Below are 49,554 nucleotides of genomic sequence, written 5' to 3' on the forward strand. Positions count from 1 at the left end.
GGGCCCGCGGCCGCCCCTTACCGCCCCTGGGGCCGCCCCGCTCCCACAGGCCGCCTGACGGGCATCTGCGCCGCTCAGCGGGGGTGCGGGGGTCGGCAGGGAGGCCGGGCAGCGCGGAGGGCCGCCCCGCGCGGTCGGCGCGGGACGGCCCTCGGTGAACGGGTGCGGCTCCGGACGTGCTGCCGATGCCGCGCGACGGCGACGCGGACTTACCGGACGGGCGCCCCCAGGCCCTGGCCCGGCAGGGTGATCCCCATCTTCGCCGCGTAGTTCGACACCACCAGCCGGCCCACCGCGCCGTACGCGCCCAGCGCCTCGGCCGACGCGCAGCCCGCCTCGGCCGCGGCCGCCCCCAGAAGGCCGTCGGCGAGCTCGGGGCCGATCAGGTACGGGGCCAGCGCCAGCTGCTGCGAACCGGACGTGCGCAGCTGCTCGGCGGTGCGGGCGATGGCGCCCTCCTCGTCCAGGCCGGCGGCCAGGACCGGCACGGCCAGCCGGGCGGAGAGCAGCATGCCGGTGATCCCGGCGGCCTGCACGGCCTCCTCGCCGCCGACGGTGGCGAGGATGATGCCGTCCGCGGCGGTCGCGACGGTGAACAGCCGGGCCCGGTCGGCGCGGGCCAGACCGGCTTCGGACAGCCGGACGTGCAGTGCCTCGGCGAGCAGCGGGTGCGGGCCCAGGACGTCGGTCAGCTCGGCGCCGGAGGCGCTGTTCATGATGGCCTGGCGTATCCGGCGCAGCAGGGCGCTGTCCGGGCCGGCCAGCAGCGGGACGACGACCGCGCCGGGGCCGGGGTCGGGCTGGCCGGCCGCGGTCGCCCGGGCCTTCTGCTCGGCGGCGGCGTGCGCCAGCACCGCCTCCAGGGACGGGAACTCGCTGTCACCGCCGTCGACGTAGCCGATCCGGGCGTCCAGGCCGGGCAGTTCGGACCGGGCGATGCTGGAGACCTCCTCCGCCAGGCTGCGCGAGGCGGAGGTGGGGGTGCCGGGCACGGCCAGCACCAGGGCGGGTGCGCCCTCGGGAGCGGCGAGCGGTTCCGGCTTGCGGTGGCGGCCGGACTGCCGGGCGCGCGGCATGCGGACGGGCAGGCCGGGGGCGTCGGCGTCGATACGGGGCGAGCCAGGTGCGGGCCCAGTGGGGGAACTCATGGCGCCGCATGCTAACGCCTCGCCGCGCCCGGCTGCCGAGGGAGGGTTCCGCCACGAGGTATCCGTCCCGTTTTATCCCGCGCGTCGGGGTGGCGGGTCCGTCACATGCCCTGTGATCTGCAACAACTTCCCGTCGACGGGGAGTGCCAGGCGGTCCGCGGCGAGCGCCGCGGCGATCGCCAGCGCCCCGTCGAGCGGGCTCCCGGCGGCCTCGGTGGGGCGGGCGCCGGGCAGCCGCTCGGCGAGCGCCGTCCGGAGCGGGGACAGCAGCGGGTCGCCCAGGCCCAGCAGACCGCCGGTGAGCGCGACCGCGGTGCCGGGGCCCGGTGGGCAGACTGCGGCCGCGGAGTCGGCGATATGGCGCGCGGCGTCGGCCAGGATCCCGGCGGCGAGCGCGTCGTCGGCGGCGCAGTGCGCGACCTCGGGGGCGAACGCGGCCAGCACGGCGGGCCGGTCGGGCCGCGGATAGAGCGCGGCGGGCAGCCCGGCGGCCGGCCCGAACACCGCCTCCGCCCGGGCCAGCAGCGCCCGCGAACCGCCGGGGCGGCCGTCATGCGCGCGTAGCGCCGCCGCCAGCCCGGCCTGCCCGATCCACGCACCGCTGCCGCAGTCGCCCAGCAGATGCCCCCAGCCGTCGGCCCGGCGCCAACCGCCCGACGGGGTCAGGTCGGTGCCCAGGGCGACCAGGCCGGTGCCGGCGGCGACCACGGCACCGGGCCGCTGGCCGAGCGTTCCGGCGTAGGCGGTCACCGCGTCCGCGGCGAGTGCGAGGTGGCGGACTCCGAAGGCGGCGGCCAGCGCCGCGGGCAGCCGAGCGCGCAGGGCGTCGCCGAGGGTGCCCATGCCCGCCGCGCCGACGCACCCCGCGACGAACCGGTCCGCGCCCACCCGTTGCGCCAACTCCCGGGCGGCCGGCAGGAGTTGGTCGAGCAGGTGGTCCGCGTCGATGCCGTCCGGGCCGGTGCGGACCGGCTCGCGCGAGGTGAACGTGGCCGCCGGTCGGGGCGGTCCGCCGTCGGCGCCGACCCGGGCCACCGCGATCCGCAGGCCGGACCCGCCCGAGTCCACGCCCAGGACGTGGTCACCGGCCCCGGTGCCCGCGGGCTCAGCCAAGGCCGCGAGCGTCCTGTTTGAGGGCGGTGTCGACGGTCAGCGCGGTGGCCACCACCAGGCTCAGCAGCGGGTCGGGCAGCTGCCGGTGAATCTGGAGCACGTAGTTGTCCGCGGTGGTGAACATCGTCTTGGCCAGGCCCTCCCAGGTCTTGGTGATCCGGGCGATCTCGACGTCGGTGTGGTCGACGATGGCGAAGTTCCAGGCGCGCCAGTTCTCCGCCTTGATGGCACCGACCTGCCGGCCGTCGGCCAGCATCGAGAAGTTGATCTTCCCGATGGCGTTCTGCTGGACGATCTCGCCGACCGGCCGGCCGTCCGGACGCGCCACCAGCACCTTGGACTTGATGAGCTTCGCGGGCCGGGTCAGCACCAGCTGCGGCTGGCCGTAGGCGTCCCGGATCTCCAGTTTGTGGGTCATGTACTGGTCCAGGCTGGAGACCACCCGGAGCACCTTCTTCGCGGTGCTCTGGCCGACCTCGACGACCGAGCCGAGGGCGGTGCCGTTCTGGTCGTAGACCGCGTACTCGTTGCTCACCTCGATGAGCTTGGCCTTCTGGTTGACCACCAGCACGGGCTCGGTGAACAGCGTGCCGCCACCCGGCCCGGTCGGGGCCACACCGGCCTGCTGCTGCACCTGACGCTGGATGCCGCCCTGCTGCTGCGCCTGGTGGTGCGCGTCGGTGGAGTAGGGGCCCGATTGTCCGGTCTGTCCCGGCATCTGCGGCGGGTATCCGCCCTGCTGGCCGTACGGGGCCTGGGCCGGCTGCTGCTGCGGCGCGTACTGCTGGGGCATCTGCGCCTGAGGGGCCTGCTGGGGCGCATGCTGCGGTGCGGGCTGCGGTTGGCCCGGCTGTCCGGCCTGCGCCGGGGGCTGTGCCTGCTGACCGGGGTGGGTGTGCCCGGTCCACTGGGAGCCGTCCCACCAACGGAGCTGCTGGGGGGTGCCCTGCGGGTCGGTGTACCAACCCGCAGGGATGTTCGTCTGCGTCATGCCGGGAACACTATCCTCCGGCCCGGGGCGCGGCCCGGCTCAGGGCAGGCGCCAGTCCACCGGCTGGGCGCCCTGTCCGACGAGGAGCTCGTTGACCCGGCTGAACGGCCGTGAGCCGAAGAACCCGCGGTCGGCGGACATCGGAGAGGGATGGGCGGACTCCACGGCCGGCAGGTTGCCCAGCAGCGGTCGAAGGTTGCGTGCGTCGCGCCCCCACAGCACCGCCACCAGCGGGCCGTCGCGCGCCACCAGGGCCCGGATGGCCTGCTCGGTGACCTGCTCCCAGCCCTTGCCGCGGTGCGCGGCGGGCTTGCGCGGCGCCGTGGTCAGCGCTCTGTTCAGCAGCAGCACGCCCTGCCGGGTCCAGGGGGTGAGGTCGCCGTTGGACGGTCGGGGGAGCCCGAGGTCGGAGTGCATCTCGCGGAAGATGTTCTCCAGGCTCCCGGGCAGCGGACGGACGTCCGGTGCCACGGAGAAACTCAGCCCGACCGCGTGTCCGGGGGTGGGGTAGGGATCCTGTCCGACGATGAGTACCCGCACCTCATCGAAGGGTTGCTGGAAGGCGCGCAGCACATTGCTGCCGGCCGGGAGGTAGGTCCGGCCCGCGGCGATCTCCGCCCGCAGGAAGTCGCCCATCGCGGCGATCTGCCCGGCGACCGGCTCAAGTGCCTTGGCCCAGCCTGGTTCGACGATGTCTTGGAGAGGTCGTGCAGCCACGGCATCACCCTACTGGCCGATGCCCGCCCTCCTTCAACTCCCGGCCGTCCGCCGCTCAGGCCACCGCCGCCGCCCGCACGCACAGCACGTCCGGCAGGTGGGCGGCGAGCTGCCGCCAGCTGTCGCCCGCGTCGGGGCTGGCGTAGAGCTCGCCGTTGCGGTTGCCGAAATACACTCCTGCGGGGTCGGCGTCGTCGACCGAGAGGGCGTCCCGCAGCACCGTGCCGTAGTGCTCCTCCTCGGGCAGCCCGGCGCTCAGCGGTTCCCAGCTCGCGCCGGCGTCGGAGGTGCGGAAGACCCGGCAGCGGTGCCCGGCCGGCACCCGGTCGATGTCGGCGGTGATCGGGAAGAGATAGGCGACGCCGCCGCTGTGGGGGTGCGCGGCGACCGCGAAGCCGAAGTCCGAGGGCAGGCCGGCGCCGATGTCCGTCCAGGTCGCTCCGGCGTCGTCGCTGCGGTAGACGCCCCAGTGGTTCTGGAGGTAGAGCCGGTCGTGGTCGACCGGGTCCGGCGCGATCTTGTGGACGCACTGGCCGAACTCGGGGTGCTGGTCGGGCAGGAAGACCGCCTTGACGCCCTTGTTGGACGGCTCCCAGCTGGCGCCGCCGTCGTGGGTGCGGAACACCCCGGCCGCGGAGACCGCGACGGTCACCGCGGCGGCGTCCCGGGGGTCGGTGACCACGGTGTGCACGGCCAGTCCGCCGCCGCCCGGCATCCACCTCTCCCGGCTGGGGTGCTCCCACAGGGCCCGGACCAGCTCGAACGTCTCACCGCGGTCCGTGGACCGGAAGAGGCCGCCGGGCTCGGTGCCGGCGTAGACCACGTCGGGCGCGGCCGGGCCCGCCGGATGCAGCTGCCACACCCGCTCCAGCGAAGTCCCGGTGTGCTTCGGGTACTTGACGGCCGGGCGGGACGGTTCGTGCCAGCTCTCGCCCAGGTCGTCGGAGTGGAAGACCGACGGGCCCCAGTGCGCGCTGTCGGCTCCGGCCAGCAGCCGGGGCCGCGGGCCGCGGGTGTCGATCGCGAGGGAGTACACCGCCTGTGCGGGGAAGTGCGGGCCGCTCAGCTGCCAGCTTCCGCGCCGTCGGCGGCCGATGAACAACCCTTTGCGGGTGCCCACCGCGAGGAGTACGTCTGTCATGCCGGAACACCTCCGGGACGCCGTTGTCTCAGATAGTCGCCAGTGTGCACCCGGCCACTGACAACGGCGTGCCGCATCGACGTCCGTGCAGGTCAGACGGCCCGGTGGCACTGCTGCGGGAGATGCGCGGCGGCGCCTAGTCCGCGGGCGGAGCGCTGTCCGAGGCGCGGCGGGCGCAGCGGCTCGCGGCCGGGCGCCGCCGAACCCTTCTGGCGCACCGTCACTTCACGCTGGCCCCAGTGGGGCGTCGGGCGTCGACGAGTGCCGGACCGGCGGGTAGTACGAAGGGTGTCGTAATTCGATGAGCTTCGTAGTACGGTTACTGTCGTATAAGGCGCGGCCGAGACGGCTGCCGGCGTGAACGGAGTCCTTTGTGAGTGCTCTCTACGAGCCTTTTCAGCTTCGGTCGTTGACCATCCCCAACCGGGTTTGGATGTCACCGATGTGCCAGTACAGCGCTGAGGCGTCCGGTCCGGATGCCGGTGCACCGGGAGATTGGCACTTCGCGCACTACGGCGCGCGAGCCGCCGGCGGCACCGGACTGATCCTGGTCGAGGCCACGGCCGTCTCCCCGGAAGGGCGGATCAGCCCCGGGGACCTGGGCCTCTGGAACGACCGGCAGGCGGCGGCGTTCCGGCGGATCACCTCCTTCCTCAAGGGGCAGGGCACGGTTCCCGGTGTGCAGATCGCCCACGCCGGCCGTAAGGCATCGACGGACGCGCCGTGGCGCGGCGGTGCTCCCGTCGGCTCCGAAGCGGATGGCTGGCAGCCGGTCGCGCCGAGCCCGCTGCCTTTCGACGACGGGCACCCCGTCCCGGACGAGCTGACGGTCGAGGAAATCCAGCGAGTGGTTGCGGACTTCGCCGCCGCCGCTCGCCGGGCCCGGGACGCCGGATTCGAGGTGGTGGAGGTCCACGGGGCCCATGGCTACCTGATCGACCAGTTCCTTTCTCCGCACACGAACCACCGCACCGATGCGTACGGCGGGTCCTTTGAGAACCGGACGCGTTTCGCGCTGGAGGTCGTGGACGCGGTGCGTGCCGTCTGGCCCGAGGAACTGCCCGTCCTCTTCCGTATTTCCGCGACCGACTGGTTGACGGAAAACCCGAATGACGAGCGCGAGGGGTGGACCGTCGACGATACTGTGCGGTTCGCCGCCGTCTTGAAGGCGCATGGGGTCGACCTGCTGGATGTGTCCACCGGCGGTAACGCACCCAAGGCCCGGATTCCCACCGGACCTGGTTACCAGGTGCCGTTCGCGGAGCGGGTCAGGTCCGAGGTGGGGCTTCCCGTGGGTGCCGTCGGGCAGATAACCGAGGCGGGGCAGGCTGCGAAAATCATCGAGAACGGGCAGGCGGACGCGGTGCTGATCGGCCGCGAGCTGCTTCGCAATCCCTACTTCGCGCGACATGCCGCGCGAGAACTCGGTGGCGAAGTGTCCGCGCCGGTCCAGTACCACAGGGCCGTCTGACCCCGGACGGCTCCGCGTGTGCTCGGGGAATCCCGCAGCACATCCACTGCCGGAGGCGAGCGGACCGCCGCTTTGGGGAGGCGGCGGTTCTCGTCCAGGTCGGCCTGATGCCTTCGGGCGGCTTCCCGGCGCAAGGCCACTCGCCGAGCCGGGCTTTACTTGATCCACATAACGCGCATTACGTACCTCTGGTCACGCATGCGGATATCGACCCAGTAAACCGCCGAAGGCCGAATTACGCTTTCCCTTTATGCTATTCCGTCCTCAAGGTCGATATGCAACTTTGCGGCCATCGAGAGAGTAATGCGTCCGGACCGCACAAAGAAAGGTGTCGGTCAACTGATTTTTTTCTCCCGGCCGGCGCCGCGAGTTGTGCGGATACCTGGCGGTGCGTGGCCTCTCCGGTCGCGCGCCGAGCGGGAATGCGGACCGTGCCGAACGCGGCGAGGGCGCGCCCCGGCGATGACACTGTTGTGCTCGGCGATGAGCCGCATGCGGTCCCATCGGCCCGAGAATTCGAGGGCGTTCCTGGGTAGTCGGCGGCATGACGGAATGGCGCCGTCCTCTTAATCGATTCCAGATATGTATGGCATCGCCGCGCGCATTCTCTATACACTCATGCACGTCGTACGGCGCTTTCCCGGCACCCCGGGAAAGCGCCGTATTCGACGTAGCTGGTGGAGTTCTGCTTGCACACCGACGGATACCAACCGTGGTCAAGGAGGAGTCATGGCCGAGTCCACAGGGCTCACGGAGAACGCGGTCGTACCGTTTCCCCTCGCGAGCCCGTGGCCCTTTGCGCCGCCGGGCGAGTACTTACGATTACAGGACACCGCTCCGGTGTGCCCGGTCAAGACATACGAAGGCCAACCGTGGCTGGTGACCAGGTACGCGGACGTCCGCGCCGCACTCGCCGACCACAGGTTCAGTTCGGACCTCCGCCGGGACGGCTACCCGGTGCTGGCGCCCGGCCAGCGAGAAGCCGTGGCCAGCATGCCGCCGACGATGGCGGGGATGGACGCGCCCGAGCACACGGTGGCGAGACGCAGGATCCAGGACGAGTTCGGCACCGCCCGGGTTCGGGCCATGGAGCCGGACATCCAGCGCATTGTCGATGCCGCTTTCGACGCGATCGAGACCGCAGACGGGCCGGTCGATCTGGTCAAGGCGCTTGCGCTGCCCGTTCCCTCAGCTGTGATCTGCCTGGTCCTGGGCATTCCCTACGCCGACCACGACTGGTTCAACGGCCGCACCACCGCCGCATTCCGGCGTGAGACCAGCGCGGCCGACCGGCTGGGCATCTTCACCGAACTGACGTCGTATCTGGATCGACTCATCGGCGAGAAAGAGGCGGACCCGCCGGACGACCTGCTCGGCAGGCAGATCCGGCTGCTCCGGGAAGCCGGCGAGTACGACCACGGCGAGCTCGTGTCGCTCGCCAACCTTCTGCTCATAGCGGGGCACGAGACCACGGCAGGCATGATCACGGTCTCGGTCGCGCAACTGCTGGACGACGACGAACTCCGGCATGAGCTCGCGCAGGACCCGACGCGCATCCCGGGGGCCGTCGAGGAGTTCCTTCGCTACTTCACCATTGCCCAACAGGGACTCCTGCGCGTCGCGCGTGAGGACGTCGTGGTCGGTGGAGTGACGATTCGCAGCGGGGAAGGCGTGGTGCTGTCGGTACAGGCGGCCAACCGCGATCCCCGGGTATTCAGCGAACCCGGCGAACTGCGTATCGGCCAGGGCCGTGGTCATCTGGCCTTCGGGCACGGGGCGCATCAGTGTGTCGGCGCGAAACTGGCACGCACCGAACTCCGCATCGTACTTGAGACCTTGTTGCGCCGGCGCCCGGACTTTCGACTGGCCGCCCCGATCGAACACCTTTCATGCAAGGAATCCATCAATGTGTGCGGGCTTGAGGAACTTCCAGTCGTCTGGTGACGAGGCCCGCTGCGCGAGAGTTGAGGAGAGTCCGACGATGACCGAAGAGAGTCCGACGATGAACAAGGACACGATGGGCGCCCCCGAGGCGGACACCGACGCGGCGACGACGTTGCGCACGATTATCACCAGTTACATCTTTTCGCAGATCGTGCGGGCGACGGCGCAGCTCGGCATCACCGAGCACCTGGCCGGCGGTCCGCGAAGTGTCGACGCACTGGCCGAGGCGATCGATGCCGACCCCGACGCGCTGCGCCGGTTCCTGCGCTCCGCCGCATCGCTGGACCTGGTCCGCGAGACGGGTGACACTTTCGAGCTCGGCCCGCTGGGGGCCGCGATGGAGGCCGACCACGGCCGGCTGAAGAGCGTCGCCATGGGCATAGTCGGCCCCAACCTCACGCGCAGGGCCGAAGGGTTCGCCGAGGTGGTCCGCGCGGGTCGCCGCGTCAACACGCAGGTCGACGGCTATGAGTTCTGGGAGTACTACGACCACCACGAAGAGGAAGCCGAGCACTATGCCGTGACGATGAGTCACGTCACCGCGCACTGTGCGCAGGCGCTGGTGCGGCAGTACGACTTCAGCGGTTTCAAGCGGATTGCCGATGTCGGCGGTGGCCACGGGAACCTGTTGAACGGCGTACTGACCGAGGTGCCCGACGTGCACGGAGTGCTGTACGAGCGGGCCGAGGTGAACCGCAGGGCGAAGGCGCTGTTCACGGAGGCGGGCACGGCCGACCGGGTCGAGCTGATCGACGGCAACTTCCTGCAGGAGATTCCCGGCGGCTGCGACCTCTACATGATCAAGAGCACGCTGTGCGACTGGGACGACGAGAACGCCGCGCGCATCGTCGGCAACATCCACCGCGCCGCCGAACCGGGTGCGACCCTGGTGGTGGTCGATTCGATGATCGCCGACGAGGTCACCGACGACGAGGTGAACCCGGTGCATGCCCAGCAGGTGTCGGCCATCGACTTCGCCGTCTTCGCCACCAACGGAGGGAAGGTCCGGCCCCAGTCGGAGTACCGGACGATGATCGACGCGGCCGGCTTCGACGTCGAATCGATCACGCCGTTCTTCGACGGCTTCACCCACTGGAACCTGCTGGTGGCCAAGCGCCGCTGAAGCACGGTTGCCCGGCGGGCAGCGCCTCTTGCCCAGGCGCTGCCCGCCGCTCGGCGCCCACGAGGGCGGTGGCCCCCGGTTGCTGCCGATCCGGATGCCGCACCGCCCAACGCCTTTCGACCTGCGCCCCTTTGGCGCACTGGCGAGGCGCCACGCCTATTGCAGGACCTGTCCGGGACGAGCGGCAGCGGTGAAATCACGGGACGCGGACAGCTCTTGTGCTTCGTCTCTGCAGGGCCTCATCCAGGCGCACATGGACACGACGTCGGGCGGGCGCCTGCCGGCAAGCGAGTACGCCGTCGCCATCGCCAACGACGGCGACGGCGGACGGATCGCCTCGCAGAGCATCGACGAGAACGGTGCACGGGCCGTCGTCGAGTGCAGGCGCGGCACCGACGCCGGCGTGATCAACCCACGCCCGTACCGCGCGTCCTGGCTGGTACGCCAGATGTCAAACTACGACGGTTCTCGTACAATGAGGGTTTCAAGGGCCGCCGCGACCACCGGTGAACATCACGTGCGAGCGCGCCGCCGGTCAGTAGATCCGCAGGTCAGGAGCCGTCATGTCGACCGAAACGCCAGTCGAGGGGGCCGTCTCGGGCGCCCGGTCGCTCCCGCACCCGGACCGCGAGGAGATCCGGCTCGCCCAGGTCCTGCACGCCCTCGCCGACCCGATGCGGCTGCGGATCGTCTGCGCGCTGGCCGCCGCCGAGGGCGAGCTGAACTGCGCGGACATCGAGCTCCCGGTCAGCAAGTCGACCTGTACGCACCACTTCCGGGTGCTGCGCGAGCACGGCGTGATCCAGCAGATCTACCGCGGCACCGCCAAGATGAACGGCCTGCGCCGGGCCGACCTCGACGCACTCTTCCCGGGCCTGATCGACGGCGTACTGCGGGCGGCCGGCCTCCAGGAGCGCCGTCTCGGCGCGCTCTGAACGGGCCCGCACCCGCCCCGCGGGCGCGCGGGTGTCGGATGCGGGGCCTGCCCGCCGGATCGGATTCGTCCTAACGCCCCACCATCACCGACCGCGCCGCACGCAGCAGCCCCGCCCAGTCCGCCAGCTTGACCGTGCCGCGCCCCAGTTCGCGCCCGCGCTCCGCCTCCGCCGCCTCGATGGCCAGCCAGCCCCGCCAGGGCACCGGCCGGGCCCCGGCCCGCTCCAGGGCCGCCACCGGATCCGCCGCCACCGCCCGCCGTGCCAGCCCGGCGGCGTCCGCCAGCAGGGACGTGGCGGTCTCCTTGGCGCACGGCCGGTTGGTGCCGATCACCCCGGTGGGGCCGCGCTTGATCCACCCCGCCACGTAGACCCCGGGGTCCGGCTCCCCGTCCCGCAGCACCCGGCCGGCCGCGTGCGGCACCGTCCCGGTCGTCTCGTCGAACGGCAGCCCCGGCTGCGGCAGTCCCCGGTAGCCGACCGACCGCAGTACCAACTGCCCCTGGACGTCCTCGAATTCACCCGTCCCCGCGACCCCGCCCCGCCCGTCGGGCGCGGTCCGCTCGAACCGCACCGCCCGTACGCCGGTCGCCGGGCCCCCGAGGATCTCCACCGGCCGCAGGAAGAACCGCAGGTGGATGCGGCGCGCCCGGCCCATCCCCGCCGCCCGCTCCACCGGGCGCTCGGCCCAGTCGCGCAGCACCTCGATGTTCCGCCGCACCGGCGCCGGCAGCCCGCCCGGATCACGGTACGCCGGGTCCAGCGCCAGCTCCTCGGGCCGGACGAGCACCTGGGTACCGGGCAGCGCCCCCAGCTCCCGCAGCTCCTTGGTGGTGAACTTCGCCTGCGAGGGGCCGCGCCGCCCCACCATCCAGACGTCCTCGACCCGGCTGTCGGCCAGGGCCCCGAGCGCGCCCTGCGGCATGTCGGTGGCGGCCAGTTCGGCGGCGCCCCGGGACAGCATCCGGGCCACGTCCACCGCCACGTTCCCCACCCCGATGACCACCGCCGACCGGGCGGTCAGCGTGAAGCCGTCGGCCGCCGCGTCCGGGTGCGCGCTGTACCAGGCGACGAAGTCGGTGGCCGGATGGCTGCCCGGCAGTTCCTCGCCGGGGATGTTCAGATGCCGGTCGGTGGCGGCGCCCACGCAGAACACCACCGCGTGGAACATCTCCCGCAACTCCCGCAGCCCGACCCCGGCGGCGCCCACCGCGACGTTCCCCAGGAAGTGCACCCGCGGGTGCTCCAGCACCGTCCGCAGGTTGTTCTGCAGCGACTTGATCTTCTCGTGGTCGGGCGCCACGCCGTAGCGCACCAGACCGTACGGGCAGGGCAGTCGGTCCAGGACGTAGACCTCGATGTCCGGCACGTCCTCCTGCCCGACCAGAGTCTGAGCGGTGTAGACACCGCTCGGTCCGGAACCGATCACTGCGACACGAAGCACGGGGTGGCCCCTTCCGCGGAGTACCCCCAGGATCGCACCGGCGGGCGTGCGGCGGGAGAGCTGCGCTATCGGGGTTGCTCCCGGTCCGCTGAGCGTGCCGTGCCCCTTGGCCGGGTGAGCTGGAGGCTAGGTTTTGTTTGTGTCGGAAAGTGAGTTTTATACCGATAACCACCGATATAAAGCGCAAGGCGGGGCATTGGAGTGGCCCGACTGGGAGCTTCAGGCGCATGGCTCGGCCGCGTCCGAGCTGGGCCCCTGGTTCAGCGCCCGGCTGACCTTCCCCCACGGCGCCCGGATCGACGTCCTGGTGACGGCCACCGACGACCGCCTCACCGTCGAGGACGTCCGTGCCGACCCGCCCCTGACACTGGACGCCCTCGCCTCGCTCGCCCACTGGATCGACGGCCCGCTCGACGACGCCTGCCGGGCGGCCACCGGACGCGCCCCGAAGCCCCGCCCCGGCCCCGGAACGCCGCCGGGGCCGGAGCCCGGACCGGCGTCCGTCGCGCCCGAAGAGGGCGGGGGACCGGCCCGGCCCCGGGAGGCCGGCGCAGGCGGCGCCGTACTGGCGGGCCAGGTCGTCCACGGTGAGGGCGCGCTCTGCCATACGGACGCCGGGCCGGTGGCCGGCGCCTCGGCCGGTGCGGGCGGCGCGGCGCCGGCCGACGGGGCGCCCGGGCCCGCGGCGCCCGCCGCGGCCGACGGCACCGGGGCCGCCCCGGTCCCGGACGGCGCACCGGAACCGGACGCCGCCCCGCCGCCCGCCGCGGCCCGCGCCGCCGTCCTGGTCCGCTCGCGGGCCGGTGAACGCCGCAAGATCGCCGCGGCGGCCTACCGCGCGGCCCAGCAGGAGGGCCAGGACCCCGTCCTGGCCGTCATGAACGCCACCGGCCGCAACCGGCGCCGGGCCCTGCGACTGATCGCCGGGGCCCGCGACGCCGGACTGCTGACCCCGCGGCACAACAAGCGCCAGGGCGGGCCCCAGGCTCCATGACGGGCCCGTCCGGGCCCGTCCGGTGGATCGGCGGCGGAGGGCGCGCGGCGTCACGGGCCGGGGCGCCCCCGCGGCGGTGCGGTCTCGGTCGGCAGTTCGCCCGGCGGCACGCCCATCTCCCAGTCCAGCCCGTACCGCTGGAACAGTTCGGCGCGCAACCGGACCCGCGGCATCTGCGCCCCCGGGAGCAGCATCGGCACCACCGACCCCATCAGCAGCGCCCGCAGCAGCGGATAGTCGGTGTCGGGATCCGCCGACCCGTAGGCCACCACCGTCTCGCGCAGCAACTGGGCCAGCCGTTGCTGTTCCAGGCACTGGACGAAACCCGTGGACGTCAGGATGCCGGCCATGTGCGTCCGCATCAGCAGCGGCTCGTCGTGGGCCAGCCCCAGGATCGCGTCGATGGCCCGGGCCATCAGCTCCCGCCCGGCGTCCGGCCCGGTCGGCCGCGGTTCCCGCTCCAGCGCGGCCTGGAGCGTGCGGTGCATCAGCCGGTGCACCGCGGACTGCAGCAACTGGCGCTTGCCGGGGAAGTAGTACGAGATCAGACCGCGCGCCGCCCCCGCGCGTCGGGCGATGTCGCCGAGCGTCGTGGCCTCGTATCCGCGCTCGCCCACCAGCTCGACCGTCGCCTGCAGCAGCCGCTCGCGGGAGCGCCGCCGCAATTCTTCATTGACCGATGCGCTGCGGGGGGACATCCTGGAACTCCTGCGTTGACTGGCTGAGAGCCAATATACTCAGCACAGGTCCCGGATGCCCGCCCGCGAGGGCGGCGAATCCGGTCAGGCCGCCTGATTCGGGCGACGCGGGGGATCGTCCGAATCGGGTGGACGCGGGGCCGGGGTTGACCTCATGACCAGCGTCTTGCCAGGTCAAGAGGTGAACCTCGGTTCACGTCGGTTGCAGGTTCGCTCATCTCCGGTCGGTTCTGATCATGCCTTTGCTGACTCGTTGCTGACTTTCGCGATCCCTTGGACGGCTTGACGCCACGATCCACCTCACCTCACCTCACTCATCGCGGAAGCGGCGCCGGGCTGCCCCTGCAAAATCCCCATCCGACCGGATTGCCGTCAGCGGTATCCGGGCCACGGGAATCGCACCGTGTCGTCGTCCACGGCGTCGTTCCACGCGCGGCGAGGTTGAACGGCCCGGAGCTGCCGACCGGGGCCATCTCCCAGTGGCGGCGCTTGCGGTTCGGCCGTCTTGGCACGCCAGTAGGCCACGCTCGCCGGGCCGTAGATCCCACAAGCCCGTCGAAGAGGTCGGACGCCGCCGGAACCCCGGCCTGCCCAGTGTTCAGCCGGCCTTGGCTGGTTCCTCGGCTCGGGCCCGGCTGTTGGCTTCGATCGCCAGCAGCCGGGGAGCCCGGGCGAGGTCGAGGCGGAGCATCGGGCATCGGGCATCGGACGCAGGCTTCTCTGAGCTGGGAGACCGGTCCGTCCCAAAACCTCTGGTCTGCGGCTCTCTGAAACCGAAGCGGTGATGTCAGAGGAGTCACGGCGAGATGTTCCGGAGAGCGAGAGCCGCTCCCCCTGCCGCCTCGGTACTGTGACTTCGCATGACCGACACCGAGATCGAGATCACCGCAGACCTGGTCCGCGACCTGCTGCAGGAGCAACATCCAGACCTTGCAGGGCTGGCCATCCGCGAGGTGGCGGGCGGCTGGGGCAACCAAATGTGGCGCCTCGGGGACGAGTTGGCCGTGCGCATGCAACGCATGGACCCCACCCCGGAGCTCCAGCTCAAGGAGCGGCGGTGGCTACCCGTGCTGGCCCCGCGCCTGCCGCTCCCCGTGCCGACCCCGGTGCGGTTCGGCGAACCGTCCGAGCGCTTCCCCAAGCACTGGACCGTGATGACATGGGTTCCCGGCGAGCCGCTGGACCACGGCTCGATCAGCCGCGGCGCCCACGCGGCCGACACGCTGGCGGGCTTCCTCCAGGCGCTCCACGTGGAGGCGCCCGCCGAGGCGCCGACCGCTACGGACCGAGGTGCCCATCCCAGGCACTGCACGGACGGCTTCGAGAACCTCTTCCAGGCCGTCGCCCCCGACGACATCGCTGCCGACGTCCGGGCCGTCTGGGACGACGCCGTTGCGGCCCACGCCTGGGAGGGCCCGCCGGTGTGGGTGCACGGCGACCTTCATCCCGCGAACGTCGTCGTCTCCGACGGAACCCTCTCGGGCATCGTCGACTTCGGTGACATGTTCGCCGGCGACCCGGCGTGGGACCTCGCCGCCGCATGGGTGCTGCTACCCGCGGGCACGGCCGCACGGTTCTTCGACATGTACGCGCATGCAGACGAGGCGGCGATCCGGCGCGCCCGCGGGCTGGCCGCGATGAAGAGCCTCTTCCTGATCCTCATGGGGCAGAACGGGGATCGGGGCCTTCCCGGCGGCAAGCCGAACTGGGGACCGGTAGGCCGGGCGGCACTTGATCGTGTTCTGAAGGGCGTTTGACGCGGTTTTGATCGGCAGGAGGTCGGCCAGGCCGGGGCGGTCGACGGTGGCGCCACTCCCTTGATAAGCGCATAAACCTCCCTGACCTGCGAGTTTCTCAGTCGGATCGTCCGAATCAGACGGCGGCGGCCGCCGTGGTAGGCGACCGGCGCCGTCCCGCGGGCCGTTCCGTTCTCTTCGGTCCGGCTCCGGCCCCCGCCCTACGCGGCGATGACGGCGACCCCGGTCCTGCCCCCGTCGACATCCACCACCGTTCCGTGTACGAAGGCCGCCTCGTCGCCGGCCAGCCAGACCACGGCGTGGGCGATGGCGTCCGGCGTGCCGACGCCGCCGGCCGGGGTTCCCTGCATCATGAGCTCGCCGGGATGGGGTTCGCTGCCTTCCGGGGCCGGGGGCAGGATGACGCCCGGCGAGACGGCGTTGACCCGCACGCCCATCGGGCCGAACTCGGCGGCCCAGGCGCGGGTGAGGGTCTCCATCGCCCCCTTGGTGGAGCTGTAGAGCGCGCCGCGGGGAACGCCCAGGCGCGCGATCCACGAGCCGAGGTTGACGATCGACCCGCCGCCGGACTCCGACATGCCCGGGACGACGGCCGCGGTGAGGAAGAACGGCGCCTTCACGTTCACCGCGTAGACCCTGTCGAACGTGTCCTCGTCGGTGGTGAGGGTGTCGGGGGCCGGGTAGACCCCAGCGTTGTTCACCAGGATGTCGATCCGCCCGCCCAGCGCCTCGCGGGCTCGATCGGCCAGGTCCCGGGAAGCCTCCGCGCTGCCGTCGAGGTCCGCCACCAGGAAGTCGGCTTGGCCGCCGGACGCGCGGATCCCCTCGACGACCTGCGTCCCCCGTTCCCGATGGCGCCCGGACACGATGACGTGGGCCCCCTCGGCGGCGAACGCTTCGGCGATCGCCTGCCCGATGTTGCTGGTCGACCCCGTGACCAGCGCGGTCTTGTTCCGCAGTCGCTCACCCATGACGTGCTCTCCCTTGGCTCTCGGTGTGCGGACCACTGTGCGCCGCGAAAAATGGACCAGCAAGTCCAGACTGGGGTCAACGGGGTTCCGCGTGTGGGCTTTTGGGTGTCGCCCCTAAAATGGACCTGACAGTCCAGTGAGGTGTGGAGGGAGGAGCGCGATGGCGGACGCGCCGACCGCGAAGGGGCGCGCCACTCGGGCCCGCATCGTCGAGGGGGCGGCCGAGGTGCTGCGTGAGCAGGGTGTCGCCTTCGCGACGCTCGACGACATCCGCGGGCACACCGGTACGAGCAAGAGCCAGCTCTTCCACTACTTCCCCGCCGGCAAGGACGAACTGCTGCTGGCGGTGGCCCGGTTCGAGGCGGACCGCGTCCTGGAGGACCAGCAGCCGCACCTGGGGCGGCTGGACTCGTGGGAGTCCTGGCGCCGGTGGCGGGACGCGGTGGTCGAGCGCTATGAACGGCAGGGCGACCACTGCCCGTTGGGGGCGCTGTTCCTGCAGGTCGGGCGGTCCAGCCCCGGCGCCCGGGCGATCGTGACGGAGCTGATGCGGCAGTGGCAGCGGCACCTCGCCGACGGCATCCGCGCCCTCCAGTCGAACGGCCTGGTGGCGTCGGCCCTGGACGTGGACCGGACGGCCGCCGCGCTGCTGGCCGGCATCCAGGGGGGAGTGGCCATCATGCTGTCCACGGGCGACTCCACGCACCTCAAGGCGGCGCTCGACTCCGGTATCGATCAGCTTCGCGCGACGGCGGGCGAGCGGGCACGAGCCTGACGGCCGCGCGCTGTGGGCCGTCCGCGGGAGGTGGCCGCTTCGCAGGGTTACCCGGGCCCCGCGGCCTCGTTCCTGTGAGTGTGCGAATCTCTCGTGTTCTCGCGGCAGTGACTCTGGCGGCACTGGGTGCCGTCTCCGCTGCCGGCGCCGGTCATGCCGCTCCCGCCCCGTCCCACGGCAGGACCGGTGCGCGAGCGGAAAGCGGACCGTTCCGCTGCCCCCAGTGGTTCCGGGAGCCCTACTGCGTGGAGCTCCGAGGCGGACCGTACGAGGGCTGCCCGTGCAACAGGCACCGCCCGCCGCCGGGCATGGATCGGCACCTCCACGCGTCGTCTCTGCAGAATGTTTCCGACGGGGTGTGGCGAAAGGTGTGGTCCGGGAAGCGGCTGGGACCTCTGGGCGGATAGATCCAGCCACCGCAACTCGCCTTGCGGTGGCTGGATCCATCGGCCTTCTCAGGCCAGTGCCCGTTGTTCCGGGGCGACTTCCGACTCGTCCAGGTGCCAGTGCAGGTCCCGGACGTCGGGTTCCAGGGAGAGCCGGGCGATGACCTGCTCCAGGGCCTGGGCGAGGTCGCCGGAGACGGTGACCGCGGCGCGGACGCTGGTGGCGTCCTCGGCGTCCCGGCGGGCCCGCAGGCTGATGGGGGTCAGTCCGGACGAGGTGAGTGCCTGGAGCAGGAGGGCGCGGATGTGCGTCTCCGCCCGGCGCTCGCAGACCACGTGCACGGTGGCGTGCACGGCCGCGTCGGGGTCGGACCCGGCCGCCGGGGCCCGGTCCAGCAGCCGCCCGGCCGGGCGCAGCACGAGGTGGACGGCGAGTACGGCGAGGGTGCCGAGGACGGCGAATTCGAGCCGCCCGGAGGCGGCCAGTACGCCGACCGCGGCCGAGCACCACAGGGTGGCGGCGGTGTTCAGACCGCGTACCCCCGCCCCGTCCCGCAGGATCACCCCGCCGCCGAGGAAGCCGATGCCGGAGACGACGTACGAGGCGACCCGGGTGGGGCTGCCGGAGTCCCCGACGGCGGTGCTGTAGAGGACGAAGAGGGTGGCGCCGGCGGCGACGAGGGCGTTGGTGCGCAGCCCCGCCATCCGGGCGCGCCATTGGCGCTCGACGCCGATGAGCGCTCCGCAGGCCACGCCGGTGGCGAGCCGGACCAGGAAGTCGACGACGGTCAGGGTGTGCATGGGAGCACCTCCTCGGGAGAGCGGGAATGTGGGCGGGGACCGGCCGGCGGGCCGGAAACCTCAGTGGCCGAGCGCCACTTGGACGAGCTTGACGACGACCAGGACCATGGCGAGCAGCAGATAGCTCCGCAGCGCGGCCAGGCCGACCTTGTGCCCGGTGGAGAAGACCGGCCGGGGCAGCGTTTCCAGGGGCGGCATCCGCCAGTCGTCCCGGCCGGTGCGGTCCACCCGTCGGCCGCCGAACGCCCAGCCCTTGCGGCGGCGCCGCACCTCCGCGTACCCGAGCGCCAGCACCCCGGCCGCGCCGCAGCCGGCCATGAGGGTGAGGATGGTGCCCGCGTCGATGTCCGGGAAGAGGACCGAGGCCGTGAGGATCACCGACAGGGTGACCAGGACGCCCACGACGGCGGCGGTGAAGGCGTTGGTCCGCGGGCCGTTGACCCACGGGCCGAGCACCGCCCGGTCGTTGCACAGGAGCAGCAGGAAGACCGAGGCGGAGGGCAGCAGCACGCCGGCCAGGGTCTGCACGCCCTCGATGAGCAGGCCCAGCGGGGAGCCGGGGATCAGCACGATCGCGGCGGCCGCGGCGACCAGTCCCGCGTAGACGGCGTAGAAGCCCTTGGCGCCGCCGACGCCGCGGTGCAGGGAGTGCCGGATGCCGAAGACGTCGCCGATGGCGTAGGCGGTGGACAGGGACACCGCGAAGGCGCCGATGATCGAGGCGTCCAGCAGGGCGATGGCGAACAGCACCCCGGCGAGCTTGCCGGCGTGTGCGGCCAGGCCGTGCGCGATGCCGGCGGTGTCGGTGAAGGCACCGGCGCCCCGGGTGCCGGCGAACGCGGCGGCGGTGCAGCCCATCAGGGCGGCGGCGCCGAGCACCACGATGGCGATGCCGATCCACAGGTCGGCCTTCTCGTAGGACATGAAGCGCGGGGTGATCCGCTTGTCGATGACGTAGGACTGCTGGAAGAAGAGCTGCCAGGGGGCGACGGTGGTGCCGACGATGCCGATGATCAGCAGCATCACCGCCGACGGTCCACCAGGCCCGTCGGGGAGGTGCGGGACGACGAAGTCGTGGGCCATCTGCCCGGTGGACGGGTGGACCAGGAAGTAGAGCGGGACCAGCAGCAGCGACGCCGCGCACAGGGCGATGGCGATCCGCTCGAACCGGCGGAACGACCCGGTGAAGGCGGAGGCGATGATCACGGCGGCGGCCAGCAGCACCGCGCCGACCTTGGGCAGCCCCAGGTATCCGGCGGCGAGGGTGATGCCGATGAACTCCGTCACCAGCGTCAGCGCGTTGAGCAGGAACAGGTCGATGACCGAGAACGCGCCCCAGAACTTCCCGAACCGTTCCAGGATGAGCCGGGCGTGCCCCACGCCGGTGACGGCGCCGAGCCGGAGCACCATCTCCTGGTTGACGTAGAGGACCGGGACGAGCAGGAGCAGGGTCCACAGCAGGTGGGTGCCGTAGTTCTGGCCGGCCTGGCCGTAGGTGGTGAAAGCGCCGGCGTCGTTGTCGCCGACCATCACGATCAGGCCGGGGCCGACGACGGCCAGCAGGGTCTTGAGCTTGGCGGACAGGCCCCGGCGCGGGGCGGTGTCGTCGTGCCTGATGGTGCCGAGCGCGCCGCGGATGTCACCGGTGTGCGCGTCGTCGAGCACAGCGGTGGGGCGCGGGGCGGGGACCGTGGAACGGACGGTGGTCTCGGTCATGGCGACCTCCCAAGTCCCCCGGGCGGGGGAGGTGTCGGGGGCGCGCGGCAGCCGTCTTCCCTGCGCGGGCGCGCAGCACGGCGACCCGTGGCGGCGAAGAGCCGTACGGGGGCGTGGTGCGGCGGGGAGGCCGCGCAGGGAAGGTGGTTACCGCGTGCCGGAAGAATGCGAGGGCAGGCGGAAGGTGGGCCGATGATGGCCCGGACTACTGCATTCCATGTCTCTCGCCTCCTTCCGGTCGGGGCGCGCAGGATGCGCCGTCGTCGAGCCGGCAAGGAGCGGACCAGTCGCCGTCGACTGGTTCACCCCCACTCGTCAGAGCTTTGGCACGTCACGGCGTAGCCCCGTATAGGGCAGCCACTTGGGGTCACCCCTTGGGCCGGGGAGACCTGTCCTGATCCGGAGCGTCTCTCGACGGGTGGGATCAGTGGCCTGTGTCCGTGACGACGCCTCACCGAACGAGGTGACCGCTGTCGTAAACCTCTAGAAGTGTAGGCCCTGTCGGAGGTTACTTGCGCAAGTGTGCAAGTTTTTGACCGACTCTTAACCCCGCGACGGGTTCGTCCCGCCGTCCGGCCCGAGCTGCTGGACACCGCACCGGCCCCGGGTGAGCATGAGCCGCATGTCCCAGGATCCCGAGCCCGGCAAGGCGGGCGCAGCCGGTACCGAAGCCGAGCGGTTGGAACGCATCGAGGCGCTGCTGGCGCCCGCCGTCGCAGGGGCGGGGGAGGCGGGGCGGCGGCTCCACCCGGCCTGGCGGCGGGTCACCCGTGGTGAGCCGCGCTGGCCCTCGACGCTCGCGGTGGCCGTGGCGGTGACGCTGCAGTGGCGGCTGCCGGACCGGTTGGCGATCCATCCGGAGTGGCTGCTGCCGGGGTTGGAGACCGCGCTGCTGCTCGTGCTGGTGGTGGTCGACCCGTTCCGTATCGAGCGGGTCTCCCGGCTCTACCGGTGGACGGGGCTGGCGCTGATCGCGATGATCAGCGCGGCCAACGGCTGGTCCGCGGTGCACCTGGTGATCGGTCTGGTGCGTGGCACGGAGGGCGGGGACGCCGGACCGCTGCTGGCGACCGGCGGCAGCATCTGGGCCACCAACGTCATCGTCTTCGCGCTCTGGTACTGGGAGTGGGACCGCGGCGGCCCGGTCGCCCGGGTCCACGCGGTGCGCTGCTACCCCGACTTCCTCTTCCCGCAGATGGCGACGCCGGAGATGGCCCCGGAGCACTGGGAGCCGCAGTTCGCCGACTACCTGTACCTGTCCTTCACGAACGCCACCGCCTTCAGTCCGACCGACGTCATGCCGTTGACTCGCTGGGCGAAGTTGCTGATGCTGCTCCAGTCGGCGGTGTCGCTGCTGACGGTCGTCCTGGTGGTGGCCCGGGCGGTGAACATCCTCAAGTAGCCCGCGCCGGGGAAACGTTGGCGGTGGCCGCGGGGGCGTTCCGGGGTGTGACGGGCTCGTTGCGAGGGTATGGCGGTGTCATGACAGCGCGATGAGGCCACCGTGAGAACACGATGAATAATTGCTCGTTTGCGCAATCATTTGTACAAGGCTTGACCGGTTGACCCGTAACCGATCCGCGTCACCGCTCTGACCTGCGGTTTTGCGGCTCCGGGGGAGCGGTGCCGAAAACAATCCCCGGCCGGAGTCAATTCTTTCCCACGCCGTGGTCAGGCGTCCGGGCCGCTTTCCCGGCGCTACCTGCCCAAGCGGCCGACGGGCACTTTCACAGCACGTTCGATTAGTGCATCCGGCCGCCCGACAGGCGAACCCGTGCCTGGTCAGCGGCATCTCTAGGGGCGAACGTCCGAGGGTCTTCCACCCACCGGCACCGAACAGAGGCATATCGATGTCGTCGCCCCTTCTCGAATCGTCCTTCGAGCCGCCCGAGCCAGCGCCCGAACGGGCCGTATACCGCACCGCCGGCACCCCGGCCCCGCGGACCCTGCTCGACGTGCTCGACGCCACCGCCGCCGCACACCCCCAGGCGATCGCCCTGGACACGGGCTCCGAGGTGATCACCTACCGCGACCTGTGTACCGAGACCGAACGCCGCGCACGGCAGCTCAGGGACCATGGGATCGGCCCCGGCGACCGGGTCGGAGTCCGCGTGCCCTCCGGGACCGCCGAGCTGTACCTGTCGATCCTCGCCATCCTGCGCAGCGGAGCGGCGTACGTACCGGTCGACGCCGACGACCCCGACGAGCGGGCCGCCACCGTCTTCCGGGAGGCTGCCGTCTGCGCCGTCCTCGGCCCGGACGGCCCGCGGGCCGGCCTGTCCCGGCCCGCCGGGGCCCCGCGTGCCCCGGGCCTCCACGACGACGCCTGGATCATCTTCACTTCGGGTTCGACCGGCGCGCCCAAGGGCGTGGCGGTCAGCCACCGCTCCGCCGCCGCCTTCGTCGACGCCGAGGCCGTCCTGTTCTGCCAGGACCGGCCGCTGGGCCCCGGCGACCGGGTGCTGGCCGGGCTGTCCGTCGCCTTCGACGCCTCCTGCGAGGAGATGTGGCTCGCCTGGCGGCACGGCGCCTGCCTGGTGCCCGCCCCCCGCTCGCTGGTCCGGGCCGGCCACGAACTCGGCCCGTGGCTGGTCGAGCGCGGCATCACCGTGGTCTCCACCGTGCCCACCCTCGCCGCGCTCTGGCCGGACGAGGCGATGCACCGGGTCCGGCTGCTGATCGTCGGCGGCGAGTCCTGCCCCGCCGGGCTCGTCGACCGCTTCGCCGGGCCCGGCCGCGAGATGTGGAACACCTACGGCCCGACCGAGACCACCGTCGTCGCCTGCGCCGCCCGCCTGCTGCCGGGCGAGCCGGTCCGCATCGGCCTGCCGCTTACGGGCTGGCAGCTCGCCGTCGTCGACCGGACCGGGCAGCCGGTGCCGTACGGCGCCGAGGGCGAGCTGCTGATCAGCGGCGTCGGCACCGCCCGCTACCTCGACCCGGCCAAGGACGCCGAGCGCTTCCGGCCCGACGACGTCCTGCACACCGCCCGCGCCTACCGCACCGGCGACCTGGTCCGCGCCGAACCCGAGGGCCTGCTCTTCGTCGGCCGCGCCGACGACCAGATCAAACTCGGCGGCCGCCGGATCGAGCTGGGCGAGATCGACGCCGCCCTGGCCGCCCTGCCCGGCGTCCGCGGCGCCGCCGCGGCCGTCCAGACCACCCCGGCCGGCACCCAGGTCCTGGTCGGCTACGTCGTCCCCGAGCAGCGCTTCGCCGACGGCTCCAGCTTCCAGCCGGACAAGGCCCGCGCGCTGCTCCAGGAACGGCTGCCGGCGCAGCTGGTGCCCGTCCTGGCCGAGATCGAGAGCCTGCCCACCCGGACGTCCGGCAAGGTCGACCGGAAGGCACTGCCCTGGCCGCTGCCGTCCGCCCCGGTCGACGCCGGCACCGGCGACCCGGCCGCGGCCCTGCACGGCACCGCCGCCCGCCTCGCCGGCATCTGGGAGGAGCTCCTCGGCGTCCGGCCCGGTCCGGACAGCGACTTCGTCTCCCTCGGCGGCACCAGCCTGGTCGCCGCCCGGATGGCGTCCCAGCTGCGCGCCCATCACCCCGGCGTCTCGGTCGCCGACCTCTACCGCCACCCGGTGCTGCGCGACATGGCCGAGCACCTCGACTCGCTCGGCGGCCCGGTGGACGAGGCCCGTCCGGTCCGCCCGGTCCCGCGGCGCACCGCGGTCGTCCAACTCCTCGTCCAGACCGGCCTGTACGGCGTCGCCGGCCTGCGCGGGCTCGTCGGGCTCGCGCTCGCGGACAACCTCCTGGGCTGGTTCGCCCCGCAGGTCTGGGCACCGCACACCGCGTGGTGGCTGATCATCGTCGGCTGGGTGGTCCTCTACAGCGCCCCGATGCGCTGCGCCATCGGCGCCCTCGCCGCCCGGCTGCTCGCCGGCTCCATCAAGCCCGGCGCCTACCCGCGCGGCGGCGCCACCCACCTGCGCCTGTGGACCGCCGAACGCGTCGTCGGCGCCTTCGGCATCCCCTCGCTGCTCGGGACGCCCTGGGCGCGGCTGTACGCCCGGACCCTGGGCTGCGCCACCGGGCGCAACGTGTCGCTGCACACCATGCCGCCGGTCACCGGCCTCGCCGAACTCGGCGACGGCTGCAGCGTCGAACCCGAGGCCGACATCTCCGGCTGGTGGCTCGACGGCGACACCCTGCACATCGGCGCGGTCCGCATCGGGGCCGGCGCCCGGGTCGCCCACCGCAGCATGCTGATGCCCGGTGCCGTCGTCGGCCAGGGCGCCGAACTCGCCGCCGGCGGCTGCCTGGCCGGCGAGATCCCCGACGGCGCCTGCTGGACCGGCTCCCCGGCCCGCCCGGCCGGCGCCGCCGAGCGGATCTCCGGCGCCGCGTGGCCCTCCCCGCGCTGGCGGCGTTCGCCCGCCTGGAGCGCCGTCTACGGGCTCTCCCTGCTGGGCCTGCCGCTGCTGGCGCTGCTGTCCACCGCCCCGGCACTGGTCGGCGCGTACTTCCTGCTCCGCGACAGCGGCACCCTCGCCACCGCGGCGGTCCGCCTGCTGCTGGCCGCACCGGTCTTCACGGTCGTCACCACCGGATGCTCGATGCTGGTGACGGCCGCCGCGGTGCGGATCCTCGGCCGCGGCATCACGCCGGGGCTGCACCCCGCGAGCGGCGGCGTCGCCTGGCGCGCCTGGCTGGTCACCCGCCTCCTGGACGGCGCCCGCGGCAGCCTCTTCCCGCTCTACGCCGGCCTCGCCACCCCGTACTGGCTGCGGATGCTCGGCGCCAAGGTCGGCAAGCACGCCGAGATCTCCACCGTGCTGCCGCTGCCCTCCCTGCTGCAGGTCGACGACGGCGCCTTCCTCGCCGACGACACCCTGGTCGCCCCCTTCGAAATCCGCGGCGGCTGGCTGCGGTTGGGGACCGTCCGGATCGGCCGCCGGGCCTTCGTCGGCAACTCCGGCATCGTCGACCCCGGCCACGACGTGCCCGACCACAGCCTGATCGGTGTGCTCTCCAACGCCCCGGCGAACAACGAGCCCGGGATGTCCTGGCTGGGCCGGCCCGCCATGCCGCTGCCCCGGGTGGCGACCCAGGCCGACCCGGCGCGCACCTTCGCACCGCCGCGCAGACTGGTGCTGGCCCGCGCCGCCGTAGAAATGTGCCGGGTGCTGCCGCTGATGTGCGGTGTGGCGCTCGCCGAGGGCGTGTTCCTCACCGAACAGGACGCCTTCACCAACGGCGGCCTCGGCCTCGCCGCGCTGATCGGCGCCCCGCTGCTGCTGGCCTCGGGTCTCGTGGCGCTGCTCATCACGACCGTGGCGAAGTGGCTGCTGGTCGGCCGGTTCACGGTGAGCGAGCATCCGCTGTGGTCGTCGTTCGTCTGGCGCAACGAGCTCTTCGACACCTTCGTCGAATCGCTCGCCGTGCCGTCGATGGCCGGGGCGTTCACCGGCACCCCGGTCCTCAACTGGTGGCTGCGCACCCTCGGCGCCAAGATCGGGCGCGGGGTCTGGCTGGAGAGCTACTGGCTGCCGGAGACCGACCTGATCACCCTCGCCGACGGCGTCAGCGTCAACCGCGGCTGCGTCCTGCAGACCCACCTCTTCCACGACCGGATCATGCGGCTGGACACCGTCCGCCTCGCCGAGGGCTCCTCGCTGGGCCCGCACGGCATCGTGCTCCCCGGCACCGAGGTCGGAGCGCGCGTCTCCATCGCGCCGTCCTCCCTGGTCATGCGCGGTGAGAGCGTCCCGGCCCACACCCGGTGGGCCGGCAACCCGATCGCCGGCGAACGCCCGGCCCGCCCCGTCGCGACCCGTGCGGAAGGGGGGGCGGCCGCGTGACCCGATGCAGTCGGCGCGCCCTCATCCGGGGCGCCGCCCTGCTCCCGTTCGCCGCTACGGTCGCGGACGGCCCCGCCGGTCCGCGCCCGGACCGCTACTTCCCGCGGCACGGCACCTACGCGCACGACACCGTCTCCTACGACCTGCACCTGTCCTACCGTCCGGCCGACGGCGGCCTCGACGGGCGGGCCCGCATCGAGGCGGTGGCCAACCAGCCCCTGGACCGCGTGGAGTTGGACCTCTCCCGGCTCACCGCGCACACCGCCCGGATCGACGGGACCCGGGTCCGCACCCGCCAGCAGAACGGGAAGCTGTACCTGTTCACCCCCCGCCCGCTCGCCACCGGCGCGCGGTTCACCGTGGACATCGGCTACCGCGGCCGGCCCCGGCCGGTCCGCTCCCCGTTCGGCCCGATCGGCTGGGACCGCACCGGCGACCCGCACGACGGAACCATGGTCGCCTCCCAGCCGCTCGGCGCCCCCTCGTGGTTCCCCTGCAACGACCGCCCCGACGACAAGGCGGCGTTCACCTTCCGGATCGACGTCCCGCACGGCCACCACGCCCTCGCCAACGGCACCCTGCTCGAACGCCGCCGCAGCGGGCAGCGCGAGTGCTGGACCTACCACCACCCCGGCCCGATGGCGCCGTACCTCGCCGCGCTCTACACCGGCCGGTTCCGGCACGACAGCGGCACCGCCCAGATCGGCCCGGACCACCCGCCGATCGCCCTGCACAACTCCTACCCGGCATGGATGGCCGAGGAGGCGGCGCACGACCTGGCCCGCCAGCCGGAGATGCTCCGGGCGTTCAGCGGCCACTTCGGCCGCTACCCGTTCGAGGCGTACGGCGCGGTGGTCGTGGACGCCGAACTCGCCGCCCCGGTCGAGAACCAGACCCGGTCGGTGTTCGGCAGCAACCACATCGACGGGGCGCGCGGCGCCGAGACCCTGGTGGCCCACGAGATCGCCCACCAGTGGTACGGCAACAGCGTCAGCCTGCGCGACTGGCGCGACATCTGGCTCAACGAGGGCTTCGCCACCTACGCGGAGTGGCTGTGGTCCGAGCACATCGGCGAGGACAGCGCCGACGAGATCGCCCGCCGCGAATGGTGCTCGCTGCGCGGCCGCCCCCAGGACCTGCGGATCGCCGACCCCGGACAGCGCCGGATCTTCGACGACCGGATCTACGTCCGCGGCGCCTGCGCCCTGCACGCGCTGCGCCGGGCCGTCGGCGACGACCGGTTCTTCGCCGTGCTGCGCGGCTGGCACGGCGAGCACCGTGGCGCCAGCGCGGACACCGGGGCGTTCCTCGCCCACGCCGAACGCTGCGCCGGCCCCCCGGTCCGCCCGCTGCTGCACACCTGGCTGTACGAGAAGCCGCTGCCCGCTCTGGCGGCCTGAGCACGCCGCGTCCCCGGTGGCGGACGGATTCCGCGTCCGCCACCGGGGACCGCCGGTTCAGCCCCGGCGCCGCACCTTCAACGCCGCGTCGATCCGCTCGACCGGCTGCCCGTCGGGGCCGTTCTGCATCCGCGCGACCTCCTCGCTGACCTGCACCTCCCACTCCTGCGGGGGCAGCGCGAGGGCCGTCAGCACCTCCTGGGTCGTCGGGAACTGCTCCACCGGGTGCGCGTGGTCGTGGTCGTGGCCGTGCTCCCACGGCGGCGGCCCGGCGTGCCCGACGATCAGCAGCACCCCGCCGGGCGCCACCGCCGCCGCCGCGGTCCGCAGGATCCGCTCCCGGAACATCTCGCCGGGCTGGTGCAGGAACTGCGCGGAGACCAGGTCGAAGCTGCCCTCGGGGAAGGAGGCCGCCAGGTCGCGCCGCTGCCAGTCGATGCGGTCGGCGACTCCGGCCGCGGCCGCCTGCTGCGCGGCCCGGCCCAGTGCCACCCCGGACACGTCGACCGCGGTGACCCGCCAGCCCGCGGTGGCCAGCCAGATCGCGTCCGCCCCCTCGCCGCACCCCAGCTCCAGGGCCGTGCCGGGGGCCCGGTCGCCGACCTCGCGGACCAGTACCGCGTTGGGCTGCCCGCTCCAGATGCGGTCCTGCTCGGTGTACCGGGCGTCCCAGAACTCCTCGTCGGGGACCGTCGTGCTGCCGTTGCCATGGTTCATGAAGGGCACTCCTCTCCGTCCGGTTACGGCGAAGCCTCGGCCGTACCCCGGCCTACCGGCAAAGTCCGTTGCTGATTCCGCAACGAACCGGAGAGAGCCTCCGTTAAATCTCGCCCTCGACCGCCCCGCCCACGTCATGGGCGATGTGCACCGCGGCCTCCTCCGCGGACGCCGCACCCCCGTCGACGCCGACGTCGCGGGCGATGATGTCGTTGCTGCCGCCGCCGCGCCAGAAGCCGTCGTCGGAGCTGACGATCCGCCCGGCGCGCTCCTCGCCGACCTGGTCGTCGTAGGGCTCACCGGCGCCGTCCGGCAGGTCCCCGATGCCGTCGCCGTCCGGCGCGCAGACGTCCGGCAGCTCGATGGAGAGCCGGTGGGCCAGCGACTCGCGGTCGTGCTGCTCCTGCGCGGTGGTCCCCTCGTGGTTCACCACGAACGGGCGCTCCGGCGGCGAGTAGCCGGTGTCCAGTGCCTCGTCGAGCCCCGGCTCGTCCAGGGCGTCCTCCATGTCGAGGTCGTTGGGATTGTCCTGCGGATCGGATCTGGGCGGCTGGTAGACCTCGTCGCCCATGGCGTCGTCGGACATTGCCGCCCTCCTCTTCGCCTCCACGCGGGGTGGTATGTACCCTTCCATGGCTATTGTCCGCCACCGCGCGCTCCTCGGCCTCAGGAGCGCCGGTCCTCGGTTCCCAGCCCGAGCGACTCGGCGATGCCCTGCACATTGCCGTACCGGTGGTGGGTGGGCAGTTGTTCGGCCATCGAGACCAGGCGGTCCGGGGCGTGGTTGCGGCGCAGGGTGCGGAGGATGTCGTTGCGCTCGGCCGGGTAGACGCTGCGGCCGAGGTACTGCGCCAGCTCGGAGCGCAGCCCCACGTCGCGCTCGGACATGCCGTGCGGAGTGCCGCCGCGGTAGACGCTCTCCGGCGACGGCGCCGCCACCGGCTGGTCCTCGCCGGGCGGCTCCAGCTCGCGGTTCTCGTCCGCGCGCAGCGAACGGTCCACCGTCATCTGGCCCCGAAGCTGCTTCTTCATCATGTCGTCCCGGGCGGGACCGGTCTTGTCCATACCGTGTTCCATGACCATTGCTGCCTCCGTTGCCTCCGGTTCCAGTCTCCCTTTTCCCCCCGTCCTGACAACACGGCGGAGGTCCGGACGCGGCACCCGCCGGCCGCCCCGGGCCCGGATACGGGACCGCCCGCCGCTCCCGGGTGTCCGGGGGCGGCGGGCGGTCGGTGTGCGGTCCGGGCCGTCAGCCGGCGGCCTCGGCGGTGGACGGCTTCGGGATCAGGAACGACGTCGCGATGGCGAGCGCCAGGATGACCACACCGGCGATCATGCCGGCGGTGTAGCCGCCGGCCGAGGCCGGGTCGGCGGGCGTCAGCGCGGTCTTCACCGCGTACAGCGCCGCGAAGCTCAGCCCCGCGCCGAGGTTGAAGGCACCCGCGTTCAGGCCGGGCAGGAAGCCGGGGTTCTCACCGGGGGAGAGGACGATGCCCAGCCCGTTGAGGACGATGTTGGCCACGCCCGCGTAGGTGACGCCCACCAGCAGCGAGGTCACCAGCAGCAGGACGTGCGACTGGCTGTGCATGGTCAGCAGCATCAGCACCACCGACCCCACGGCTCCGACGAGGCCCAGCCGCAGGATCCGGCCGTAGCCGAAGGTCGCGGCCAGCCGGCCGGCCAGCGGCCCCATCGCCAACCCGGCGAGCGCGTACGGCGACAGCGTCCACCACGCGGACTGCTCGGCGGACATCCCCAGTCCGGCCTGGGCGTCCTGGGCGAAGGCCGGGATCAGACCGTTCATCACCGCGAACACGCCGGTCATGGTCAGCACCGTGGTCAGCAGCAGCGACCAGGTGGCCCGCTGCTTGAGGTGGTGGGTGGCGACCAGCGGCTGCCCGCTGCGGTTCTCGGTCCGCCAGAACAGCGCGAACGCGGCGGCGGCCAGGACGACCAGTACGGCGATCATCGCCCAGTTGGCGGCGGCCAGCTTGCCCGCCTCGTTCAGCGCGATCAGCAGCGCGCCCACCGAGACGACCAGCAGCGCGACGCCGGGCCAGTCCATGCGGGACGCGGTGGGCGCCTTGGACTCCGGGGTCAGGGTGGCGACCAGGGCCGTGGCCAGCGCCGCGACGACGCCCATCGCCCAGAAGACCGACTGGAAGCCGTGGTGGTCGGCGAGGTAGCCGCCGGCCAGCGAGTCGACCCCGGCGATACCGCCGTTGACGGCGGTGATCACGCCCAGCAGGGTGCCGTACTTCTTGGGCTCCTGGACCTCGACCCGCAGCATGATCAGGCACAGCGGGACGACCGGCCCGCTCACGCCCTGGATGATCCGCCCGGCGAACAGCATCGGGATGCTCGTCGCCAGCGCGGCGACCACACAGCCGACGGCCATCAGGGCGAGCATGCCGGCCAGCACCCGGCGCCGGCCCAGGACGTCGCCCAACCGGGGCAGGAAGAGCGAGAACAGCGCCGCGGAGGTGAAGAACGCGGTCTGGGTCATGCCCACTTCGGCGGAGCTGGCGCCGAGCGAGTCCTCGATGTTCTTCAGCGCCGGGCTGAGCATGCTGGCGTTGAGCTGGAAGGCGAAACACGCCACCAGCAGCGCGGTGACCAGTACGCCGATCCGGACGCCGGAGCCACCGGAAACCTCGGTGGAGCGTGGTGCGGTGGAGAGGTTCATGCCCGGCCTTCGCCGATCCGCTCAAGGGCGTCCACCACGAGGTTCCAGAAGCGCTCGTGGTCGAGCTTGACCGCGACCTGGGTGTGGCAGTCGGCCGGCGCCGGCGCCCGGAAGTCGGTGACGGTCATGCCCAGGGTCAGCGCGCCGCGCAGCTCGATGTCGACCGGCGCCTTGCGGACGGTCATCACGTCCGGGTCGATGACGTACGCCACCGCGCACGGGTCGTGCACCGGCGGGTGGTCGAAGCCCTGGTTCTCGCGGTACGCCTCGCGGAAGAAGTCCAGCAGCTCCAGCACGAACCGGGACGGCGCGGTGCCGACCGCGGCGATCTTCGCCTCGACCTCGGGGGTGGCCAGCGCCTGGTGGGTGAGGTCCAGGCCGACCATGGTGACCGGCCACTTCTCGTTGAAGACGATGTGGGCGGCCTCGGGGTCGATGATGATGTTGAACTCGGCGACCGCGCTCCAGTTGCCCTCGTGGTAGCCGCCGCCCATCAGGACAACCTCGCGCACCCGCTCGGCGATCCGCGGCTCCTTGCGCACGGCCATGGCGATGTTGGTCAGCCCGGCCGTGGGGACGATGGTGATCTCGCCCGGCTCGTGGGACATCACGGTGTCGATGATCAGGTCGACGGCGTGCCGGCGGTCCAGCTCGAAGGCGGGCTCGGGCAGTTCGGGCCCGTCCAGGCCGCTCTCGCCGTGGATGTCGGGGGCGGTCTCGATGGACCGGACCAGCGGACGCGGGTTGCCCGCGGCGAACGGCACACCGGTGATCCCGGCGATCGCCGCCACCGACAGCGCGTTGCGGGTCACCTTCTCCAGCGTCTGGTTCCCGACCACGGTCGTCACGGCGACCAGTTCGACGTCGGGATTGCCGTGGGCCAGGAGCATGGCGATCGCGTCGTCGTGCCCCGGGTCGCAGTCGAGGATGATCTTTCTGGCCAACGGGAGAGCCCCTTTGCTCTGCGGAACGGTGAAGCGGGGTGAACTCGATCTCAGGGGCGCGCCGCAACAGGCCACTACCTCGGGAAAACGTTCTCCGGAAATTTCGCTCATGTTATGAGGAGATGTCAATGAATCATCAACGAAGTGTGAGGCAGGCGACCCGTCTGCCCGCTGGTATCGAAGGCCACAGAGCTGGTACGCCTGTGTACCGGCGGTGATAACGATTGCCGCCGATGTCCGGGACAGCGCGGTGCGCAGGGCCGCCGTCCCGTAGTGGAAGGGCACACCGTCGTGGCCGAAGTGACCTTGCGGGACGTCGCCCGGGCGGCGGGCTGCTCCGTCGCCACCGTCTCCCGCGTCCTGGCTGGCACCCGCCCGGTCGGCGCCGAGACGGCGCGCGCCGTGCGGGCGGCGGCCGACCGCCTGGGCTACCGCCCCAACGAGGTCGCCCGCGCGCTGCGCAGCCGCTCCACCGGCACCGTCGGCCTGGTCCTCCCGCAGATCACCAACCCCTTCTTCCCCTCCCTCGTCCGGGAGTTGGAGCACGCCCTGCACGCCGGGGGCCGGGCCGTCCTGCTCGCCGACTGCGACGACGACCCGGAGACCGAGGCCGCCCGGATCGCCGCGCTGCTGGGCCGCCGGGTGGACGCCCTGCTGCTCATCCCGGTCGACGAGCGGCGCAGCCGGGACGCGGTGGCGGCCGCCGCGGCGCAGGTGCCGCTGGTGCTGCTGGACCGCGGCTGCGGCCCCGGCGTCGCCGATTCGGTCGCCGTCGACAACGCGGCCGGGATGGCCCTGGTCCTTGCGCACTTGGCCGCCACCGGCCGCCGCCGGCCCTGCTTCATCGGCGCCGCCGGGACCGCCTCGGCCGCGGTCGAACGGCATGCGGCGTACGCGGCGGGGGCGGCCGCCCTCGACCCGACCGCCCCGGAACGCGCGGTGCTCGGCGACTTCTCCGTGGAGTGGGGCCGGGCCGCCGTCGACCGGATCTGGCCCGCCCGGCCGGACGCCGTGGTCTGCGCCAACGATCTGATCGCGGCCGGTGCCCTCCAGCGCCTGCGGCAACTCGGCGCCGACGTCCCCGGCGAGGTCGCGGTCACCGGCTTCGACGACGTCCCGCTGGCGGGCCTGGCCGATCCGGCCCTCACCACCGTCCGCCAACCGGTGGCCGAACTGGCCGCCGAGGCCGCCCGGTTGCTCGTCCGCGGCCCCGCCGCGACACCCGTCCCCGGGCCCCGCCGCCCGGTCCGTACCGTCCGGCTCGCCCCGGAATTGGTGGTACGGGCGTCCAGCGCACCGGGCGGGTCGGATACCGAGGTGCGCCCGACCCCTTGACCGTACGCGGTCACAGCGTTAAGTCTAGACCAATTGCTCGGCACACCCTCGCGTCAACCACCCCCCTACGCGAAAGGGTTGACATGAACAAGAAGAGAAGGCTGGCCCTCGCCATAGGCGCCGGCATCGCCCCCCTCCTCGTCGTCAGTCTGCCGGTCAGCCCGGCCAGTGCCCACGGCTACGTCTCCTCGCCACCCAGCCGACAGGCCCAGTGCGCCGCCGGAACCATCGACTGCGGCCCCATCAAGTGGGAGCCGCAGAGCGTCGAAGGGCCCAAGGGGCTGACGAGTTGCAGCGGCGGCAACAGCCAGTTCGCCGACCTGGACGACGACTCCAAGCCGTGGAAGGTCACCCCGATCAACAGCAGCCAGACCTTCACCTGGCGCTTCACGGCCCGGCACGCCACCAGCAACTGGCAGTACTACGCCAACGGCCAGAAGGTCGCCGAGATCGACGGCAACGGCGCCCAGCCCCCGGCCGAGGTCTCCCACACCGTCGATTTCGACAACATCAAGGGCAAGCAGAAGATCCTCGCCGTGTGGAACATCGCCGACACGGCGAACGCCTTCTACGCCTGCATCGACGTCAACATCGGCTAGACCCGACCCCGCACCGTCCCCGCAACCCCGTCTCCCCCTTCTCCGCTCACCGTCCCCGCCGTCGCCCCGCGCCCCGTCCCAGGACGCGGGGCGACGCCGCTGTCAGGGGCACCCGTTACGATCGGCCCATTCAAGGGCCGATGCGGGTGGCCGCGGAGGGCCGCAGCCGGGAGGAAGAGATGGGTCTGTTCCGCCGAGGACCGAAGCGGGATCCCCGCGACCTCGCACGCGACGAGGAGTTCGGCTTCTTCTCCGAGCGGGAGGGCCGCGTCTTCAGATCCGAGGTCCGGCAGGCGTTCGCCGAGCGGGGCCTGGAGGTCACCGCGTACGCCGGAGTGGTCACCGACTCCGCCGGCCGCCAGTTCGGCCTCGGCAATCTGGCCGCCGTCTGCCACCGCGACCGCCGCGGCGAGCGCGGCTGGCCGACGCTCATCCGCGACCACGTCGGCAAGGTGCTGCGCACCATGGACGGCCCGCAGCCGCTGGAGATCCTCTCCCACGACGAGATCCGGGCCTGTCTCTACCCCCGGATCGTCGCCCAGGAGACCCTGCCGGCCGCCGACTCCTTCCACTACGGCCGCGAACCGGCCCCCGGACTGTGCGAGGTGCTCGCCCTCGACCTGCCCGAGGCCGTCCAAATGCTCAGCGAGGACTCCCTCGCCGACCTCGGGGACGTGGCCGAGCTGCGGATCCGCGCCATGAACAACCTCCGTGCCCTGCCGGTCGAGGGACACGAGACGGTGCGCCGCGGCGACGGCTCGGCGTTCGAGGTGCTGCTCGGCGACTCCTTCTTCACCGCGAGCCGGGTGCTCGTCCTCGACGACCTGGTCGAACGCCTCATGGGCACCACCCTCACCCGGGACGGCGCCCTGGTCGCCCTGCCCTTCCGTCACCAGCTGGCGTTCCACCGCATCCACGACGCCCAGGTCATCCCGGCCCTCCAGGCCATGGCGCAGTTCGCCGCGGCCGGCCACGAGGACGCGGCGGGCGCGATCAGCCCCCGGGTGTACTGGTGGCGCCGCGGGATGATGACACCGCTGAGCGAACCGGACGGCGACGGCCTGCGGGTGGTGGTCGACGTGGAGTTCCAGGACATGCTGGAGCGCCTGGTGCAGGACGAGCCGTAACCGCCCCCGGCGTCCGGCAGAAGCCCGCGATCCGGCCCGTCCGAAATTTTTTCCGCGAAATCTCCGCCGGATGGGAACCCCGGCCGCCCGCAACCCGTTTCTCACAGTGAGGCCCCGCGCTCTCCCCCGTGCGCGGGGCTTCGCCATGTCCGCCGGCGCCTGCGCCCCGGCCTCCTCACCCGTCGAGCTGCGCCCGCTCCTCGTCCGTGAGGAGCCGCGAGCGGATCAGGAAGCGCACGCCCTCCGGCGCCTCCAGTGAGAAGCCGCTGCCCCGCCCCGGTACGACGTCCACCGTGAGATGGGTGTGCCGCCAGCGGGCGAACTGGTCCGCCGACATCCAGAAGCCCACCGGCTCGGGCACGCCGTCCACCACCAGCTTCTCCAGCAGCACGTCCGACGCGCCGGTACGGAACTCCCCGGCCGGATAACACATCGGCGCGCTCCCGTCGCAGCAACCGCCGGACTGGTGGAACATCAGCGGCCCGTGCTGCGCGCGCAGCGACCGCAGCAGCGCGGCGGCGGTGCCGGTGAGCGCGATCCGTGCGGCGCCTTCCGGGAGGCCGGTTCCCTGGTCGTCCGTGTCGTTCACGTGCTGCCCCTTCGTCGGCCGGTCACAACGGGCGCGGTTCCCCTGCCGGGCGGGGGAGTGCCCCGCCCGGCAGCATGGCAGAAGCCCGCCGGGCCGCGGAATACGGCGGATCACGCCGCACCCGGGCGACCGCGGCACCTCACCCCCGACGCCGGCGGCCCGCCGCGGCCGGCATCCGGTGGTCCAGCAGCGCGTCGGCGATGGCGACTTGGGACGGATCCAGGGCGGATCCGCCGTCCTCGACCTCCCACAGGGCGTTCTGCAGGACCCGGCCCAGCGTCCAGCCCGCGGCCCGCTCCCGGTCCAGGCCGACCACCTCGGTCAGCAGGTCGAAGCGGCGCAGCACCGCCCGCCGCACGTCACCGGTGGCCACCACGTCGTCCCAGCGGTTGTGCAGGGCGGGCAGCAGCTCGAACCCGGGGTCGCCGGCCAGCGGCTCCGGGTCGATGGCCAGCCAGGGCTCACGCCGCCCGGCCAGCACGTTGTCGTAGTGCAGGTCCCAGTGCAGCAGCCGGTCCCCGGCCTCGCCGAGCAGGTCGGCCACGGCGGCCGCGCAGGTGTGCACCAGCATCCGCTCGGCCGGATCGCGCAGCGCCGGGACGGCCTGCGGGGTCTGGTCGAGCATGGCGGCGGCGAGGTCCGAGAGCCGGCGCAGACCCGCCGGGGCGGGCACCGCCACCAGCCGCGCCATCAGCTCGGCCAGGATCCACAGCGCCTCGGTGTCGTCGCGCACCGCCGACAGCGGTCGCCCGGCGTCCAGCCGTTCCAGCAACTGGGTGGCGGACGCCGCGTCGTGGTCGAGCAGCCGCACGATGCCGTTGCCCTCCCAGGCCCGCAGGCCCGCCGTGGCGCCGGCGGTCTCCTCCCGCAACTGCTGGAGCTTGAGCGCGGCCGGGGTCCCGTCCGCCCGCCGCACCGGCAGGACGAGCGAGGCCATGCCGTACCGGGTGGGGCCGTCCGGCCGTAGTGCCCAGCGGTCGAGGAACTCCGCGCCCAGTGCGGGCAGTGTGGCGAGCCAGGCCCGTTCCGCGGCGCCGTGCGCACCGTAGGACGTCGCGAATGCTTCGGGGACGTCGATCAGGGCCGACGTGGTCATCAGGGAATCTCCTTCGTGGATCCGGATCCGGGATGCGGTGCGGGAACGAAGGAGGTGGCGGGGGTGCCCGGGCGACGGGCAGGCGTCAAAGCATGCGTCCAGCCTAACGCGGCCGGCCGCGGGGCATCCGGTGGCCCGGCCGGGCCCGCCGCCGCGGCCACCGTGCGGCGCGGCGGCGGAACGGACCCGCGCCGGGCGGGAGTTACGGTCTGCCGTGCCCGGTGGAGCCGGGCCCGGAGTCCTGGGCGGGGATGCGGGCCCCCGCCCAGCCCTGTACCGCCGGTTCCTCCAGGGAGCGCACCCACCAGTCGGCCAGCGCGGTCTCCTGCGCGGAGGGCCGGGGGCCCACGCCGATCACCCGCAGTCCCGCCGCCGCGGCGGCCTGGACGCCGCAGGTGGAGTCCTCGACGGCCAGCGCCCTGGCCGGTTCGACCCCGCAGAGCCGGGCCGCGGTGAGGTACACGTCCGGATGGGGCTTGGGTCTGGTGGCGGCGTCGGGCACCACGATGTGGTCGAAGTACCGCCGCAGCCCCGCCACGTCGAGGCAGGACTCGACGACCTCCAGCGGGCAGTTGCTGGCCACCGCCAGCGGGGCGAACCGGGCGGCCGAGCGCACCAGTTCGGGGGCGCCGGGCATGGTCGTCGGATGCGCCGCGACGAGCCGGCGGAAGCGGTCGAGCAGCGATGTGGTGAGTTCGTCGGTCAGTTCGGGGCGGCCGACGGAATCGGCCATCAGCCGGCCGCACGCGGTGTAGTGCAGCCCCCGGGCCTGCTCCGAGAAGCCCGGCGCCGGGGTGTGGCCGTACTCGCGCAGCACCGCGTCACGGGCGTCCACCCAGTGGCGTTCGGTGTCCATCAACGTGCCGTCGCAGTCGAAGACCACGGCGGCTGGGGTCCAGGAAAGGATGCGGTGTGCTGTCATCCGAGGTTCCGTTTCCGATGGGCCCGGAGGGCGGCGACGTGACCGGTCGGCGCGAAGGCGTGACGGTGTCGGTGCGCGGCCGCGGCAGCGGGCTGAGGGGTTCCCGGCGGAGGGCCGCTCCCGGACAGGGGAGACCTGGGCGCGCTCGGCGTCGGAAAATAACGATCGTTACGTTACGGACGGCGACGCGGAAGGGTCAATAGGTCGTTAAATGTCCATATTTTATGGTCTATGGGTAACCGAAGGTGCCGTAGGCCGTTGGTGTGCCGCCCTGGACGACACGGAACACGCACATCGAGTGGTACGGGGTGCACAGCACGCGTGCGGGCGGCGCGAGTTCGGTGAACCGCGCCGCCCGCAGCCGCCCGGCGCACGGCCTGGCCAGCGCGCCCCCACTGCGGTACGCGACCGCCTGTCGCGCGGCCTCCAGGAGCACCATCCCGGGCACGTGGTCGGTGGGGTGGTCGAAGAGGAACGGGTGCAGCGGGTCGGCCGGCGCCACCAGCAGTCCGTCCCCGTCCTCGGCCAGGACCGCGTCCTGGGGGTGGTTGACCGTCAGCGCGCGGGCGTCCGGGCGGCGTGCCGCCGTCCGGGGTACGGCCGTCGGCGCACCGGCCGCACCCCGGGTCCGCAGCGCCGCGTAACCCGCCCCGTCCACGAACCGCACCCCGCCGCCGCCCTCCCCGAACACCGCCCCACGGGCGGCGAACGAGACGTCCAGCCGCAGGCCGCCGGGGGTCCCGTCCGGCGCCTGCCGGACGCCGCTCACCCGGGCGCGGCAGGTGACCTCGGTCGCGCCGGGCCCGGCCGGCGGCTCGCTCTCCGGGAACAGGCGGAAATACAGGTCGGTGATGATCGCGTGGCGCGTCGCCGGAACCCCGTGGAACCGCAGCGGGACGTACAGCCCGAGCTGGCGCAGGGTCTCCACCAGGACCAGCGGGCTGTGGCGCTGCGATCCGTCGCGGGGGAACGTTGTATGGGCCCGAGGCCAGGACGCCGCCGCCTCGAAGACGTCCGGCGCGGTCGTCCGCCGGACGTCCGTGAGGAGGACCTCGGCCACGGAGGTCCGGTGTACCAACTCCCGCTCGACGGTACGGGACCAGCTGAGCGGCCCACTTTCGCCGGCCGGGTCGACAGATGGCGTATTCATATGACCAGGGAATATCGAAATTCGAACACGCGCACCCGTGAATTGGAAGCGCTCGGGCGCGGTAGATTCCTTCCAGGTGGCACGAGAACGACATCTGAGGTGTACGTGCAGATCCGGGCGAAGACCACACGCAGGTTCCTTCTGGAAGCGGCCGCAACCTTGTTCGATGAACGGGGCTATGCCGGCACGAGCATCAGCGATATCAGCGCGCATTCCGGCCGTACCAGCGGCGCGATCTATTTCCACTACGCCAGCAAGGAGAAGCTCGCCCTCGCCATCGTCGAGGAGCACTTCGCCACCTGGCCGCAACTGATCAGCCGTTACCGACAGCCCGGTGTGCCCGCACTGGAGAAACTCGTCGGGTTGAGCTTCGAGGTGGCGCGGTCGTTCCGCGACGACATCGTGGTCCGGGCCGGGGCCCGCCTCTGGGCGGAGCGCAAAGCCATCGAGACCCAACTCCCGGCACCGTTCCTGGGGTGGATCGAAGCCGTCACCCAGCTGCTGGAGGAGGCCGCCCGCAACGGTGAACTCGCCGTCGGAGTGCCGCCGGCAGCCACCGGACACAGCGTGGTCTGCGCGTTCTTCGGTCTGCACACCGTCTCCGACGCCCTGGAGGGGCGACGCAACATCGAGGAGCACCTCGGCGACCTGTGGCTGCTGCTGCTCCGCGGCCTCCAGGCCGAACCGGACCCGGCGGCACTGCTGGACCGGGTGCACCAGCGGGCCCGCGCGGTACGGCCGGCACCCGAACCCGCCTGACCGGGCGGCGGATCGGCCCCTTGCTACGACCGGCGGCCGCCGCGCAGGAAGCGCCGCAACGCGGTCAGCGACCAGGTGTTGATGACGTCGTCCTTGGTGAGCCAACCGCGCTGGGCGGTGCCCACCCCGTAGCGCATGTACGGCAGATGCGTGGTGGCGTGGGCATCGGAATTCACCGCGAATTTCACGCCGTGGCGCTTCGCGCGGAGGATGTCCTCGTCGCACAGGTCCAACCGCTCGGGGTGGGCGTTGATTTCCAGTGCGGTTCCCGTCCGCGCACAGGCTTCGAAGACCGCGTCGAAGTCGGCGTCGATTCCCGGGCGTTTGCCGATCAACCGTGTGGTGGGGTGCCCGATGATCGCGATGTACGGATTCTCGCAGGCCCGGACGAGGCGGCGGGTGAGTGCCTGCCGGCTCTGCTGGAAGTGCGAATGCACCGAGGCCACGCAGAGGTCGAATTCCGCGAGGAAAGCGTCGGGCCAGTCGACGTCCCCGTCCGGACCGATGTTGAGTTCGGTGCCGTGCAGCAGCCGCATACCGCGGTGCTTCCGGTCCAGCGCGCGCACCGCCGCCCGCTGCGCGAGCATCTTCTCGTCCGTCATCCGCTGCATGGCGAGGTTCGGGGCGTGGTCGGTGACGGCGAAGTACGCGTACCCCCGGGCGGCGGCCGCGGCGACCATGTCCGCCAACGAGGACAGACCGTCGGTGAGATCGGTGTGGGTGTGCAGATCGCCCCTGATGTCGTCCTCCGCCACCAGGTCGGGCAGTTCGCCGCGGAGCCCGGCGGCGACCTCGCCCCGGTCCTCCCGCAGCGGCGGCGCGATCCACGGCAGCCCGAGCCGGGCGTAGACCTCCTCCTCCGTCTCCGAGGCGACCGACTCCCCGCTCGCACTGTCGAACAGGCCGTACTCGGACAGCTTGAGCCCGTTCCGCACGGCGATCGCGCGGGTGCGGATGTTGTGCCCCTTGGACCCCGTGAAGTACTGGAGCCCCGCGCCCCAGGAGGCCGGCGGCAGCACCCGCAGATCCACCTGGAGGCCCTTGGTGGTGCGGATCGAGGTCTTCTTGCGGCCGTGCGCGATGACCTCGGCGGTGTACGGGAGCTCCGCCAGCGCCGTCATGAAGGGCTCCGACCGCTCCGCCGCCACCAGGACGTCGATGTCCCCGATCGTCTCCCGCATCCGGCGCAGCGACCCCGCGAAGGTGCACCGCTCACACCCGGTGATCCCCGACAGGGCCCCGGTGATCTGCTCCGCGACGTCCATCGCGGCGCTGATCAGGATCCGTCCGCCGCCCGCCTGCTGGAGCAGCGAGATGCCGTGCAGGATGTTCTCCTCGGTCTTCTCGCCGAACCCCTTCAGATCCCGCAACCGCTCCTGGTGGACGGCGTCCAGCAGCTGATCCACCGAGGTGATGCCCAGGTCCTCGTAGAGCACCATGGCCTTCTTCGGCCCGAGCGTGGGGATGGCGATCAGCTGCCGCACCCCCGCGGGGATCTCCGCCCTGGTCTCCTCGATGACCGCCACCCGGCCCGAGCGCAGGTACTCCACCACCTTCTCCGCGATCGACGCCCCCACGTGCGGAATCTCCCGCAGCCCCTTCGCGTCGAGCTTCGCGACATCGGCGGGATGCCCCCCGATGGCCCGGGCGGCCTTCTCGTACGCCCGGGCCTTGAAGGCGTCACCACCACTGATCGCGATGAGGTCGGCGTACTCCTGGAGCAGCGCCTCGACCTCCTCGTTGGCGCGGACCATGTCTCCAGGGTGCGCCCGGTGGGGTGGGGCGGCATGTGAAGCGGCCGCGGGGCGGGCACCCCCGGCCGCTCAGCGCAGTGAGCCGAGCAGTACGCCGAGTGACGTCAGGACCAGGAAGAGCGCGCTCGCGACCATTCCGCGCCGGATCCAGCGGTACTTGGTGGCGACCACGCGGGACAGCTCGGCGAACTGGCTGACGTCCCGCTCCACGGGATCCGTCCGGCGGACGGCGGAGCTCAGCCGGGCGGAGGTGGAGCCGGCGGCGTCCCCGAAGTAGTGCACGCGGTACCGCCGGGCCGCCGCGGTACGGGGGACGATGACCAGGCCCAGCAGGCACAACGACGGCGGCAGCGCCGCACAACCGGACCAGAAGCACATCTGGGCGACCAGACCGAAGCGCAGCGGAGCGACGGCACCGGCGCTCACGGCCCCCAGGAGGGCGGTCACGGCGAGCCCGAGGACGGACAGCAGGAAGCCGGCCTTCTGGTCCGCCTTGACCATCTCCTCGCGGGTCTCGGTCACCAGTAATCGGGCCAGGGCGTCACCCCCGGAACTGCCGCCGTCGCGGTGTGGACCACCGGCCCGGCTCGGAACGGACAACGGGACTCCTCTCTGGTGCAACGGGGGCTCCCCGGTCGGTGGCCGGGGAGCCCCTCCGGTCGGCAGGGGCCGGATCAGACGGACGACCTGCGCCGCAGCTCGCCCTCCAGGGCGTCGACCGCCTGGCTGACCCGGATGTCCATCTCCGCCACGTGCTCGCGGCGGGCGGCGTCCAGTTCGGCCTTGCGGCGCCGCACGTACTGCTCGCACTCCTCCTGGGCGATCTCCAGCTCCGCCAGCGACTTGCGCTCCACGGCGCGCACGGCCGCGTCGTGCACCTTGACCGCGCTGTTGCTGCGCGACGACAGCAACCGGTCGTAACTGCTCTCCTGGCCGAGGAACTTGACCAGCACCGGCAGCACGTCGATGAGCACGAACAGCAGCCGGACCAGCCAGACACCGGTGAACAGCGTCGAGTCGTCCCGGGTGAGCTGCTCCAGGGCCGCCATCCGCTCCAGTACGCCGATGCCCTTCTGCTTCGCCCGTTCCTGGGCCACGCGGTGGGCGATCTCCTTGTCCCGGGCGGTCAGGAAGGCGCCGCGGGAGCGGGTCAGCCGGCTGCCGTCCTGGCCGATCCGGTCGTTCAGCTGCGCCAGCCGGCGCTCGTCGGCCGCGGTGTGGTGCGTGGCGCGGTAGTCGGCCGCCTTCACCCGCAGCCGCCGGCACTCCGAGGTCCGCTCCAGCAGTCCGGTGCCGGCGTTGCGGATCAGCTGACGGCACTCGTCCCGGACGTCCGCATCCAGGGATTCGAGCAGCTTGGTGTCCCGGTCGACCCGCTTCTGCAGCTCGGCGGCGTCCTGGCGCAGCGCGTCCAGCTCGGCGGACTGCCCTCCGGGCGTCGCGCCGAACGACAGCAGGTAGCTGTCGCAGTCGCCCGGCCGCCCCCGGTCACCGGAACCCTGCGAGGGGTCGGGGTTGCAGCGCAGCAGGTTGCTCCGCAGCCGGTCCACGTCGCCGTGCCGTTCGTCCTGGATCCGCTCCTCGACCGCGGTCTGGAAGATCCGCAGCACCAGCGGTTCGGCGATGACCGTGCCCAGCAGCACGGCCACCAGCAGGCGTGTCACCAGCGGGGTCACCCGTCGCTTGGCGTTCGGTTGCGGGGCGATCAGCCAGCGGTCGAGATTGAGCACGAACAGCATCCAGACCACGGCGGGGACCAGCGAAAGCACCGACGTGTCACCGATGGCCTCGTTCGCGAAGTTCCACATGGAGAACGCCGCGATGACGGAGGTACCGAGTACCACGCCGCCCAGTGCGGTGTACTTGCTGCGCTCGTACCAGACCCAGGCGAGCAGGTTCTCGTCCACGCCGGTCAGGGACCGCAGCCGGCGGGCCGGATCGAAGCCCGTGGGAGGGGCCTGCTCCGGTGGCTTGCCGTACCCCTCGGGCAGCTTGAGATAGTCAGTCAAGGAGGTCGTCCTCGTCCTTGATGTAGTGCGGGCCGGGCCCCTGGCCGTTGCGGCCGGTCAGCTTCGCGGGGGAGCCGTTGGCGCGGTCCGCCGGGGCGGACTCCACGGCCGGGGCGGCGGGGCCGGCGGCCGGGACGGTGCCCTGCTCCATCAACTGCTGCAGCACCTGCTGGTAGTCCACGAAGTGTTCGGCCCGGCCCATGTGCGACACCAGGGTGCGCAGCAGATCGGCGTGGAGCGCGCGCTGTTCTCGCTCGCGCTCGTGCGTCAGGGCGCCGGCCTGCGCGGCGGCCTGCCGGCGGTGCGACCGGTCGTCGTCCTCCCGCCGGTGCGTGCGCTCGGCGATCGCGGCGACGTCGATGACGTTGCGGGTCACCCCGAGCGCGTCCACGTACTCGCCGCCCTGCTGGATCAGCTCCGCCAGCCGCTGCACCGACTGGGACTCGAACTCGTGCTGTCCGCGGAGGAGTTCCTGGCCCCGGCGCTCGTCCCGCAGCTTCTGCTCCCAGGTCCGCAGGTCCTCCGGCGTGAGCACCTCGATGCCGACGAACTCCACGGTCATCCCGGCGATCCGCGGCGTGACGATCGTGGTGTACGCGGTCATCCGGCGGGTCGCCTCGTCGCGGACCGCGTTGACCTCCTCGATGCGGTGGGCGGCGCTGGCACGCGACAGCTCGCTGTCCCCCGCAAGGTACGAGCGGAGGGGGACCGTGACATCGTCGATGCCCTGGCGGGCGACGGTGGCGGCGTCCGTGACCTGGCAGGTGAAGGACGCCCGGATGGTGAAGGTGTCGGCCTCGCTCACCGAGGGGACGACCCGCTCCGCCTCGACCAGCCGGGCCCTGGTGTCCACCAGGCTCACCGACGAGGCGTCCACCACGTCGGGGTGCGACGGGTCGAAGGTCATCCCCTCCGGGTATTCGCGGTACTGACCGCCGACCCGGAAGACGTAGACCGCGCCGGGCGGCAGGGGCGGCACGTCGGCGCGCTGCCGGCGGCGTGGCCACCAGCCGCGCTGCACGGTCTCCAGCATCTGCTCCGCCACGATCGGATAGTTCTCGTGCACTGTCGTCATCCTCCTTGGAGGGAAAGGGAGTTACGGGTGGATCCGTGGCGTCGCAGGTTTCCGAGGAGGACCTGTACGAGGTGCTGGGTACCAGGAACCGCGTAGTCCGGGTGGCGCACCGCCACCGACATGTTGGCCTGTAGCCCCTGCCACTGCCGGCGGTCCAGGGCGCCGCGCATCGCCTCGCCCAGCTCGCGCACCGAGCCGGTGGCGGACGGGACGTCGCGCAGCGCGGCCAGCGTGCGGACCAGTGCGGTCACGGCACGTGCGCGGCGCACGCTGAGCAGTACGGTGCTCCAGAGGGAGCCCAGGTGCCGGGCGGTCCGCGGGTGCCGCCGGAGCAGTTCCGCGGTCAGCGGCACCCCCGGGGTCAGCCCTTCCGCTTCGAGGACCTGCAGGACGGATTCGAGGGCCGCGGCCCGGTCCCTGAGTTCCCGGGCGTGGGCGAGTTGGGTGCGGAGGTAGCGGAGGGTGAACTCCGCGCGCTCGGCCTCCGTTTCGGCCGCGGCCGTGGCGAGGAGCAGGACCAGCGAACGGCGTGCCGCGGCCGCCACCCGCTGGCCGCGGACGGTCATCCCCCACAGGCAGTTGAGCGCGTCCATCCGGTAGAGGGCACCGGCCTCGCCCGCGAAGGCCATCGCCGCCGTGATGGCACGCAACTGTCCGCTGCCCGACTTCGACCAGCCGAGGGCGGTGGCGAGTGCCTGCGATGCCAGGCGCTCGTCGTCGCACATGAACTGCAGGACGAAGGCCGCCGTCAGCCGCTGGCTGCTGAGCCCGTCCGACCAGGAGGGGAGGAGGTTCTCCTCGACCTCCGGCAGGGCGTGCCGGGCCAGCAGCGCGACGCCCCGCGCCACCTCCTCCCGGACCCGGGGGCCGCCGTCCAGGGCCAGCTGGTGGAGCCAGCGCCGCAGCGGATACCAGAGCTCGTAGCCGTACAGCGCGTACAGTTCGCCGATCACCAGCCCCCGCACCCGCGGCGAGGCGAAGACGAGGGTCCGCTCGCTGCGGCACCGGTCGCCGCGGTGCACCGGACCGGCGATCCCGGGCGCGCGGGTGTTCCACGCGGCCCGGCTCTGCCGCAGGGGCGGCCGGGTGGCCGGGAAGGCGTCCTCGTCGGACACCGGCTCGCCGGGTGGCCGGTCCCCGTTGCGCACATGGTCGTCGAGCAGCACCACCAGCTCCTCGAAGGTGCGCTCGGGAAGCCCCTCGGCGAAGGCCAGGGCCGCGATCGGGAGCAGGTCCTCGGGCGCGGGCCCGGTCTGGAACCAGTCCCGGACGGTCTGCTTGGCGCTGTCCCGCAGGTCCTCCAGCGCGGCCTGCGGGCCGTCGGCGAGCTGCCGGGCGGCCCGGACGATGTCCCTGGGCCGCCGCAGTTCCGCCACGAGCCCGCGGAGTTCGTCCAGGGTCTCGGCGGGCAGCAGGCCGAGGAAGGCGGCTCCGTACATCCGGTCCGCACAGTGCGCGAAGAGCGGCAGCGGGTCCGGTGGGGTCCAGGGCACGCAGTGTTCCTTCAGCGCCAACCGCCGCCGGTCGGCCGGCGAGGCGGTGAGCACCAGGTAGGAGCCGCGGCGGCGCAACTCCTCCTGCAGCTTCCTGAGGTTGTAGTCCTGCACCGCGTCGGACTCGGTCTCGCCGGCGTAGTCGAGGATGACGTACCCGCTGCCGGGTTTGACGGTCCCCTTCGCCGCGAGGTGGGTCAGCGAGTTCGCGGGGGACAGGCTCCGGAGCGCGGCGTCCTCGCCCAGCAGGTCCCGCAGCATCGCGAACGCCCCGGCCCGCCGCCCGCTGCCCTCCTCCCCGGTCAGCACCAGGATGTGGCCGGACTGCAGCCGGCCGGCGGTCTCGTCGTACGCGTCCGGGTGCAGGTAGTGCGCCAGTACCCGGTCGATCTCCGCGGGTTCGACCGAGCCGGGCGCCAGCCCCGGGGAGGCGGCGGCGCCGAAGCCGAACACCGATTCCGCCGCGTCGACCCGGCCGTAGAAGGTGTTGTAGACCTGCTGGACCCGATGGCCCAGGGCGCCGGTCAGCTCGTGGTAGTCCTGCTGATCGGCCGCCATGTCCCGGGCGGCCGGGTCCGGGTGGCCCGGCGCGGGGTGCGCGGCCTCGTCACCGGCGGGGTCCGAAGAGGGATCCGCCGGCCCCGGCGCGCCGCCGTCCGGTGGCTGACGAGGCGGTTCCTCACCTGTTCCGGAGCCTGCCGACTCCATTGCGCCGTCGGGGTCGTGGTCAGCCATCGGTGGTTCCGAATCCGACGACCCCGCCGCGCAGGTCCACGGGAGCCTGGAAGTTGTTGACGTTGAGGTTCCGGCCCTTGTAGCTGTTGCGGATCCCCGGGCCCGGACGGCCGGCCGCGGGGTGTTCCGCGCTGTTCGACGCGCCGGTCCGGGCCGCGGCGTCCGGGTCCCCGGGACCGTCGGCCTCCGGCGCGGCGACCCCCGGGTCGAGGTCGTCCGGATCGTGCCCCGGCACCCACAGCCAGGCCGTCGCCTCGCATTCCTTCTCCTGGACGTCCACCCGCCGGAAGGCGGACCGGGGAAGCGTGGTGTGCCCGCCGGCCACGGTGTTGAGGTAGACCGTGTCGGACAGTGCGAGCACCAGGTCGGCGTCGTCCGCGGCGGTCAGCGCGGCGCGCAGCGGGCCGGAGTTGAGCAGTCGGCAGGTGGTGACCACGGTCCGGCCGGCGAAGCCGTTGTCGGCGACCTCCACCGGTCCGTGGTGGATGGCGGCGCGCACCCGCATCCGCGCGCTGCGCACCCGGTCCTCGTTGTAGGCGAACAGCACCGCCGTGATGTGGCGGATGTAGTCGTCCACGATCCGGGGTTCGGAGCCGTCCATGGGGGCGATCGCCAGCTGTTCGTCGCCCTTGGCCTGGATGTGCCAACGGGTCCGGTCCAACGCCGCATTGTGGGCGGCCCGGGAAAGGAGCCGGGGGAGATCGTGCTGGATTTCGGATTGCCGGCGGTCGTTGTTCCCTCCGTACGACTGGACGTCCAGGGCAATGCACGTGCAGGGGTAGTACCCGGCCTGATCGGCCACTTGGTCATTCCTCCCTCACACGTCGCGGGCTTTCCGCGGCGTGTGAGGGAAGGCTAGGAGTGGCAGCGAGAAGAGAACCCGTATTAATACGGGTTCTCGGCCTCTATTTTTGCGAATTCCAACAGCTGCGGAATGTCACTGATCGATATCTGACGGTAGCTGCGCTCGATCAGGCCGCGTTGGGACAGCGTGGAGAGCGCCTTCTCCGCGGTGGGGAGGGCCAGTCCGGCGAGGGACGCCAATTCCGACTGGGTGAGGGTCACGCCGAGCGCGCACCGCCGCCCGTCGGCACCGGTGGCGGCCTGTCCGTACGTCTGCGCCAATTCGGCGATCACCCGGGCCAGTCGGGTCGACGCGTCGTAGGCGCGGAAGTCCAGCCGGCGGCGGTTCGCCCAGCGCAGGCGGGCGCTCATCATGCGGTACAGCGCGGTCATGGCGTCCACGTGCCGGCTGAGGAAGGCCTCCAGGGCGCGCCGTTGGACGATCCGTGCGGTGACCTCGCCGCAGGCGATGACGGTGCCGGAGCGCGGCTCGCCCTCGAACGCCGCCATTTCCCCGACCAGATCGCCGGCCAGGCGAATCGCCAGGAGCATGTCGCAGCCGTCCGCCGAGCTCGTCACCACCTTTACCACGCCTTGGGTGATCAACAGGACATGACTGCTTTCATCGCCTTGATGCAACAAAGTGCGATGTGCCGGGTATTTGGCCAGGGTGCCCAATTCCAGGGCGTCGGCCAGGGATTGGGGTTCCAGCCGGCCGAGAAAAGTGGCGCGCGGCCACTCGCGCCTCATCGTGTCGACTCGCCGGCCCGGGGCCCGCGCGAACTGGTGCGTAACTTCAGCATGCTCCACTGCCCCCATTGCGATGTCGTTCGCGCACGCCCAACGGTGCTTCGGCGCACGTCCTCCTATATTGCCGTCGGTAGGTGAACCGTAAAGCGAAAGAACGGCTTTGGCTGAATTCCGTTCCGCCCCGTGTCCGGGCACCCGCCCGGTGGCGGCGGACTCGTCATGGAAGATCCGCAAACGGCCGCCGCAGACGCCGGAGGAGGATCACGGCGGCGCAGGCGGTAACTGCCGTCACGGGGCACTCGAACGCGAGGGCGAGCATTATGCGCCGCAACCGCTCGGGGAGCGAGGCGGTGGCGCCGCGTCCGCGACGTCCCTGTCGGACGGGTGGCCATCAACTGCCTTATATCTCGGCATAGTTGGCAAACCACCCCCTCCATCGCTGAATCAGGCGGTCGGGTCGTCTGCCGGGTCGCCTGCCGGGCTGTCCGTCGAGCCGTCCCTCGGTCGGGTCGGGATCCGGGGGCGGCACCCCGCTTGTTAGCCTGGCGTGCGCCTGCCAAGTAGACCGAGGGCGTACCCGGTCGTGCAGCGGCCGTCATGCGGGCGCACACGCACGCCTCGGCCTCATCTCGTTCAGCAATCTCGGGGGAGCGACGTGAATCGTCGCCATGTCCATGCCCATGTCCATGCCCTGGCCGTCTGCGGGCTGGTGGTCGTCGCCCTGACCGGTGTCGACGGCTGCGCCTTCGGCGTGAAGCCCCGGCTGCCCGTCCCGGTTCCCAGCGCCTCGCCGCCGCCCGGGACGCACACCCAGCCGGAGGTGGACATCACCATCACCGACTGCAACGTCGACGTGTCGGCCGGCACCCTGGAGGCCAAGCTGAGCGTGCACAACGGCAACTCCCGGAGCCGTGCGGACTACAACGGCACCGTGCAGTTCACGGATGAAAGCGGCAGCGTCTTCGGCTCGACGGAGATTTCCACGGACGGCGTGGCCGGCGGCGAGACCCGGCCCGTCACGGTCCACGACAGCTTCCTCAACAAGTGCCCCTCGGCCCGGCCGTGCAGGTCCAGTACTCCGGCCACCGGAACGGCAGCGAAGAGCAGCAGGTTCAGCAGACCGGCCACCGCCGCGGTCCGTCTGCCGCGGGCGCTCTGCGTCCCGTACCGCTCCTTGATCGCGGGCGGGTAGTCGGAGAGCAAGGCGTCCCGCGCCACGAGCAGCGAGCCGATGACGATCAAGGTGAAGAGGGAGACCAGGACGACGGCGTAGCCGCTGCTGACGCGTGCGATCTCTGGGAAGTCCATGGCGCCGGAGCCTAGTGTCCTGCGCCAGTAGTTGTTCGTTAGTTGTTGTGTGACTTCTTCTTCTGCTGGTGGTGCGTCAGTTCCTCGTCGGGGTCCGAAGCTGGAGCCGTTGCTGCTCTGTGATGAGGAGCGGGCGGTGTTGGAGCGGTGGATGCGGCGGGCGACGTCGGCTCAGGCGTTGGCTTTGCGGGCACGGATTGTGTTGGCGTGTGCGGGGCCGGAGGTGCCGCCGATCGTCGCAGTCGCTCGGGATCTGCGGGTGACTGCGGATACGGTCCGTAAGTGGCGGCGGCGGTTCCTGGTCGATCGACTGGACGGCTTGGCTGAC

Annotated in this window: 42 protein-coding genes and 1 riboswitch; of the genes, 15 read left to right on the plus strand and 27 right to left on the minus strand. The window is 72.2% G+C overall.

Annotated elements, in window-relative coordinates:
* Positions 1–209: 209 nt before the first annotated feature.
* The 5 genes from CG747_RS05535 to CG747_RS05555 all read right to left on the minus strand — a co-directional run bounded on the left by CG747_RS05535 (position 210) and on the right by CG747_RS05555 (position 5,110).
* Positions 210–1,148 carry a sirohydrochlorin chelatase gene (locus CG747_RS05535; RefSeq protein WP_100600457.1) on the minus strand — a complete coding sequence of 313 codons (939 nt, stop codon included), beginning with the start codon at positions 1,146–1,148 and terminating at the stop codon, positions 210–212.
* Positions 1,149–1,220: 72 nt separating this feature from the next.
* Positions 1,221–2,261 carry an N-acetylglucosamine kinase gene (locus CG747_RS05540; protein ID WP_100600458.1) on the minus strand — a complete coding sequence of 347 codons (1,041 nt, stop codon included), beginning with the start codon at positions 2,259–2,261 and terminating at the stop codon, positions 1,221–1,223.
* A complete protein-coding gene (locus CG747_RS05545; protein WP_100600459.1) occupies positions 2,254–3,252 on the minus strand; it encodes a phospholipid scramblase-related protein in 999 nt (332 codons plus the stop codon). The genes CG747_RS05540 and CG747_RS05545 overlap by 8 nt, the downstream gene beginning before the upstream one ends.
* A gap of 39 nt (positions 3,253–3,291) precedes the next feature.
* Positions 3,292–3,969, minus strand: a complete 678-nt coding sequence (locus CG747_RS05550) for a uracil-DNA glycosylase (protein WP_100600460.1) — start codon at positions 3,967–3,969, stop codon at positions 3,292–3,294.
* 55 nt (positions 3,970–4,024) lie between these two features.
* Positions 4,025–5,110, minus strand: a complete 1,086-nt coding sequence (locus CG747_RS05555; protein ID WP_100600461.1) for a sialidase family protein — start codon at positions 5,108–5,110, stop codon at positions 4,025–4,027.
* Between the two features lie 373 nt (positions 5,111–5,483).
* Here CG747_RS05555 and CG747_RS05560 point away from each other — a divergent pair, with 373 nt between their 5' ends.
* The 4 genes from CG747_RS05560 (at position 5,484) to CG747_RS05575 (ending at position 10,583) form a co-directional block, all read left to right on the plus strand.
* The gene (locus CG747_RS05560) at positions 5,484–6,581 is read left to right on the plus strand and encodes an NADH:flavin oxidoreductase/NADH oxidase (RefSeq protein WP_100600462.1); all 1,098 of its coding nucleotides are present in this window, start codon (positions 5,484–5,486) and stop codon (positions 6,579–6,581) included.
* Positions 6,582–7,310: 729 nt separating this feature from the next.
* The gene (locus CG747_RS05565; protein ID WP_100600463.1) at positions 7,311–8,525 is read left to right on the plus strand and encodes a cytochrome P450; all 1,215 of its coding nucleotides are present in this window, start codon (positions 7,311–7,313) and stop codon (positions 8,523–8,525) included.
* A 37-nt stretch (positions 8,526–8,562) separates the two neighbouring features.
* Positions 8,563–9,648: a methyltransferase gene (locus CG747_RS05570; RefSeq protein ID WP_180985395.1), complete on the plus strand. Its 1,086-nt coding sequence runs from the start codon at positions 8,563–8,565 to the stop codon at positions 9,646–9,648.
* A 563-nt stretch (positions 9,649–10,211) separates the two neighbouring features.
* Positions 10,212–10,583 (plus strand): helix-turn-helix transcriptional regulator, encoded by a 372-nt coding sequence (locus CG747_RS05575; protein WP_100600465.1) that lies wholly within the window; start codon positions 10,212–10,214, stop codon positions 10,581–10,583.
* Positions 10,584–10,653: 70 nt separating this feature from the next.
* Here the strand turns inward: CG747_RS05575 and CG747_RS05580 are convergent, their stop codons facing one another.
* A complete protein-coding gene (locus CG747_RS05580) occupies positions 10,654–12,027 on the minus strand; it encodes an FAD-dependent oxidoreductase (RefSeq protein ID WP_257980230.1) in 1,374 nt (457 codons plus the stop codon).
* Positions 12,028–12,223: 196 nt separating this feature from the next.
* Here CG747_RS05580 and CG747_RS47790 point away from each other — a divergent pair, with 196 nt between their 5' ends.
* The gene (locus tag CG747_RS47790) at positions 12,224–13,021 is read left to right on the plus strand and encodes a DUF6214 family protein (protein WP_180985404.1); all 798 of its coding nucleotides are present in this window, start codon (positions 12,224–12,226) and stop codon (positions 13,019–13,021) included.
* A gap of 50 nt (positions 13,022–13,071) precedes the next feature.
* Here CG747_RS47790 and CG747_RS05590 read toward each other — a convergent pair whose 3' ends face one another.
* The gene (locus CG747_RS05590) at positions 13,072–13,719 is read right to left on the minus strand and encodes a TetR/AcrR family transcriptional regulator (RefSeq protein ID WP_100600467.1); all 648 of its coding nucleotides are present in this window, start codon (positions 13,717–13,719) and stop codon (positions 13,072–13,074) included.
* An 860-nt stretch (positions 13,720–14,579) separates the two neighbouring features.
* Here CG747_RS05590 and CG747_RS05595 point away from each other — a divergent pair.
* Positions 14,580–15,476, plus strand: a complete 897-nt coding sequence (locus CG747_RS05595) for an aminoglycoside phosphotransferase family protein (RefSeq protein WP_100600468.1) — start codon at positions 14,580–14,582, stop codon at positions 15,474–15,476.
* A 200-nt stretch (positions 15,477–15,676) separates the two neighbouring features.
* Here CG747_RS05595 and CG747_RS05600 read toward each other — a convergent pair whose 3' ends face one another.
* Positions 15,677–16,447 carry an SDR family NAD(P)-dependent oxidoreductase gene (locus CG747_RS05600; RefSeq protein ID WP_100600469.1) on the minus strand — a complete coding sequence of 257 codons (771 nt, stop codon included), beginning with the start codon at positions 16,445–16,447 and terminating at the stop codon, positions 15,677–15,679.
* Positions 16,448–16,607: 160 nt separating this feature from the next.
* On the opposite strand from CG747_RS05600, the gene CG747_RS05605 reads away from it, so the two are divergent.
* A complete protein-coding gene (locus tag CG747_RS05605; protein ID WP_100600470.1) occupies positions 16,608–17,222 on the plus strand; it encodes a TetR/AcrR family transcriptional regulator in 615 nt (204 codons plus the stop codon).
* Between the two features lie 455 nt (positions 17,223–17,677).
* Here CG747_RS05605 and CG747_RS05610 read toward each other — a convergent pair whose 3' ends face one another.
* On the minus strand, positions 17,678–18,409 hold the full coding sequence (locus tag CG747_RS05610) for an MgtC/SapB family protein (RefSeq protein WP_100600471.1): 732 nt from the start codon (positions 18,407–18,409) through the stop codon (positions 17,678–17,680).
* A gap of 60 nt (positions 18,410–18,469) precedes the next feature.
* A complete protein-coding gene (locus CG747_RS05615) occupies positions 18,470–20,125 on the minus strand; it encodes an NRAMP family divalent metal transporter (protein ID WP_100600472.1) in 1,656 nt (551 codons plus the stop codon).
* A 299-nt stretch (positions 20,126–20,424) separates the two neighbouring features.
* Positions 20,425–20,595, minus strand: a riboswitch (M-box (ykoK) riboswitch).
* A gap of 152 nt (positions 20,596–20,747) precedes the next feature.
* On the opposite strand from CG747_RS05615, the gene CG747_RS05620 reads away from it, so the two are divergent.
* The 3 genes from CG747_RS05620 (at position 20,748) to CG747_RS05630 (ending at position 27,335) form a co-directional block, all read left to right on the plus strand.
* Entirely contained in the window at positions 20,748–21,527 is a 780-nt protein-coding gene (locus CG747_RS05620) for a hypothetical protein (protein WP_180985396.1), read from the plus strand.
* Positions 21,528–21,975: 448 nt separating this feature from the next.
* Positions 21,976–25,935: an epsilon-poly-L-lysine synthase Pls gene (gene pls / locus CG747_RS05625; RefSeq protein ID WP_100600473.1), complete on the plus strand. Its 3,960-nt coding sequence runs from the start codon at positions 21,976–21,978 to the stop codon at positions 25,933–25,935.
* The gene (locus tag CG747_RS05630; RefSeq protein WP_100600474.1) at positions 25,932–27,335 is read left to right on the plus strand and encodes a M1 family metallopeptidase; all 1,404 of its coding nucleotides are present in this window, start codon (positions 25,932–25,934) and stop codon (positions 27,333–27,335) included. Before pls ends, CG747_RS05630 begins: the two co-directional genes overlap by 4 nt.
* A 57-nt stretch (positions 27,336–27,392) precedes the next feature.
* On the opposite strand, the gene CG747_RS05635 is transcribed toward CG747_RS05630, so the two are convergent.
* The 5 genes from CG747_RS05635 to CG747_RS05655 form a co-directional block, all read right to left on the minus strand.
* Complete coding sequence (locus CG747_RS05635; RefSeq protein ID WP_100600475.1) at positions 27,393–28,052, minus strand: class I SAM-dependent methyltransferase; 660 nt, start codon at positions 28,050–28,052, stop codon at positions 27,393–27,395.
* Between the two features lie 103 nt (positions 28,053–28,155).
* Positions 28,156–28,638 carry a DUF5709 domain-containing protein gene (locus tag CG747_RS05640; protein WP_100600476.1) on the minus strand — a complete coding sequence of 161 codons (483 nt, stop codon included), beginning with the start codon at positions 28,636–28,638 and terminating at the stop codon, positions 28,156–28,158.
* A gap of 80 nt (positions 28,639–28,718) precedes the next feature.
* On the minus strand, positions 28,719–29,135 hold the full coding sequence (locus tag CG747_RS05645; RefSeq protein WP_100600477.1) for a DUF2795 domain-containing protein: 417 nt from the start codon (positions 29,133–29,135) through the stop codon (positions 28,719–28,721).
* A 166-nt stretch (positions 29,136–29,301) separates the two neighbouring features.
* Positions 29,302–30,738, minus strand: a complete 1,437-nt coding sequence (locus CG747_RS05650; protein ID WP_100600478.1) for an MFS transporter — start codon at positions 30,736–30,738, stop codon at positions 29,302–29,304.
* Positions 30,735–31,682: a nucleoside hydrolase gene (locus CG747_RS05655; RefSeq protein WP_100600479.1), complete on the minus strand. Its 948-nt coding sequence runs from the start codon at positions 31,680–31,682 to the stop codon at positions 30,735–30,737. The genes CG747_RS05650 and CG747_RS05655 overlap by 4 nt, the downstream gene beginning before the upstream one ends.
* Before the next feature lie 291 nt (positions 31,683–31,973).
* On the opposite strand from CG747_RS05655, the gene CG747_RS05660 reads away from it, so the two are divergent.
* The 3 genes from CG747_RS05660 to CG747_RS05670 all read left to right on the plus strand — a co-directional run bounded on the left by CG747_RS05660 (position 31,974) and on the right by CG747_RS05670 (position 34,743).
* On the plus strand, positions 31,974–33,017 hold the full coding sequence (locus CG747_RS05660) for a LacI family DNA-binding transcriptional regulator (protein WP_100600480.1): 1,044 nt from the start codon (positions 31,974–31,976) through the stop codon (positions 33,015–33,017).
* 83 nt (positions 33,018–33,100) lie between these two features.
* Complete coding sequence (locus tag CG747_RS05665; protein WP_100600481.1) at positions 33,101–33,616, plus strand: lytic polysaccharide monooxygenase; 516 nt, start codon at positions 33,101–33,103, stop codon at positions 33,614–33,616.
* A gap of 179 nt (positions 33,617–33,795) precedes the next feature.
* Positions 33,796–34,743: a hypothetical protein gene (locus CG747_RS05670; protein WP_100600542.1), complete on the plus strand. Its 948-nt coding sequence runs from the start codon at positions 33,796–33,798 to the stop codon at positions 34,741–34,743.
* 175 nt (positions 34,744–34,918) lie between these two features.
* Here CG747_RS05670 and CG747_RS05675 read toward each other — a convergent pair whose 3' ends face one another.
* The 4 genes from CG747_RS05675 to CG747_RS05690 all read right to left on the minus strand — a co-directional run bounded on the left by CG747_RS05675 (position 34,919) and on the right by CG747_RS05690 (position 38,500).
* Positions 34,919–35,332, minus strand: coding sequence for a DUF779 domain-containing protein (locus tag CG747_RS05675; RefSeq protein WP_100600482.1), 414 nt, complete (start codon positions 35,330–35,332; stop codon positions 34,919–34,921).
* Positions 35,333–35,471: 139 nt separating this feature from the next.
* Positions 35,472–36,428: an aminoglycoside phosphotransferase family protein gene (locus tag CG747_RS05680; RefSeq protein ID WP_100600483.1), complete on the minus strand. Its 957-nt coding sequence runs from the start codon at positions 36,426–36,428 to the stop codon at positions 35,472–35,474.
* 202 nt (positions 36,429–36,630) lie between these two features.
* Complete coding sequence (locus CG747_RS05685; RefSeq protein ID WP_100600484.1) at positions 36,631–37,350, minus strand: HAD family phosphatase; 720 nt, start codon at positions 37,348–37,350, stop codon at positions 36,631–36,633.
* Positions 37,351–37,579: 229 nt separating this feature from the next.
* Complete coding sequence (locus tag CG747_RS05690) at positions 37,580–38,500, minus strand: ScbA/BarX family gamma-butyrolactone biosynthesis protein (protein ID WP_100600485.1); 921 nt, start codon at positions 38,498–38,500, stop codon at positions 37,580–37,582.
* A gap of 99 nt (positions 38,501–38,599) precedes the next feature.
* Here CG747_RS05690 and CG747_RS05695 point away from each other — a divergent pair, with 99 nt between their 5' ends.
* A complete protein-coding gene (locus tag CG747_RS05695; RefSeq protein ID WP_100600486.1) occupies positions 38,600–39,259 on the plus strand; it encodes a ScbR family autoregulator-binding transcription factor in 660 nt (219 codons plus the stop codon).
* Between the two features lie 23 nt (positions 39,260–39,282).
* Here the strand turns inward: CG747_RS05695 and polX are convergent, their stop codons facing one another.
* The 8 genes from polX to CG747_RS05735 all read right to left on the minus strand — a co-directional run bounded on the left by polX (position 39,283) and on the right by CG747_RS05735 (position 49,226).
* On the minus strand, positions 39,283–41,013 hold the full coding sequence (gene polX, locus CG747_RS05700; RefSeq protein ID WP_100600487.1) for a DNA polymerase/3'-5' exonuclease PolX: 1,731 nt from the start codon (positions 41,011–41,013) through the stop codon (positions 39,283–39,285).
* A 69-nt stretch (positions 41,014–41,082) separates the two neighbouring features.
* Complete coding sequence (locus tag CG747_RS05705; protein ID WP_100600488.1) at positions 41,083–41,613, minus strand: Pycsar system effector family protein; 531 nt, start codon at positions 41,611–41,613, stop codon at positions 41,083–41,085.
* 74 nt (positions 41,614–41,687) lie between these two features.
* A complete protein-coding gene (locus CG747_RS05710; protein WP_100600489.1) occupies positions 41,688–43,022 on the minus strand; it encodes a DUF4407 domain-containing protein in 1,335 nt (444 codons plus the stop codon).
* Positions 43,015–44,097 carry a hypothetical protein gene (locus CG747_RS05715; RefSeq protein WP_100600490.1) on the minus strand — a complete coding sequence of 361 codons (1,083 nt, stop codon included), beginning with the start codon at positions 44,095–44,097 and terminating at the stop codon, positions 43,015–43,017. The genes CG747_RS05710 and CG747_RS05715 overlap by 8 nt, the downstream gene beginning before the upstream one ends.
* Positions 44,094–46,325, minus strand: coding sequence for a hypothetical protein (locus CG747_RS05720; RefSeq protein WP_100600491.1), 2,232 nt, complete (start codon positions 46,323–46,325; stop codon positions 44,094–44,096). The genes CG747_RS05715 and CG747_RS05720 overlap by 4 nt, the downstream gene beginning before the upstream one ends.
* Entirely contained in the window at positions 46,318–46,986 is a 669-nt protein-coding gene (locus CG747_RS05725) for a hypothetical protein (RefSeq protein WP_257980232.1), read from the minus strand. The genes CG747_RS05720 and CG747_RS05725 overlap by 8 nt, the downstream gene beginning before the upstream one ends.
* A gap of 224 nt (positions 46,987–47,210) precedes the next feature.
* Positions 47,211–47,978: a Crp/Fnr family transcriptional regulator gene (locus CG747_RS05730; RefSeq protein ID WP_257980233.1), complete on the minus strand. Its 768-nt coding sequence runs from the start codon at positions 47,976–47,978 to the stop codon at positions 47,211–47,213.
* Between the two features lie 858 nt (positions 47,979–48,836).
* Entirely contained in the window at positions 48,837–49,226 is a 390-nt protein-coding gene (locus CG747_RS05735) for a hypothetical protein (protein WP_100600493.1), read from the minus strand.
* A 151-nt stretch (positions 49,227–49,377) separates the two neighbouring features.
* On the opposite strand from CG747_RS05735, the gene CG747_RS05740 reads away from it, so the two are divergent.
* The coding region (locus CG747_RS05740) for a helix-turn-helix domain-containing protein (protein ID WP_257980243.1) at positions 49,378–49,554 on the plus strand (177 nt) is incomplete at its 3' end.

The organism is Streptomyces sp. CB02959 (assembly GCF_002803155.1).
Lineage (GTDB): Bacteria > Actinomycetota > Actinomycetes > Streptomycetales > Streptomycetaceae > Streptomyces.

Excerpts from the sequence above, each read along its gene's own strand:
- CG747_RS05735 (WP_100600493.1), bottom strand. The coding sequence starts at position 49,226 with ATGGACTTCCCAGAGATCGCACGCGTCAGCAGCGGCTACGCCGTCGTC.
- CG747_RS05620 (WP_180985396.1), top strand. The coding sequence starts at position 20,748 with ATGTCCCAGGATCCCGAGCCCGGCAAGGCGGGCGCAGCCGGTACCGAA.
- CG747_RS05555 (WP_100600461.1), bottom strand. The coding sequence starts at position 5,110 with ATGACAGACGTACTCCTCGCGGTGGGCACCCGCAAAGGGTTGTTCATC.
- CG747_RS05575 (WP_100600465.1), top strand. The coding sequence starts at position 10,212 with ATGTCGACCGAAACGCCAGTCGAGGGGGCCGTCTCGGGCGCCCGGTCG.
- CG747_RS05720 (WP_100600491.1), bottom strand. The coding sequence starts at position 46,325 with ATGGCTGACCACGACCCCGACGGCGCAATGGAGTCGGCAGGCTCCGGA.
- CG747_RS05665 (WP_100600481.1), top strand. The coding sequence starts at position 33,101 with ATGAACAAGAAGAGAAGGCTGGCCCTCGCCATAGGCGCCGGCATCGCC.
- CG747_RS05680 (WP_100600483.1), bottom strand. The coding sequence starts at position 36,428 with ATGACCACGTCGGCCCTGATCGACGTCCCCGAAGCATTCGCGACGTCC.
- CG747_RS05595 (WP_100600468.1), top strand. The coding sequence starts at position 14,580 with ATGACCGACACCGAGATCGAGATCACCGCAGACCTGGTCCGCGACCTG.
- CG747_RS05535 (WP_100600457.1), bottom strand. The coding sequence starts at position 1,148 with ATGAGTTCCCCCACTGGGCCCGCACCTGGCTCGCCCCGTATCGACGCC.
- CG747_RS05685 (WP_100600484.1), bottom strand. The coding sequence starts at position 37,350 with ATGACAGCACACCGCATCCTTTCCTGGACCCCAGCCGCCGTGGTCTTC.
- CG747_RS05610 (WP_100600471.1), bottom strand. The coding sequence starts at position 18,409 with ATGCACACCCTGACCGTCGTCGACTTCCTGGTCCGGCTCGCCACCGGC.
- CG747_RS05545 (WP_100600459.1), bottom strand. The coding sequence starts at position 3,252 with ATGACGCAGACGAACATCCCTGCGGGTTGGTACACCGACCCGCAGGGC.
- CG747_RS05690 (WP_100600485.1), bottom strand. The coding sequence starts at position 38,500 with ATGAATACGCCATCTGTCGACCCGGCCGGCGAAAGTGGGCCGCTCAGC.
- CG747_RS05590 (WP_100600467.1), bottom strand. The coding sequence starts at position 13,719 with ATGTCCCCCCGCAGCGCATCGGTCAATGAAGAATTGCGGCGGCGCTCC.
- CG747_RS05640 (WP_100600476.1), bottom strand. The coding sequence starts at position 28,638 with ATGTCCGACGACGCCATGGGCGACGAGGTCTACCAGCCGCCCAGATCC.
- CG747_RS05605 (WP_100600470.1), top strand. The coding sequence starts at position 16,608 with ATGGCGGACGCGCCGACCGCGAAGGGGCGCGCCACTCGGGCCCGCATC.
- CG747_RS05715 (WP_100600490.1), bottom strand. The coding sequence starts at position 44,097 with ATGACGACAGTGCACGAGAACTATCCGATCGTGGCGGAGCAGATGCTG.
- pls (WP_100600473.1), top strand. The coding sequence starts at position 21,976 with ATGTCGTCGCCCCTTCTCGAATCGTCCTTCGAGCCGCCCGAGCCAGCG.
- polX (WP_100600487.1), bottom strand. The coding sequence starts at position 41,013 with ATGGTCCGCGCCAACGAGGAGGTCGAGGCGCTGCTCCAGGAGTACGCC.
- CG747_RS05670 (WP_100600542.1), top strand. The coding sequence starts at position 33,796 with ATGGGTCTGTTCCGCCGAGGACCGAAGCGGGATCCCCGCGACCTCGCA.
- CG747_RS05645 (WP_100600477.1), bottom strand. The coding sequence starts at position 29,135 with ATGGTCATGGAACACGGTATGGACAAGACCGGTCCCGCCCGGGACGAC.
- CG747_RS05635 (WP_100600475.1), bottom strand. The coding sequence starts at position 28,052 with ATGAACCATGGCAACGGCAGCACGACGGTCCCCGACGAGGAGTTCTGG.
- CG747_RS05650 (WP_100600478.1), bottom strand. The coding sequence starts at position 30,738 with ATGAACCTCTCCACCGCACCACGCTCCACCGAGGTTTCCGGTGGCTCC.
- CG747_RS05570 (WP_180985395.1), top strand. The coding sequence starts at position 8,563 with ATGACCGAAGAGAGTCCGACGATGAACAAGGACACGATGGGCGCCCCC.
- CG747_RS05565 (WP_100600463.1), top strand. The coding sequence starts at position 7,311 with ATGGCCGAGTCCACAGGGCTCACGGAGAACGCGGTCGTACCGTTTCCC.
- CG747_RS05615 (WP_100600472.1), bottom strand. The coding sequence starts at position 20,125 with ATGACCGAGACCACCGTCCGTTCCACGGTCCCCGCCCCGCGCCCCACC.
- CG747_RS05600 (WP_100600469.1), bottom strand. The coding sequence starts at position 16,447 with ATGGGTGAGCGACTGCGGAACAAGACCGCGCTGGTCACGGGGTCGACC.